Consider the following 57,671-nt stretch of genomic DNA (forward strand, 5'->3'; position numbering starts at 1 on the left):
ATCTACTTTTTTTAAAAGACTATAAAAAGTCATACTTTCATTTATATTTTGAGATAATGATGACTTTATTTTGCTCGTATTATTTAAACCACTTAAGTTAAAGGAAAGTGTTGCAATATTTTTACTTCTAAGAAGCTCTTCTAAAGGGCTTAAGGAACTTAAATCAGAGTTACCTCCATGTATAAGTAAAGCTATTTTTTGTGGGGAGCCTTCGCTGTAACTAAATTTGGCCTCTAATTCATAAGTATCGAAATTATGAATAAAAAAGAAAGAGTTTTCATTTTTAGTAGGTTTATAATTTTTTAGCTCATGTGTGGGCTCATTTGTTACTTTAGAAATGGTATTACTAAGATATTTATGAGCAATTGATATTTTATCTTGTTTTTCCATGACTGATTATTCCTGATAGAAGTGTTAAGGATTTTATTATGTGTAAAATAAAATTTGAATAAATTAAAATAAAAAATTAATAAATCTCTTAAATTTAATTCTTTGCAAGCTTATACAAGATTTTAGTTATATATTTAATATATTCTTTAACATCAAAAAGATGTATCTCTTCTATATTGTAACTACTTAATTTATTTGCTAAACATTTCTATTTTTTAAATACGGATATACAATTTTCTTAGTGACCCGCCTTAGAAAAATATGAAGTTAAAGATTTAAAAATTATGATACCAGTACAGCCATTCTCTTTTTTCGCAATTTTTCTGTTATTTATTATTCCATTGATTGGAGTTGTACTAACACTAGGCTTGTTGGTGAAAGTAATACTCTTTTGGCGAAAGAAGGTTGAAAAGCCTGTTAGGTTTTTTTCTCGAAAGACATTATTCATTACCGTATTGACACTAATATGTGACCTATGGGCAGGTTATTTATTTTATATGATTGAATCGGTAGGGTATGAGATTGCTCTTAAGCAGCATTATAAGGAAAGTCGCAGTCATTTCGTTTTATCTCAAGATGCACAATATGGAGAACTGTTGATTCCCAAAGGGAGCTTAATTAGTCGTTATGATGCTTTTGACAATGGTGAGCCACAATTACCTCTGAGTTTACGGGGATTACAGGCTGTACGTTTCCCTCATCCTGTACAAGTCGCAGGAATGTGGGTAACTGCGATGGAACCTCCTCGAATGGAATTGGCATGGGATCAGCAAATAGGGCCCGTCATGCGCTTTGATCGTAAGGAAGAAAATGGTTATGGTAAATGGGTTTACGACACAAAGCATCCTACAATTGCTTGCTCTCGTGGAGACATCGTACTACTTGAAATTCCATTAATTGATCACGATATTGTAAAAGAATTTGGTAAGCCTGAACCCGATGGAGCTAATGCGCGTTTTCGCCCTAGTGAGTGGGGTGTTCAAGAATGTGAAAAAGGTCATGGGCCAATTAAAGTTAGTCCTGCATATACTGGGACTGCACCAAAGAAACCTTGGTTTCAACCTTACTGAAAAGCTTTATTCGACCTCTTTAGAGATTAGGTCAGTAATCTTATGCATTTACATGATCAATTTTAGGTAATTGTGAACAGAGTGCTTGAGCTTGATTATGGCCATGCTCACTTAAAGCAATCAAAGCATGCGAAAGGGTTTTTCCATTAATATTGGCTTCACTCTCAGCATGTCGGATCAGAAAAATACTCATATTATTTTATTGTTCAATTGCACGTATAGCACCTAAAGCAGCTACTTTTCTTCCCGCTTTTATTTTTGATATGTCGCAATCTTGCCAAAGCTCAGGAAGGCAGTTTTCTTTAGCAGACTTTAAAGCCGCGTCTAAATAACCGGGTAATTCTATTGTTCCTCCTCCTATTACTAATTGCGATGGATTCAAAAGATTAATAACAGTTGCTATTCCAAGACCTAAAGCTGTGCCTGCCTCTTTTATAACAGTTAAAGTTGCTTGATCTCCATTGTTAGCCATTAATGCTAGATTAGATGGGCTGAGTGCACATTGCTTGGCAATTGCTGAGCCACTTGCAACTTCATCTAGACGTTTAATTCCTTCATTACTTTTTACTGGTAAGTAACCTAGCTCACCAGCCCAACCACTAGCTCCCAGTAAGGGTTTTCCATTTATTATGAATGCAGCCCCAATACCTGTACCAATCATAATAATGACACTTGCAGCATGAGCCGAGGAATCATTTAGTTCCGCATGCATGGCAGCTTTTACATCATTTAAGATAATTGTTTTACTACATAATAATTTTAATGCTTCATTTCCCTGCCAACCTATAAATGCAGGGAGAACATCACAATTAACAATGTGCCCATTTTCGTTAACTAGACCCGGCACTGCTAGGCTTATGCTTTCGGGTTTAATTCCATGTTTTAAAATAAAAGATTGTAGGTGTGATATTAATTCTTCTGGGGTGAATGAAATTCCTGTACTAAATATCTCCTCAATTTCATCACATAATATTAATAATTTAGTACCTCCAAGGTCTACACCAATTTTCTGTCTGTTCATCCGATGCCTTATGTAAAAATCATTTTTTAAAATTCTATCTCGTCTAGAGGATAGTGTTTTTATAATTATCAGTGTTTGTGTAATAACTTTTAAATTTAATTCAAATGAAGATCTATCATTTTCCTTACCCTGAATATTCGCGTAAACATAACAAATAGTTGTTTACTAATTTTTCTGTTTTTATGCGTTTATAAACCCCACTTGAACAATAACTCACGCATTATTTATCCTTACTTTTTAATGATCTAAATTAAAACAAATGTCATTTTGTGTGCTTGACTGTAATAGGACAGGGCACTATTCTTTGCCTGCTGGCCACATTGCCAGCCGGTTTTAGCAGACCGTGCTCAAGAACATTGAAAAAATTCATTTTTTTGATGTAGACCCGTTCGTCTCCCTTTTTTGTAGCGGTAGGACGGAAGGGGGACACCTTCGGGTGTGCTGGGTCTTGAGCCAGTCTGCTAACCCCCTTTCGTTCTGCCACCATAATTCTATAAATGTCTGGCAGAACTCCCAATAAAAAGGAGTTGGCTTTGCACATCCATTATTTCTTGGCAGTCTCTGCCAAAGTCTATATCGACACCACTTAAATTTATAAGTAGCTTGATAGCGATTAGCGCTTTCAGGCTTTAATTCGTCGCGACCAAAAACTTAATCAACAATAAAACTTGAGATGTGCAAAACACAGTCTTAACGGCTTTGCTATGCCTTTTTTTCTCCCAAAAAAGTATCTCGTTTACATACAACAAGAATTTTTATAACGGTAAAACTATGCCACATTTAGTGATCTCCCCACGTGCCATACAAGTCGTAAATAAATCAATTGATCTGTTTCACCATCACGGATTTCATACGGTTGGAGTCGACAGAATTGTGAAAGAATCTCAAATTCCAAAAGCGACTTTTTATCATTACTTTCACTCTAAAGAGCGGTTTATCGAAATCTGCATGATCGTGCAAAAAGAACGTTTAAAAGAAAAAGTAGTTTCAATGGTTGAGTACGCCAGTCAAACAAGTGTGATGGATAAACTTAAGAAACTTTATGTCTTACACACCGATTTGGAGGGGCTTTACTATCTATTATTTAAAGCAATTTTTGAGACCAAGCTGACCTATCCAAAAGCTTATATAACTGTAATGAGATATAGAACATGGTTGCTTAATGAAATCTATAGTCAGTTAATAAAACTAAAAAAAGATCTTTCCTTTCAGGACGCCAAATTATTTTTATATATGATTGAAGGAACCATTATTTAGCTTTTAAGCTCGGGTCAAGTAGGGGATAGAGAGATGATATTAGACTGTTTTTTGAAGCAGTTTAAAGCGGCGTAGTATGTATCGTTCATCATTTTTCAAGTTTAGCTATTTCATATAAAGAGCCCTTTTATAACAAGGGCTTTTTTGTATTCAGTCTATTCTTTATATTGCCATGCTTTTAAAAAGGTTTGGCAAACTTCTTGATTTAACCGCTGTAGTTCTTCTGGAGTTGGAATATTTCCACTAATCAACGTAGCGGGATAGGTATAGCCCATTACGGCACCGAGGAAAGCCTTTGTTGCTTCCTCTGGCTGATCAATTTTAACAATACCAGCATTGTGTGCAGTTGCAAGAATATCGGTTAAAGATCTTTTAATATTCCCTTGAGTACGTTGCTGAATTTTAGGAAGAATTTCTTTCATTTCAACTAAGGCAATAATCAGCAATCTTTGCAGGCGAATGACGTCAATATGATAAAAATGATTTTGTACAGACTGTCCAATTTCTAACAATAATTGATCTAGTCGCTTATTTTTCAATTCATGCTGCTCAATGAAAGGTGCTTCCATTTCTGCTTTTAAATGATCAAAGACTTCAATAAGTAACGCTGTCTTTGTCGGGAAATGGTTGTATAAAGTTTGTCGATTTGTACCGGCTTTCGTGGCAACAGCCTCTAAACGGACTTCTAATCCATGCTCAAGGAATAGTTCACGGGCTGCTGCCACAATAGTAGGGCGAATTCGAGACGGACGACCTGGTGATTTTTTTAGCATATCGGTTTTCTTGCACATCGTATTTATTTACTTTACAGTAAAGTAAATAAATTGTCTATAAGTCTAGGGTGCCAAAATATGTTTGGTTCGGTTTTTTTTAATCATAAGTACTTGTGGTTATTGCCTTTGCTACTTTTTCTTAATGGATGTGATTCTGATCCGCCTGCCCCTAAAAATATTCAGCAGGTGGGTACGATCACTATAAAACCAGAGACGATTGAATCTACCTATCAATTGGCTGGTAGAACGGTGGCCTCTGAAATTTCTCAGGTCCGTCCACAAGTCAATGGAGTAGTAATAGAGCAATTATTTAAGGAAGGCACGCAAGTAAACAAAGGGCAGCCACTTTATAAAATTGATTCATCACTCTATCGGGATAGTGTGGATGAAGCCGCTGGTAATCTTGCATTAGCAAAAGCCACTGTAAATTCGACTCGCCTTCAAGCCGAGCGTTATAAAGAATTAATTAAAGTAAATGGGGTGAGTCAACAGGAGCTTGATAATGCTCAAAGTGCATATGAGCAAGCGAAAGCGACTGTTGCCGTAAATGAAGCTGTATTGAAAACAGCACGAACCAATTTACGTTACACACAAGTTAGTGCGCCAATTTCAGGACGGATAGGGCGTTCATCTATTACACGTGGGGCTTTAGTCACCTCTGCTCAAACAGAGCCTTTAGCAACGATTCAAAAACTGGACCCCATGTATGTTGATTTGACTCAGTCGAGTGATGAATACATGGCACTGCGTAAACAGCTTACTGAAAATGGAATAAAACCGACTGAACTTTCAGTACGTTTGAAGCTTGAGAATGGCACTGCCTATGCAGAACAGGGGACTTTTAAGTTTAGTGATGTTGCTGTAGATGAGGCGACAGGAAGTGTCACCTTACGTGCAGCATTTCCCAACCCCAATAATGCGTTATTGCCCGGCCTGTATGTGCGGGCAGAACTTGGAACGGGAACACGTCCTAACAGCGTCTTAATTCCTCAAGGTGCGCTGTTCCGAGACGCAGAAGGAAATCCACTTGTTTGGATTGTTGGAAAAGATAATAAAGCCGAGCAACGAAAAATTACTCTAGGCGATGCAATTGATAATCGTTGGTTAGTGACCTCTGGCTTGAAAGCAGGAGATCAAGTCATTGTTGAGGGTCTGCAAGGCTTAAGTGCCGGCATGACGATTGAACCTACCCCAATGAGTTGAGGATTGCGTATGTTGTCGAGTTTTTTTATTGCACGACCTATTTTTGCTTGGGTCCTCTCTATTTGTATTATGGCATTGGGGACAATTTCGATTTTAACATTACCCATTGAGCAATATCCTGACATTGCACCACCAGGTGTAAATGTTACTGCAAATTATCCGGGAGCATCTGCTAAAACTGTTGAAGACAGTGTTACCCAGATTTTGGAGCAACAAATTAAAGGGATTGATGGTCTACTGTATTTTTCATCGAGTAGTAGTTCGGCCGGTCAAGCACGCATAAGTCTTAGTTTTGATCAGGATACCAATCCTGACACTGCTCAGGTGCAGGTGCAAAATGCTGTGAATCAGGCACTGAGTCGATTGCCTCAAGAGGTTCAGCAGCAAGGGATCACTGTGACAAAGTCACAAGGCGATAGTTTACTGGTCTTTGCGCTTTACGATGAAAGTGGGACTAGATCTTCTGTCGACATATCTGACTATATGGTGAGTACACTGCAAGATCCATTAAGTCGGGTCGATGGAGTGGGTGAAATCACCGTATTTGGTGCTCAATATGCAATGCGCATCTGGCTTGATCCTCATAAATTAAACAGTTATGGATTAATGCCATCAGATGTTAGAACTGCAATTGAAGCACAAAACACTCAAATTACAGCGGGAGAGTTGGGCGCATTACCCACGCGTGATGGGCAGGCTCTAAATGCAACAGTAACAGCATTATCTCGGTTACAAACCGTGAGCCAATTTGAAAATATTATTTTGCGCACACAAACCAATGGTGCGGTTGTATTACTTAAAGATGTTGCTCGAGTCGAGCGTGGTGCAGAGAGTTATCAGACTTCTACACGTTTGAATGGAAAGCCAGCTTCGGGTATGTCTATTCAGCTTGCATCTGGTGCCAATGCATTAGAAACGGCTGAACGAGTTAAAGCTGAAGTCACACGGTTAACTGCCTCTATGCCAGCGGGTTTAAAAGTTGCATACCCACGCGACAGTACGCCATTTGTAGAAGCCTCGGTAAATGGGGTGATTAAAACTTTAGCTGAAGCGATTGTTCTCGTCATTATTGTCATGTTCTTATTTTTGCAAAGCTGGCGTGCAACTTTAATTCCGGCAATTGCAGTTCCGGTCGTATTGTTAGGTACATTTGCTGTGTTGAGCGTACTTGGCTATAGCATTAATACACTGACTTTGTTTGCAATGGTACTCGCAATTGGTTTACTGGTAGATGACGCGATTGTCGTTGTAGAAAATGTCGAGCGGGTTATGCATGAGCAAAATGTTGATGCTCGGCAAGCCACCCTAATTTCAATGCAGGAGATATCGGGTGCGCTGGTGGGTATTGCCATGGTACTCGCAGCGGTATTTTTACCTATGGCATTTTTTGGTGGTTCCGTCGGGATTATCTATCGCCAGTTCTCGGTAACGCTTGTATCGGCAATGGTACTTTCTGCAATTGTTGCTTTAACACTTTCACCTGCGTTATGTGCAACATTACTCAAACCTGCAAATGAAAAACATAAGCAGAGAAAATTCTTTACTTGGTTCAATCGTAAAGTCGAACAAGGGCAGTCAGGCTACCGCACAAAGCTAGTTGCTGTTTTAGGTAAACCCAAAGTCTTTATGATCATATTCGTAGGTATTACCGCTTTGTTAGGCTGGCAATATACGCGTATGAATACGGGGTTTTTACCACAAGAAGACCAAGGCTCGGTTATGGTTCAATTTAGTACGCCTGTAGGCACGACACTAGCTGAAACAGAGCGGGTTGGTAATCAGATTGCAGATTACTTTTTGACGAAAGAAAAGGATAATCTCAATGTGATTTTCATGGTGATGGGTAGAAATAACGCAGGCAGTGGGCAAAATGTTGGGATGGCATTTGCTGAACTTAAACATTGGGATGATCGAAAAGGTAGTGAAAATACGGCAGAAGCTGTGATTGCTCGTGCAAATGCACATTTTAAGTCGCTACGTGAAGCTCGCGTTCAGGTACTGTCACCTGCTTCTGTAAGAGGTCTTGGCCAATCAAGTGGTTTTGAACTTTGGTTGCAAGATGCTGAAAATAAAGGACGTGATGCCTTACTCGCCGCAAAAGATAATGTACTCAAAGAAGCAAATGCTGATGCAGGATTAGCAGCAGTACGCTTAAATGGTTTAGATGATAAAGCTCAGTTACAAGTCGATATCGATCAAAGAAAAGCCAGTGCTTTTGGCTTGGCTCAAGCTGATATTAGCAATACTTTGTCGACCGCATGGGGCGGATCTTATGTAAATGACTTCATTGATAGAGGACGTGTTAAGCGTGTTTATTTACAAGGAGATGCGAACTATCGTTCCTTACCCCAAGATATTGGACAGTGGTATGTTCGTGGTACTAGCGGTGAAATGACGCCATTTTCTAGTTTCTCTTCTATGAAATGGCAGATGGGCCCTCAAATGCTGCAACGCTTTAACGGTCTTTCAGCCGTTCAAATACAAGGTTCTGCGGCAGCTGGTGAGAGTTCTGGTGGGGCTATGGATAAGATGCAGCAGTTAGTTGACCAACAACAAGGTTTTAATCTTCAGTGGAGTGGGTTGTCTTATCAAGAGAAACTAGCGGGTGGCCAAACGATCTGGTTATATTTAGCCTCAATCATCTTTATCTTTTTATGTTTGGCAGCACTTTATGAAAGTTGGTCTATTCCTGTCTCTGTCATGCTAGTGATTCCTTTAGGTCTTATTGGCGCTGTAGTTGCTGCAAGTCTGGCAGGTTTTGTTAACGATATTTACTTTCAGGTCGCTATGCTTACCACCATTGGGCTTTCTGCCAAAAATGCTATTTTGATTGTTGAATTTGCGGCAGCTAAGTTAGAGGCTGGTCAGGCATTAATGGATGCCATTATTGAAGGTGCTGGTCAGCGATTACGGCCAATTATTATGACATCTCTGGCTTTTGTTGCAGGTGTTCTTCCATTGGCTGTATCTACAGGAGCAGGGGCTGTTAGCCGAAAAGAAATTGGTATCGCCGTAACTGGTGGGATGATTTCGGGAACTCTACTTTCTATTTTCTTTGTGCCTTTATTTTTTCTTTTAGTTCGTCGTTTAACCAATAAGTTAAACACCAAAAAGGCAAAATGATTTTACAAAACAGAATGTCATTAACAATTAGGCCCTCATGCTATAAATAGCATGAGGGCCTAAAATCTGACTAAAAACTTAGAATGTATTTTGAATAATGACATCGTCGTAAGGAAGTTTGCCCACGCGTGGGTAAGGCTCGGAAGCTGACTTACCAACAGCAATCATTAAACATACCACGTGATCTTCAGGTAAGTTAATGAGCTTTGCCATCGCGTCAAAGTCAAAACCATCCATAGGGCAACTGTCTAAACCATGCTCTTGAGCAAGAAGCATCAAGGTTTGAGCAAAAATACCTGCACTACGCATAACTTCGTCACGTTGGGTTTGTGGACGGTCACGGTAATATTGGTCAATTGCGCCAGCCATAATATTTTGTACTTCTGGAGTTGCGCCATCCCACACACGCTTAGCATCAACTTCCCATGTATTTACTTTTGCACACAACACAATTAGTAATGATGATTCTGTAACTTGTGGTTGATCCCAAGCAATGGTGCGAATTTTTTGTCTTAACTCAGTATCTTCAATGATGACTGGACGCCAATGTTGTAAGTTAAAAGCGCTTGGCGCATTTGCTAAAACTTCTTGTAATAACTGCTTTTTGTTATCTTCAGAAAGTTGAAAAGCAGGGTCGAAGCGTTTAACTGCGCGGCGGTTACGGATGGCATCAATAACATTCATAAGATTTTCCTATCTCTTGGTTTGACCGTTTTTAAAATAACAAAGTAATATTTAAGCTTGGTTCATATTAAACTGAATTAATCTCGCAATATCGATAGTTCTTTCATAAATGAGTTTTGCTGCATGTTCGCAGGCTTGTTCTAATGTGATGGGACCATTTGTTAGCGAAAAAGCAGCTGTAACCCCATGTTCATAAAGCGCTTGGTAGCCTTCGCCTAATGTCCCTGCAATGACAATGACAGGAACATTGTGTGTTTTGGCAATTTGACTCACCCCAAAAACTGTTTTACCACTTAAAGTTTGCTGGTCAAATTTACCTTCACCGGTAATGACCCAATTTGCATTAGAGATTTTATGTTCAAGTTGATTCAGTTCACCTACGACTTTAACGCCAGCTTTAAAATCTGCATTTAAATAACTTTTGGCTGCAAAGCCCAAACCGCCAGCAGCGCCAGAGCCTGCGTCATCTCGTTTATCGAAACCTAAAAGTTGTGCCGAGACATCGGCAAAATGGGCAAGAGCTCGATCAAGTAACTTTACTTGAGTAGGGGAAGCCCCTTTTTGTGGACCAAAAATATGAGATGCGCCGTTTGGACCGCAAAGTGGATTGGTCACATCGGCAGCTAGTAAAAACCGCGTGTGCTGAATACGTGAGTCGAAATGTGTTAAATCAATTTTTGATAGGTTGCTTAGAGCGAGACCACCAGCGGGTAAAACCTTTTGTTTGGCATCGAGCAAAACAGCACCTAAAGCACTCAGTAATCCTGTGCCACCATCATTAGTAGCACTACCGCCTACAGTTAAAATAATGTCTTTTGCACCTGCGTCTAAAGCATCCAAAATGAGTTGGCCTGTTCCAAACGTTGTGCTGTGGCAGGCATCACGTTCTGACGGTGGGACTAACTGTATGCCGCTCGCTTGAGCCATTTCAATGATGGCGATTTTTTGTTTTTCTAACCATCCCCATTTGGCTTGAACAGGCTGACCTAATGGCCCGACTACAGTTTTTTCACGCCATTCACCTTCACAGACCTCTAACACTGCTTCAATAGTTCCTTCGCCGCCATCGGCCATCGGGCATAAAATCGTTTCTGCATGAGGAAAAACTTCTTGCCATCCTTTGGCAATGGCCTGAGCTACGTTTAAAGCAGATAAGCTGTCTTTAAATGAATCAGGGGCGATCACAACCTTCATAAATGCTCTAATGTGGATAGATTTTTAATTGTTTTATACTGTTTAATGCGAAAAAAACATAGATAAAGACATGTAAACATCAATTTTAAAAGGCTTTCAATCTGTTAAAAATAAAAGCCAATAATGTTTTGATCTGTAAAAGGCGGAGTTTCTATCTTTTTAACTCATTGTTTTATATGTTTTTCTATAAATAGCGCCGTTGGCCTAAATGATTGTAATTGTAAAAAATATGGCACATATTATAAGAACAGTTGAGCCAGCTTTTTAAAATATGGTGAATAACATACCAAGCGGACTCTACCCACAAGCTAGACACCAGCGATTCTTAATATAAGCATAATTAAATTGTGGTTTTATTGGATCTGTTGAATGTCTAAGAAGAAATAAGAGGATGAAAAAGTGGATAATTCAGAAGAACAAAAGCATATACAAGAAAATAACGGTTTTGCGCGAATTGAGCCATACACTCATCCTGCTGGCGGGTGGGGCGCACTCCTTAGTGTTGCTCGAAACTTAAAGCGACAAGATATTTTAGGTAAAGGTTCAATTACCTTACTCAACATTAACCAGCCTACAGGTTTTGACTGTCCTGGCTGTGCATGGCCAGAAAAGAAAGATGCTCATGCGTTTAACTTCTGTGAAAATGGTGCAAAAGCAGTTGCCTTTGAAGCAACCAGTAAAACAGTGACTCCTGAATATTTCGCAGGACATACCGTCAGTTGGTTATCAGAACAAAGTGACTTTTTCCTCGAAGACTTAGGCCGCTTAACAGACCCAGTTCGCTACGATGCTGCAACCGATAAATATGTGCCTATTTCATGGGACGATGCATTTAAACTCATTGCTCAACATTTACATGCGCTAGACAACCCAGACCAAGCGGCATTTTATACCTCTGGCCGTGCCAGTAACGAAGCAGCATTTTTATATCAATTGTTTGTGCGAAGCTTTGGTACAAATAACTTTCCAGACTGCTCGAATATGTGCCATGAAACCACAAGTGTTGGTTTGCTTGACTCGATTGGTTTAGGAAAAGGCACAGTCACCCTAGAAGACTTTGATTTAGCCGATGCAATTTTTAGTTTTGGGCACAACCCCGGCACCAACCATCCACGTATGTTAGGTACTTTACGTGAAGTATCTAAACGCGGCGGCAACATTATTGCGATTAACCCAATTAAAGAGCGAGGTCTTGAGCGTTTCCAAGACCCGCAAGCACCGCTTGAAATGATGACTAACGGCAGTACGCCAATTAGTCGTTATTACTTCCAACCTAAAATTGGGGGCGACTATGCACTCATGTTGGGTATGTTAAAACACTTAAATGAGTGGGATAAAAAAGCAATTGCCTCAGGTAAACCAAGCATTTTTGACCGAAACTTTATTGCGGTGAATACCGTTGGTTTTGATGAAATGATTGCTGAGGTTGAAAGAACTGAATGGGCAGATCTTTATAAACACTCAGGCCTATCGCCTGAACATTTAGAAAAACTCGCCAAACTCTTTTTAGAATCCGAGCGTTCAATTTTCTGTTGGGGAATGGGCATCACTCAACACCGCCACGGAACAGCCAATGTACACATGCTGGCAAATTTATTGTTGGCACGTGGTCAAATTGGCAGACCAGGTGCAGGGCTATGTCCAGTTCGCGGGCATAGTAATGTGCAAGGCGACCGAACCATGGGCATTAATGAACTGCCTAGCCCTAAATTACTCGACAACATTGATCGCGTATTTGGAATTAAATCACCGAGAAAAAATGGACATGGTGTCGTTGAAACCATTAAAGCCATGGCTGAAGGCGAGGTCAAAGTCTTTATTGGTTTAGGTGGGAACTTTGCAGTTGCAACGCCAGATACGCCGTATACCCAAGAAGCACTTAGAAAGTGTAATTTAACTGTTCATGTCGCAACTAAGTTAAACCGTAGCCATTTGGTGTGTGGTAAAGATGCTCTTATTTTGCCATGTTTAGGCCGTACCGAAATTGATGAGCAGCTTCATGGCCCACAGGCAATTTCAGTCGAAGATTCGATGAGTAATATTCATTTGTCAGCAGGGCGTAACGCTCCAATTTCTGACAATATTTTGTCTGAACCAGATATCGTCGCCCGAATGGCCGAAGCAGTGCTTCCAGACAGTCAGATTAAATGGAAATGGTATATCGAAAGCTATGACCGTATTCGTGACTCTATTGCCGATGTCTTTGATGAGTTCCATGACTTTAATTTACGTGTCTATAAGCCGGGTGGCTTCCACCTCGAACATCCAGCCAATCAGCACATCTGGAATACAAAAAGTGGTAAAGCGCAGTTTATGATTACACCGCTGAGTGAAGTCTATGCCGATAAAGAAAATCAGTACGCTGCCGCATATACCGACAGTAAAGTTTATACCTTGATGACCACGCGTTCTCATGACCAATACAACACTACTCTATATGGTCTAGATGACCGTTACCGTGGGGTGTTCGGTCAGCGCCGTGTGTTGTTTATGAACCAAGCTGATATTGATGAAGCTGGATTTGAAGCAAATCAGTGGGTCGATATTGAAAGTGTTTTCTCGGACGGTGTAAAACGTATCGTGCATAGTTTCCGTATTGTGCCGTACAACATTCCGCGAGGCAGTTTAGCCGCTTACTATCCGGAAACTAATCCTTTGGTGGCATTAAGCAGTCATGATAAATATGCCAAGATTCCTGCTTCAAAAAGTGTTCCTGTGATTTTGCATCCCGGAAATGCGCCAGAGCATTTTAACTTGGCAACGGCAGTAGCTCCTGAAGATGCCGATAAGAAAGTCAGTAGCCTTTAATCAAAGGCAATATTAAAAAATATCATCTAAACAAATGGCGCTCTAAACAAGCGCCATTTTGAAATAAAGGAAATAATTTTGACACCACATTCTTATGGGGTTGAAACATTACTAGTACAGCGGTTTAACAAAACCAACTATGAAAATGTTTTAGATCATATTGTGCAAGAGTACCCAATCGCCTTGGTGTATAACGGTATTTCGCATGCGGTGATGATGGCCACACCGACTGATGTTGATTTATTTGCCAAAGGCTTTAGTCTCTCCGAAGGAATTTTAACAAACTTAAAAGAGCTATATGCGCTTGATGTACATCAAAATGAATTGGGCATTACGGTAGAAATGACCATTTCATCGAGAGCATTTGCTGCCTTAAAGGAACATCGCCGTATGATGGTAGGCCGTACAGGCTGTGGTTTGTGTGGAATTGAGAGTTTAGAGCAGTTTCAGTTAGATGTTCCAAAAATTACAACGCATGCATCAAAAATATGGCTTGAGCAAATTCCGAGTGCCATTTCCCATTTAAAAGCCCAACAGGAAATTACCGCTTTAACGGGTGGCGCACATGCCGCAGCATGGGTGATTGATGGACAAATCGTGGCTTTATTTGAAGATGTTGGCCGCCATAATGCTTTAGATAAATTAATCGGTTATTTAGCGCAAGAAAACTACGACACCAGTTTAGGTTTTGTGGTGATGACCAGTCGGGCAAGTTATGAACTAATACGAAAATGTGCCAAGCTGAATATAAGTCTACTGGCGTCAATTTCAGCACCTACCAGCATGGCTATTCAATTAGCCAAACAATCTGGCCTGACTTTGGCGAGTTTTTGTAGGGGAGATAGATTTGTTTTATATACAGAAATTTAAAATATATTGTTCAAGATGAAGAACCTAAAATAAAGCTCATCTGACATTTCTTTGGCTTTTAAGCTAAGGATAGGTTTTATGGATTATTATAAAACTCTAAAGGTTCAGAGTCTGTCCAAATGTCTTGGTTACAATCACTAAAAGAATGGGCAAAACGTCTAAAAAAACAAATTATTATGCTTTGGTTTGCATCAAAGCATCCTCAAATGCCATGGTTCCCAAAAGTTATTGCTGTGGTGGCTGTGGCGTATGCCTTTAGTCCAATCGATTTAATTCCAGATTTTATTCCTATTTTAGGCCTTTTAGATGAGGCCATCATTCTACCGATGCTGATTTGGTTAGCTGTTCGTTTTACACCTCAACAAGTCATTTTAGATGCGGAACAACAAGCTGAAGAATGGCTAGATCAACAGGAGCGTCGACCTCAAAATTATTTGGTTGCTGTGTTGATTATTCTAGTTTGGATCACACTGGCCGTGATGGCCTATTTCTACTTTGGTGGTGGCTTGTAATTTGCAAACCGTCAAAGTTTAGAATCGTGAATTTAAAGGCATTAACATTGTGCTTTGCTACAACTCAAAGGATAATAACGTTTTTATAAGCTATGGGTTGCAGACAATGAAAATCGTCGCAGATGAAAATTTGGCATTTACCGATTACTTTTTTTCTGAGTTTGGCGATATTCAACACAAAGCAGGACGTATTTTAACCCATGCAGATGTAAAAGATGCTGAAGCTTTATTGGTTCGTTCGGTTACTGCAGTTAACGCAAGTTTAATTGAAAACACAGCATTACAATATGTGGGCAGTGCCACAATCGGGACCGATCATTTAGATATTGCGGCGTTAGAAAAACAAGGAATTACATGGGCAAATGCGGCTGGTTGTAATGCGCAAGCGGTTGCTGAATATGTCATTACTGCTTTACTTCATTTAGATGCAAACCTTTTAGAACAACAAGAAAAATTTACCCTAGGTATTGTTGGCCTTGGCAACGTCGGTAAGCGTTTGGCTTATATGGCTCAGTTACTTGGCTGGAATGTAATTGGCTTTGACCCATATGTGAAACTAGACACAATTGAAAATGTAAGCTTAGAAACTCTGTTGCAACAAGCCAATGCCATTTCAATTCATGTGCCGCTTACTAAAAATGGTGAACATGCCACATATCATCTGTTTGATGAAAAAGCTTTTGCAGCGCTTCAACCTGACACGATTTTAATTAATAGTGCACGTGGCCCAGTCGTTAAAGAAGCCGCTTTAATGGAAGATATTCAACGTACCCAGCGTAAAGTCGTGCTTGATGTATTTGAGCATGAACCAGTCATATCAGAAGAACTCATAGAGATGTTGGCTTTAGCAACACCGCATATTGCTGGTTATAGCCTTGAAGGAAAAGCCCGTGGTACACAAATGATTTATGAAGCGTTTTGCCAAAAATTTGGATACGACATTAATAAGCGTTTTGAAACTCAGCTACCTGCATGCGAAGACTATTTTTCGGGACATGATTTAAAAGCTGTATTAAAGCAAAAACTATCTCAAATTTATGATATTGCTCAAGATGATGCCAATATCCGTGCTTGTATTAAAGACGGAAAAGTAGAGCAAAAAGCATTTGATTTATTACGTAAAAATTATCCGCTGCGCCGTGAATGGGCAGCACATGAGGGACCACAGGCATGAGTTTAAGTTATCAACCTACTTGTTCAATTGATGCCTTAAAAGCACGTGCCAAGCTCTATAGCCAAATCCGTCAGTTTTTTGCGGAACGTGATGTCATGGAAGTTGAAACACCGATTGTTTCACAAGCAGGCGTCACCGATGTGCATTTAGCTTCGGTTCAGGCTTTGCGTCATATTAACGGTAAATTGCAAACTCAATATTTACAGACATCACCAGAGTTTGCGATGAAGCGTTTATTGGCGAGCGGTAGTGGGCCGATTTATCAAATCTGTAAAGTTTTTCGAGACGATGAGCACGGGCGTAAACACAATAGTGAATTTACCATGCTTGAATGGTACCGTCCGGGTCTGGACTTAAAAGCGTTAATGCATGAAACAGCAGACTTATTACAAACCTGTTTGCAGCATCGTTTTGGTGAAGTTCGTCCGTTTATTTTAAGTTATAAACATGCCTTTCAAGATCGTCTTGATATCAACCCTTTGCAGGCAACTTTGAAACAACTCAAAGATACGGCAAATCGTGTGGGGTTAAATCTCGATTTGGGCGATGATCGCCTAGCTTATATGGATTTGTTATTTTCTCATTTTGTTGAACCAAGTTTAGGATTTGATGCGCCGGTCTTTTTAACTGACTTTCCGCCAGAAATGGCCTCTTTGGCAAAAGTGAAAGTAGATGAAGATGGGGAGGAGGTCGCGGCACGTTTTGAGGTTTATATTGAAGGCTTAGAGCTAGCCAATGCCTACGATGAATTGCTTGATGCAGATGTGTTACGTTCACGCTTTGAAGCAGACAATGCAGAGCGGGCTAAGCAGGGGCTTCATGTCATGCCTTTAGATGAACATCTATTATCAGCGTTGCCTCATATGCCGGAATGCTCAGGTATCGCTTTAGGTGTAGACCGTTTACTCATGGTTGCAATGGATCAGGTCAAAATTGAAAAAGTAGTGACCTTTCCAGCAGAAATTGCTTAAACGCTGACAAATAAAAAAGCCACAATATTGTGGCTTTTTTATTTAGGATTTATTTAGCTTAAGCTTGTTGAATACCTGCAACAACCCAGTCTTGCTGAGAGCCAGCAGGTTTAACAAAGTGCCAGATTTCGGTAAACGGTTGTGGCAAGCTGTTTAAGTCTTCACTTACTGTACCAGTGAATCGTACGCTTACTACGTATTGACCATTTTCAGTCGCACTGTCTACAACCATCGCATTCAAGTTACTAAATTCAGCAACATCCTGATCTTGGTTGGCCATGATGTCGTTATACATTGAACTATAAAGTTCTGGCGTTAAGTAACGGCGAATTTCTTCAATGTTACTTGCAGTATTCATCGATTGGATATGATTAAAACGTTGACGTGCAATACGTAAGAACGCAGCTGGTTCACTACCATCTGGAAGTTGATTGCCATTGCTCGTTGTTACACCGCCAAAAGGCGCTTGCGTTGCTGCACCGCCACCCACAGATTGACCAAAGATATTTGTATTATCGCCAGCATTGCGTGGAGTTGCTTGTGGTGCAGCAGAACGGCCAAATGGGTTTTGACCGCCATTATTTGGTGCGTAAGGATTATTAGCTGCTAATTTTTTTTTTGATCCCAATTTACGGAATACAAAGAAAGCTAGAGCTGCTGCAAGTAATACCCAAATCCAACTTGGAATACCACCTTTTTTCTCTTCTTGTGCTTGCGCCTGTGTTGCTTGTTGTTCAGTAGATGTTGGTTTGTCATCAGCTAAAGCATTTGCTGCAACAGCACCTACGGCAGCACCAGCCACACCAGCTGCAACCATTGAACCAACGCCTGGACCAGATTTCTGAGGCGCTGTAGTAGTTTGTTGAACTGGAGTCACTTGACGAGGTTGTTGATAAGACTGGCTTGAAGTGGTAGATCGTGCCATACCGTGGCTTTTACCACCACCTGCACGTTTAGCTTCAGCAAGAGGCGAAATTGCTAAAGCAGCCATTAAAATACCGGTAATCAAGCCACGCTGGTGTACTTCCATAGGAAATTCCTGTTTAAAGTTAATTTACAATAGTATTTATGCAGGTATTTACCTTAAATTTCAACCTTAAAAGTATGTTTTTTTATGTCAATTCATCACTGAGTTGCATGGCTTCGGTCAAGGCTTCATGCAATCGAGCAACGGCAATGACTTGTACGCCCGGAATTGCCTTTTGAGGGGCGTTTCCTCTTGGTAAAATGACATATTTAAAACCATGTTTTGCTGCTTCTTTTAAGCGTTCCTGACCGTTAGGAACAGGACGAATTTCACCTGAGAGACCAACTTCACCAAAAACTGCAAGTTGTTGGGGTAATGCTTTAGTACGTAAACTTGAAGCACAGGCTAATAAGACAGCCAAATCAGAACCTGTTTCAGTAATTTTTAAGCCACCTACAATGTTGACGTATACATCTTGTCCAGTGGTTTGCACGCCGCCATGACGATGCATTACAGCAAGCAGCATATTTAAACGGTTTTGTTCCAGACCAAGTGCAACACGTCGTGGTTGTCCTTGAGCATCATCAACTAAAGCTTGTACTTCAACCAAAAGAGGGCGAGTTCCTTCACGGCTAATCATGACAATTGAACCGGGAATCGCTTCATCATAACGACTTAAGAAAATGGCAGAAGGGTTAGCAACTTCACGTAAGCCTTTATCAGTCATGCCAAATACGCCAAGTTCATTGACGGCGCCAAAACGGTTTTTAACAGCACGAATCATTCGATAACGTGAGTCCGATTGGCCTTCAAAGTAAAGTACGCAGTCCACCATATGCTCTAAAACACGCGGACCTGCCAGTGCACCTTCTTTGGTCACATGACCAACAATGAATAGCGCTGTGCCACTATTTTTTGCATAACGGGTTAATAAAGCAGCTGATTCACGAATTTGTGAAACACCACCCGGAGCTGACTGGAGGGTTTCTGTATAAAGGGTTTGAATCGAATCTAGAATAGCGACTACAGGTTTTTCTTGTTCTAAAACTTCACAAATGCGTTCTACACAGGTTTCAGCCATGACTTTTAATTGGTCAGTTGGCAGGTCGAGACGTTGCGCACGAAGCGCCACCTGAGATAAAGATTCTTCACCTGTAATATAAAGTGCAGAACTTTTTGCGCTTGCCATGTGGGTTGCTGTTTGTAAAAGAATGGTTGATTTACCAATACCAGGGTCACCACCAATCAATACAACAGAACCTGTCACCAAGCCGCCGCCGAGCACTCGGTCAAATTCACTAATGCCTGTAGGTAAGCGGGTTTCATGAGAAACTGAAACTTTATTTAGCGTTGTAATGTTAGCAACTTGACCCGCATAGCCCCCAATTTTAGGACGCGCACGGTGAGCAGTGGTAGGCTCAAGTTTAACTTCAGTCAGAGAATTCCATTCACCACACTCTGAGCATTGACCAGCCCATTTAAGATGATCGGCGCCACATTGTTCGCAACGGTAAACAGTTTTGACTTTGCTCATAAAAAATTGAAATTTTGCTCAATATTATATAAATATAGTTCTATAAAGAGTCCTTAACTTTTTCTCCTACGTTTTTCATGTAGAACATTAGGAATTAGAAAAGGTTCTTTTTTTAAGAACTAAAAGGGAAAGACGTCAAAAATAACACGATATAGGATTTTTACAAGTCAGATAGAGTTTGTTTTAAGTGGATATAGAAAATCTAATCTATCCCCAAGGAAGGTGTTTTTACTGATGTATGTATCTAACTGTTTATTATAGAGATGGCATGGATATTGCTGAAGTAAAAAATGAACAAAATAATATGAGTATTGTATTTTTAAATACAAAAGGTTGAAATGTATGAGTGCAGCAGAAATTGTTGATTGGATAAATAGCATAATCTGGAGTAAGGGACTTATTTACCTGTGCTTAGGCGCGGGTTTATTTTTTTCTATTTTGACAAGATTTGTTCAAGTACGTCAAATGAAGGAAATGGCTAGACTACTAATAAAAGGTACGTCTTCAGAGCAAGGGATTTCATCTTTTCAGGCTTTAGCCGTTTCATTATCAGGGCGAGTAGGGGTAGGTAATATTGCAGGGGTTGCGGCAGCAATTGGTTTTGGTGGACCAGGTGCTGTCTTTTGGATGTGGTTAGTTGCATTTTTAGGGGCTGGCACTGCATATGTAGAATCTACTTTAGGTCAAATCTATAAAGTCGAATATCAAGGGCAATATCGTGGTGGCCCAGCATTTTATTTTGATAGAGGATTGGGACAACGTTGGTTAGGGGTTGTATTTGCTATAGCAGCGATTGTTTCTTGTGGTTTATTTTTACCCGGTATTCAAGCAAATGCTGTAGGGAAGGCATTTACCCAGATTACAGGTGAAGGGGCAATTATTTTTGGTGATATTGGTTTATTTAAACTTGTAGCGCTTGTGGTGATTGTTGGTTTACTTGCCATCATTATTTTTGGCGGAATCAAACGGATTGCGCGATTTGCTGAGTTTGTTGTTCCTTTTATGGCTGCTGGATATATTCTAATGGCTGTAGTGATTGTAATTGCGAATATTCAAGAGTTACCAGGAGTCGTTAAATTAATCTTTGAAGATGCCTTTTCTCCTATGGCGGGTCTCGGTGCAGCGATCGGTTGGGGAGTAAAACGTGGTGTTTACTCAAATGAAGCAGGGCAAGGAACAGGTCCTCATGCAGCATCAGCAGCCGAAGTACAGCACCCAGCTCAACAAGGTTTTGTGCAGGCATTTTCAGTTTATGTTGATACCTTATTTGTATGTTCTGCAACAGCTTTCATGATTTTAATTACTGGCAAATACAATGTTCAAGGAACTTTAGAAGCTGGTCAATTTATTGTGCAACATGTGGGAGCTAGTGTAGAAATAGGCTCACCTGCATTTACACAGATGGCAGTCAGCACAATGTTTGGTGATTTTGGGCAAATCTTTGTTGCTCTAGCTGTGTTCTTCTTCGCTTTTACAACAATTGTTGCATATTACTATATTGCTGAAACTAACATTACTTATCTAAGCTACATTACTAAATCTCCATCATTATTATTTGTGACCAAGTGCTTTATTATTCTTTCTGTATCTTATGGGGTTTTAAGTGCAACTGGTTATATTTGGGGTATTGGTGATATTGGTGTCGGTTTAATGGCATGGATTAATATTGTCGGAATTATTGTGACTTATTTTGTATGGAAACCAACTATTAAGGCATTGAAAGATTACGAAGAACAGCAAAAGGCTGGTGTAAAGGAATTCACATTTGATCCTGTTAAATTAGGAATTAAAAATGCGACTTTCTGGGAGGAAAGATTAAAAAATAAGCAGAAATAAATTTAATTTACTTTTCCAATAATATCTCTCAAAAAAGTAGCCGTAAGGCTACTTTTTTTGTTTGTATAGAGCGTTTGAAGTTATTAGACAAAAGTTGACTTAAGAGTCCGTTGTATTGCAATAGGCTTGTGCGTATTATCGCCAATGATTGTATGTAGCTTGAAATCATCAGCAATACAGACAAAAATTGGTTAGTTGAAAAGTTGTCAAAAAATATACATTTAAAAGATGCCTGCAAATGGTGCGATATCGTCTTTTTGATTTGCGTTTAGCTAACTGACTAAAAAAATTACTGGAGTGCGTTCATAAAATGTCGAATCAAAATCTGAGTGAATCTCATGAACAAGGTGAGCTCCATCGAAGTCTTTCTAATCGACATTTACAGTTGATTGCGATTGGTGGTGCAATTGGTACCGGATTATTTATGGGATCAGGTAAAACAATTAGTCTTGCTGGACCATCGATCTTATTCATTTATCTGATTATTGGTACGATGGTTTTTTTTGTCATGCGTGCGCTTGGCGAATTACTTCTTTCAAATCTTGCCTATAAATCATTTATTGACTTCACCACAGATTTAATCGGTCCATGGGCGGGTTACTTTGTGGGATGGACATACTGGTTATGTTGGATCACCATTGGTATCGCTGACCTTTCTGCAATTATCTACTACTTACAATTCTTCAATAATGGTCTGCCTTTCTCGCCTGTCGAAGGGGCGATGATCAGTGTTGCCGCGATTGTATTTATTATGGGTTTAAACCTGTTAACAGTTCGCTTATTTGGTGAGTTAGAATTCTGGTTTGCGCTTATTAAGATTCTTGCGATTATTATTTTAATCGCTGTGGGCCTATGGATGATCTTTACAGGCTTTACCTCAAGTACAGGTGAAGTTGCTTCATTTACTCATCTTTGGGCGAATGGTGGTTTCTTCCCAACAGGAGTGCATGGCTTCTTGGCAGGCTTTCAAATCGCAATCTTTGCCTTCGTTGGTGTGGAACTTGTGGGAACAACGGCTGCGGAAACGAAAGATCCAGCACGTAACTTACCAAAAGCAATTAACTCAATTCCAATCCGTATCATTATTTTCTACGTATTGGCATTATTGATTGTAATGTCTGTAACGCCATGGAATAAAATTGATCCAGCGATCAGCCCATTTGTAAACTTGTTTAGTCAAGCAGGCGTGGCAGCAGCTGCGATCTTGATGAACTTAGTTGTATTGTCATCAGTGATGTCGTCAATGAACAGTGGGGTCTTCTCAACAAGCCGTATGTTATTTGGTTTATCTCGTGAAGATCAGGGTCCAAAAGCTTTTGGTAAATTAAACAAACGTGCAGTACCAGCAAATGCTTTGTATTTCTCTGCTGCCTGTTTATTGTTAGGTGCAGCATTACAGTATTTTGTACCAAATACAGTTGAAGCATTTACGCTTGCAACAACACTTTCAACGATTCTGTTCATTTGCGTGTGGTTACTTATTATCTGGAGTTATATCCGTTATTACACTACGCGTCCTGAGCTGCATGCAAAATCAACATTTAAATTGCCAGGCGGTCTATTTACATGTTGGATCACGATTATTTTCTTTATTGGTATGATTTACGTGTTGTCGTTGGAACCAGATACGTTCAAAGCGCTTAAAGTCAGCCCAATTTGGTTTGTTATCTTGATCATTGGTTATTTCTTCTTCTATAAACCACGTCATAAAAAGTAATTAAATTTATTTGCTTATGATCAAACGCTGGCTGAAAAGCTGGCGTTTTTTATGCATATTGTTTTTCTCTTTAAGTTTACTCTTTAGCCGTCTGCATGATCACGGTATACTGCATCGAATTGTTTAAATCAGGTGCTCAGATGCGTCGTGTCATTTGCCTCATCAGTTTATTGAGCAGCAGTATTTTGCTTAGCGCTTGTGGTCAGTCAGGAGCATTACAGCTACCTTCTGATCCGAATTATGACAAACGTGCGAAATACTTGCTCTATCGTAATAAAGAACAGAAACAAGTTGTTCAACAGGATGAGCAGGCTGAACAGCCAGTTGAATCATCAGCCCCAACCCAAACAACTTCACCTTAAGCTTTGAAATAAGGACACATTCATGAGTTTCACTCGCATTAATGGAGTATTGCATGCAGAGCAATGTTCTATGGAGCAGCTTGCGCAGCAATTTGGCACCCCTTTGTATGTTTATTCAAAAGCAGCTTTTGAAAAACATTACTTAGATATGGACCGTGCTTTTGATTTTATTGATCATCAAATCTGTTTTGCGGTGAAATCTAACTCAAATATAGCTGTTCTTAATGTGTTGGCAAAACTTGGTGCTGGTTTTGATATCGTATCAGGTGGTGAACTTGCACGTGTTCTAAAAGCGGGTGGAGATGCATCTAAAGTTGTTTTTTCTGGCTTGGGTAAAACCGAAGCCGATATCGAAACATCGTTAAATGTAGGCATTGCTTGTTTTAACGTAGAGTCTTATGCAGAACTAGACCGCCTTCAAAAAGTTGCAGCTCGTCTAGGCAAAAAAGCGCCAATTTCTTTACGTGTAAATCCAGACGTAGATGCAAAAACTCATCCTTATATTTCAACTGGTTTAAAAGAAAATAAATTTGGTATCCCAAGTGATACCGTTTATGAAACCTATCAATATGCTGCATCTTTACCAAACCTTGAAATCATTGGAATTGACTGTCACATTGGTTCGCAATTGACCGAGACTAAACCGTTTGTTGACGCTTTAGATCGTGTCATGGTGATGATCGAAGAATTGAAAAAACTTGGTATTACTCTTAAACACATTGATATCGGTGGTGGTTTGGGTGTTTGTTATAAAGATGAAACACCACCAAGTGTTGAAGAATATGCCAACTCAATGAAACCTGCTTTAGAAAAGTTAGGTCTCAAGGTCTATATGGAGCCGGGTCGTAGCATTAGTGCAAATGCAGGTGTGCTTTTAACAAAAGTTGATTTGCTCAAGCCAACGAGCCACCGTAACTTTGCCATTATTGATGCAGCAATGAATGATTTAATTCGCCCTGCTTTATATGAAGCTTGGATGGATATACAACCTGTAGTGCCAAGTTCTGATACTGAAGAAAAAACTTGGGATCTTGTGGGTGCAATCTGTGAAACAGGTGACTTCATTGGTAAAGATCGTTCATTGGCTTTAAAAGAAAATGACTTATTAGCTGTTCTTGGCGCTGGCGCTTATGGTTTTGTAATGAGTTCAAATTACAATACACGTGGACGTGCCGCAGAAGTGATGGTGTCAGGCGATAAAGCCCATTTGATTCGTGAGCGTGAAACGGTTGAATCCCTTTGGGAAAAAGAACGCTTATTGCCTGAGGAGTAAATGAAATGTTGTTAGAATTTACTAAAATGCATGGCCTAGGCAACGACTTTATGGTGGTTGATCTAATCAGCCAACGTGCTTATTTAGATACAGAAACAATTCAACGCTTAGCTGACCGCCATTTTGGTATTGGTTTTGATCAGCTATTGATTGTTGAACCACCAGATTTACCAGAAGCAGATTTTAAATATCGTATTTTTAATGCTGATGGTTCTGAAGTTGAACAGTGTGGTAATGGTGTACGTTGTTTTGCTCGTTTTGTCCATGAGCGTCATTTAACAACCAAAACAAGTATTACTGTCCAAACCAAAGCAGGTATCGTAAAACCTGAATTGGGACAAAATGGTTGGGTTCGCGTGAATATGGGCTACCCGAAGTTCTTGCCGAATGAAATTCCATTCATTGCTGAACAACCAGAAGCTTTATATACACTTGAGTTAGCTAACGACCAGAACATTAATATTGATGTGGTTAATATGGGCAACCCCCATGCTGTCACTATTGTTCCAGATGTATTAACTGCAGATGTTACTGGCATTGGCCCACAAGTTGAGTCGCATAAACGTTTTCCTGAACGTGTTAATGCTGGCTTTATGCAAGTAATTGATGAAAAACATGTTCGCTTACGTGTATTTGAGCGTGGTGTCGGTGAAACACTTGCATGTGGTACAGGTGCTTGTGCCGCTGCAGTAAGTGGTATGCGCCGTGGCTTACTTGCGAACTCAGTTGAAGTTGAGCTTGCTGGTGGTAAGTTACAAATTGAATGGCAAGAAGGTGATGTGGTCTGGATGACGGGTCCAACAACTCATGTATATGATGGGCGTTTGGATTTACGTTATTTCCAAGGTTAATAGCATTACCTAAATAGAAGCCTCTTTTCATCAGCTAAAGTGATAAAAGAGGTTTTCTTTTATATGTATATATGTACAATAAATTTTTAATTTTATTACTTTATAAAAATATGAATAATTTAATTTTCTTACCCGGCGCTTCAGGAAGTATTAGTTTTTGGCATCCTTTAATTGAAAAATTACCTCAGCAATACCGTACAAAAATTATTGGTTACCCCGGTTTTGGCGATACACCAGAATCCCTTGAAGTGAAGAGTTTTGAAGACCTAACAAATTATGTGGTCGATCAAATTAATGAAGAATCTGTAATTATTGCTCAATCAATGGGTGGGATTTTTGCCGTTGCCGCAGCGCTAAAAAAAACTCATTTGGTGAAAGGGCTGGTCTTAATTGCTACTTCTGGTGGAATCGACCTTAAGCGATTTAATGTACAAGACTGGCGTGAAGCATACCGCCAAACATTTTTAAAATATCCTGATTGGTTTATTACTACCAATGTTAACTACGAAGAGTTTTTATCAGATATAAACATTGAAACTTTATTAATCTGGGGCGATAACGATCCAGTGAGCCCCGTTCAGGTGGGTCAATATTTAAATCAAAAATTTGAAAATTCGATGTTATATGTTGTGAAAAATGGCGACCATCAATTGGCAGAAGAACATGCTGATGAAGTGGCCGCACAAATTAATGATTATTTAAAAAAGATGAAGTAAGTTTTTTAAAAACGGAAGCGTGCTCTGTTAGCACGCTTTTTTTAAAATTTATCTTTTACTCAAAGCTAATTTCAAAGCAAATAACACAAAAATACTGCCAGTAATCCGATCCATATATTTCACAAATTTGGGTTGCTTAAGATAACGTGACAGTGGCTGCATAGCTAAAATTAATAAAGTTGACCATAACATTCCAATGACGACATGAATCATTACCAGTCCCATCACCCAAGTAACTGCTGATGCTTGTGGTGGAATAAACTGTGGAAGAAATGAAATATAAAAAATTCCGACTTTGGGATTAAGTAAGTTACCCAAAAAACCTTTAATAAACCAATTCTGTGAAGGGGACGTATTTGAACTATTCTCTTGCATGTCTGCGAGTTGGCTACGTGGTTTTAAAATCATATTCAAACCCAGCCACGCTAAATAAGCAGCACCCATCCATTTCAGAATATTAAAAGCTAAATCAGAAGCCATGAGTAAAGCACCCAGACCACAAGCAACCACAATTCCCCAAGCAATACAACCAAGACAAATGCCAATAGCTGCTTGAAATGCTTTCGATTTACCTTCAAGTGTAGCGGTACGAATAATTAAAGTCGTATCTAAACCAGGTGTAAGCGTAAGTAAGGTAATCGCAATTAAATAAGGAATGAGTATGGTGGTCATGGCGGCAAGGTCCAATGAATACTTGGTTTAAATTGTAATATATAAATTAGATCAGCATTAGATTGTGCGGTATCAAATTTTCATGATCACATAGTTTTTGGTACACTCAAAAAAATGAGCAAATAAATGGAGAGCAATTTGGATTTTGCATTACAACTGCTCTCAATGTGGTTAAAAGAAAGAAAAATTCAGAATCAGTCTGAGCACACGATTACTGCTTATGAAAGAGATGTTAAAAGCTTTCTTGAGTTCTGCGAGCACAAACAACTAGATTTGAGAAATATTGAAGCTTCAGATTTAAGAGAGTACTTAGCGCAGCGTGTCGAACAGGATCAGTTAAGTTCAAGTAGTATGCAACGCCATCTCACCTCAATTCGCCAGTTTATGAAGTGGGCTGAACAAGGCAAATATCTAGAAATTAATCCTACTGACGATTTTAAGTTAAAACGCCAACCTAGACCTTTACCAGGCATGATCGACATAGAAACAGTTAATCAAATTTTAGATCAACCTATGCCTGAAAAACCAATTGATCAGCAATTGTGGTTACGTGATAAAGCCATGCTTGAGTTACTTTACTCAAGTGGTTTACGGCTCGCTGAACTGCAAGGCTTAACGATTAAAGATATTGATTTTAATCGTCAACTCGTTCGTATTACCGGTAAGGGGAATAAAACCCGTATTGTACCGTTTGGGAAAAAGGCAAAAGAAAGCTTATTGAATTGGCTAAAAATTTATAATATCTGGAAAGGCCATTTTGACCAAAATGCTTCCGTTTTCATTTCACAGCGAGGCGGTGCATTAACCCCTAGGCAAATTGAAAAGCGTGTAAAACTTCAGGCACAAAGAGCGGGTGTAAATGTCGATTTACACCCACATTTACTTCGACATTGTTTTGCTAGCCATATGCTATCGAGTAGCGGTGACTTGCGTTCAGTACAAGAAATGCTAGGCCATAGTAATTTATCTACAACACAAATTTATACCCATATTGATTTCGATCATTTGGCTCAAGTGTATGATCAAGCCCATCCAAGGGCACATAAAAGCTAAAAGTTAAAAAATAGACTCAATCAAAGATAATTAAATTGAGATGTTTTAGGTGAATGTAGAGATCATTTGTATTTTTTTACAAATTTGTTTAAGAGAAATAACGGAAACTACCCAATTGACAATTTTGATCTTTGAGTATTTTGTGGACGACTGGGTCTAAAAAACCTTGAATTGAAGGCTTTAAAAAGTAATCTTATGTTTCTAGCTAATATGCTAAATAAGATAAAAAGATAATAAAAATCAATATATAAAATAGAGTGTAAAAAGAATAAAATAGATCCTCATAGCAGTTTAAAAATTTTTTATGAACTGAGCATTTCATCTTTTTTATAGCAGTAGCGGAAATTGTGACTTGACCGAAATGCCAAACACATTGCAAGATAGGGTACCTAAAAAATTTTAATTGAAGAGTTAATATACTTTTCTCAACATTTACTTTTGCTAGAACAGCCGAGGATTACATGAAGGCTCTTGTTGCTGTAAAACGCGTGGTTGATGCCAACGTTAAAGTTCGTGTTAAGCCGGACAATAGTGGGGTTGACCTTACCAACGTAAAAATGTCAATTAACCCATTTTGTGAAATCGCAGTGGAAGAAGCGGTTCGCTTAAAAGAAAAAGGAACAGTATCAGAAATCGTTGTTGTTTCTGTAGGTCCTAAAGAAGCTCAAGAACAAATCCGTTCTGCAATGGCTCTAGGCGCAGACCGTGGTATTTTGGTTGAAACTACTGATGAAATTGGCGCTTTAGAAGTTGCTAAAATTTTAAAAGGTGTTGTTGAAGCTGAAAAACCAGAACTTATCCTTCTTGGTAAACAAGCAATTGATGATGACTCTAACCAAGTAGGCCAAATGCTTGGCGCATTATTAGGTGCTGGTCAAGGTACATTCGCTTCTGAAGTGAAAGTTGATGGCGGTAAAGTACAAGTGACTCGTGAAGTTGACGGTGGTTTACAAACTGTTGAGCTTACACTTCCTGCAATCATCACGACTGACTTGCGTCTGAACGAGCCACGTTATGCAGCATTGCCTAACATCATGAAAGCTCGTAAGAAGCCACTTGATACTAAATCTCCTGCTGATTATGGCGTTACAGCTGGTACTAAGCTTAAAACTGTTAAAGTTGAAGCTCCAGCAGAACGTAAAGCTGGCGTACAAGTGAAATCTGTAGATGAGCTTGTTGAAAAATTGAAAAATGAAGCGAAAGTGATCTAATACGGAAGGATAAAATCATGAGTATTTTAGTTATCGCTGACCACAACAACCAAGTACTTAACGGTGCTACTTTAAACGTTGTTGCTGCAGCACAAAAAATCGGTGGTGATATTACTGTATTAGTTGCTGGTTCTGGTGCTCAAGCAGTTGCTGATGCTGCTGCTAAAGTTGCTGGTGTAAGCAAAGTTTTACTTGCTGACAACGCTGCTTATGCAAACCAATTAGCTGAAAACGTAGCTGGCTTAGTTGCTGACTTGGCTAAAGGTTACAAATACGTTTTAGCTGCTTCTACAACGACTGGTAAGAACATTCTTCCACGTGTTGCTGCTCTTCTTGATGTAAGCATGATCACAGATATCATTTCTGTTGAATCTGCGAACACATTCAAGCGTCCTATCTACGCTGGTAACGCGATTGCAACTGTTCAATCTGACGAAGCAATCATTGTTGGTACTGTTCGTGGTACAGCATTTGATCCAGTTGCTGCGGAAGGCGGTTCAGCTGCTGTTGAAACAGTTGGCGAAGTAAAAGATGCGGGTATTTCTCACTTCGTATCTGAAGAAATCGTTAAGCTTGATCGTCCAGAATTAACTGCGGCTCGCATCGTAGTTTCTGGTGGTCGTGGTGTAGGTTCTGGTGAGAACTACCATAAAGTACTTGATCCATTAGCTGACAAGCTTGGTGCAGCACAAGGTGCTTCACGTGCAGCAGTTGATGCGGGCTTTGTACCTAACGATTTCCAAGTTGGTCAAACTGGTAAAATCGTTGCGCCTGAGCTTTATGTTGCTGTAGGTATTTCTGGTGCGATCCAGCATTTAGCTGGTATGAAAGATTCTAAAGTTATTGTTGCGATCAACAAAGACGAAGAAGCGCCAATCAACAGTGTTGCTGACTACTGGTTAGTTGGTGATTTGAACACTGTAGTACCTGAATTGGTATCTAAACTTTAATCTTTACTGATTAAAGCTAAAAAACCCTTAGTTTTTACTAGGGGTTTTTTTATTATGAATAGTGTCCTGAAATGTATAACTGAGACTTTTATTTCATTTGAGGTTTGATTTTTATAGAATAAAAATCACATAGTTTTAGTAAGAATAGAACGTGCTCGTTATAGCGATATGATAAGAATAATATGCAATTAAATTATACAAATATCACCAGATTAGCGGTGTAGATTCCGCACATTACACAGTGCTTTTATGCTATAGTATACAGCTATATTTTTTTCGATTTTAGTTCAGTTTCCGGAACTAAATTTTTTGCAAGATCAAGACATATAAGCAGATGGAAATTTCTATCTGTAAGAAGGAGTATGCATGAGCGTATCGGAAATCCGACCGATTGCCATTGAGGACGAACTCAAGCATTCATATTTAGATTACGCGATGAGTGTAATCGTATCTCGTGCATTGCCGGATGTGAGAGACGGTCTTAAACCTGTTCACCGTCGTGTGCTTTATGCCATGCACGAATTGGGCAATGACTATAACAAAGCCTACAAGAAATCTGCTCGTGTTGTTGGGGACGTAATCGGTAAATATCACCCTCATGGTGACTCAGCTGTTTATGAAACCATTGTACGTATGGCTCAGGACTTTAGCTTACGTTATTTATTGGTAGATGGTCAGGGTAACTTCGGTTCGATTGATGGTGATAGCGCAGCTGCAATGCGTTATACCGAAGTCCGTATGACCAAGCTTGCACATGAGCTTCTTGCAGATCTAGAAAAAGACACGGTTGACTGGGAAGATAACTACGACGGATCTGAGCGTATTCCTGAAGTACTTCCGACACGTGTTCCTAACTTGTTAATTAATGGTGCTGCTGGTATTGCCGTAGGTATGGCAACCAACATGGCACCGCATAACATGACAGAAGTTGTGAATGCGTGCTTAGCCTATGCTGACAATCCGAATATCTCGATTGAAGGATTGATGGAATATATTACTGGTCCTGACTTCCCTACAGGCGGTATTATTTACGGTAAATCTGGTATTGTTGATGCTTACCGTACAGGTAAGGGCCGCTTACATATTCGTGGTAAGTACCATTTCGAAGAAGATGAAAAGACAGGCCGTACAACGATTGTCTTTACTGAAATTCCATATCAAGTAAACAAAGCAAGAGTTATTGAACGTATTGCCGAGTTAGTGAAAGAGAAAAAACTTGAAGGTATTTCAGAACTTCGTGATGAGTCTGACAAAGAAGGTATGCGTATTGCAATTGACTTAAAGCGTGGTGAAAACGCTGAAGTCGTTGTAAATAACTTATTCTTAAATACTCAACTTGAGAACTCATTCAGCATCAACATGGTTTGTCTTGATAACGGACAACCAAAATTGATGAATCTGAAAGATATTATTGCGGCATTTATCCGTCACCGCCAAGAAGTTGTGACACGCCGTACTATGTTTGAACTGCGTAAAGCACGTGAACGTGGTCATATCTTAGAAGGCTTAACCGTTGCTTTAGCCAATATCGATGAAATTATCGAGACTATTAAAACTTCTGCTAACCCTGCTGAAGCGCGTGAACGTTTACTTGCAGGTGAATGGGCAGGTGGTGGTGTCGTTTCATTGCTTGAAAAAGCTGGCGCAATTTCTGTTCGTCCAGATGAAATCGAAGGTGAAGATCCAAATCGTCCATTTGGTTTAACTGAATCGATTTATCGTTTATCACCAACACAAGTAGGCGCAATTTTAGAATTACGCTTACATCGTTTAACTGGTCTTGAACAAGACAAATTACATGCAGAATATACTGAGATCTTAGGTCAAATCGCTGAACTTACTGCGATTTTGAATGATTTCAATTTATTGATGGCTGTAATTCGCGAAGAGTTGGCACTGGTACTACAACAGTATGGTGATGGACGTCGCACTGAAATTATTGAATCACGTATTGATTTTAGCCGTGAAGATTTAATTCCTGAAGAGCAAGTTGTATTAACGGTTTCACAAACAGGTTATGCAAAAACTCAACCACTTTCAGACTATCAGGCTCAGCGCCGTGGTGGTCGTGGTAAGTCGGCAACTTCAATGAAAGATGATGATTTTATTCAACATCTCATTGTAGCTTCAAACCATGCGACTGTGCTGTGCTTTACCAACGTAGGTAAAGTATATCGTCTTCGTGTGTTTGAAGTGCCTCAAGCATCACGTGGTGCCAAAGGCCGTCCGATTGTGAACTTGTTACCTTTAGATGCGAATGAAACAGTAACAGCTATCTTGCCGTTAACTGAGTTCCCAGAAAACCATTACGTATTTATGGCGACAGCATCAGGTACGGTTAAACGTGTTGATTTAGAGCAATTCGCTAATATCCGTTCAAATGGTTTACGCGCAATTGAACTCAATGAAGAAGATACCTTAATCGGTGTTGCGATTACTGATGGTAATCAGCAAATCATGTTGTTCTCGAACGAAGGTAAGGCAATCCGTTTTGCTGAGACTGACGTACGTGCAATGGGGCGTACTGCGAAAGGTGTTCGTGGTATGCGCGTGAGCTTTGCAAGCAGTACTTTAAGTGAAGAAGATGCAGATGTTGAAAATGATGAATCAGATGACAATGACGATTCAGCAGATTCAAATTTAGTAAGCCGTATCGTATCGCTTGTAGTTGTACCTGAAACAGGTGAAGTACTGTGTGCAAGTGCCAATGGTTACGGTAAGCGTACTCCAGTAAATGACTTCCCGACCAAGAAACGTGGTGGTAAGGGTGTCATTGCGATTAAGACAAGCGAACGTAACGGTGAGCTTGTTGGTGCAGTGTCTATTGACGAAACCAAAGAATTGTTACTTATTTCTGATGGCGGTACATTAGTTCGTACCCGTGCAGCAGAAGTTGCAATGACTGGTCGTAATGCACAAGGTGTACGTCTAATTCGCTTAAGCGAAGAAGAAACTCTAGTGGGCGTTGTGTCTATTGAAGCTGTCGAAGATGAAGAAGAGTTTCTCGAAGGTGAAGTAGATACTACCGAGACTGATAGCGAAGAAGCTGTATCAAATAATGAAGATGCTTCTGAAGACTAAGTAAAACTTTAATAAAAAAGGAAGCATAAGCTTCCTTTTTTATTTTATGAAGAAGATTTTTTAACAAGCCGATAATAAGATAAACCCACCAATATTAATCCAAGGGTCCCAAGAAAAATCAGTTTTGGTACAACCGTGGCTAATGGAACACCCATCTGGTTAAGTTGCACAAACATTTGTACCGCATGTGTTGAGGGTAAACACCACGCAAACCATTGTAGCCACTCAGGCATTGCTTGATGAGGCCAAGCAGCTCCAGTTAGTAAGAATAAAGGTACAGAACTAAACACAATAATATGTCCGGCACGTTCAGGCATATCTAAAAGTGAACCGATCAACATGCCTAGTCCAATCACACAACTAATAAAAATTGGAACAGCAATGAGTAGACCTATAAAATTTCCACCGTGTGGATAGTCATTGAACCACAAGGTAAAACCAAAAAGATAAAAACAGCCCAAACAACCAATAGTAAATATACTTGCGAAGATTCCAGCAAAACGAACAGCTGTAATTTTTTCATTTTGCTCCCGATAGCTAGCTATTAACATTGCCAAACCTAGCACAATCGTTTGATGAATAATCAAAGATGCAACAGCTGGAAAAATATAACTTCCATATCCTGAAAGGGGATTAAATAACGGCACTTGATGAATAGAAAGCGCTGGCTGGAAATGTGTGCGTTGTCCAAATTTTTCAATATATTCTTTTAATGTAGCTTCTATCGAGGTTGCCAGACCTAAACCAATTTCTTTAGTTTTTAAAAAGTTGGTTGTGCTTAAGTATAAGCCGATTCCACCCGTTTCTCCGCGGCGTAGGCTTTGGGTTAAGTTATTTGGTAAAAGTAAAATACCATCAGCTTTTTGCTCACGTACCATTTGTTCAGCTTGTAAAAAATTGCTGGTAACGGTAACGATATGAACATGGGGGCTATTTGCACTTTGGCCAATCAATTGAGAAGTTAAGAGGCTTTGCTCTTCATCGACAATCACGATTGGAATAGATTCTGCACGCTCAGCTTTATAGGCGGTAGGATAAAAAAAGCTATAAAGAATGACCGATAAAATTAGCGTTGTGAAAACTGAGCTATTACTTACAATGTCTTTAAATGTTTGCCCATAAGCCTTAAAAAATTCTTTCATTGCGTTGCCCCTCGAACTAATTTTTTAAGCAATAGACAACTTAAAAAGAAGTAAATCAGGCAATAACCAATGAGTATTAAAAAAGGAATCATTGAAATGAAAATTGGACTGCCGATCACCCATTGTTCGGTTTGAAGCTTGGCATAAGGGGTATAAGGAATAATCAGTGACCAAAACTTGGTGAAAATAGGGGCATTATTTAAAGGTAGCGTAACGCCTGCGAAACTTAAAGAAGAGCCGCCATATACCGCGATAAAACCAAAAGTTTTACTTAAATTTTTGGTTGCAAGAATGACGGTGCTACTAATCAAAGCGTAGGCAAAATAAAGTAAAAACTGTGCGCATAACAATAAACTAAGAGAACCTGCTACGAACCAGCCACGGATTTCGACTAGCCAAAACATCCATACCCATGTCCATGCACAAAATATAAGGCTATAAAGCAGATTTTTGGCCAATAAGCCTTGAATAAAACTTTCTCGGTTTACCCATGCTGTTAATGTGCCACGTTTAAGCTCTTGTCCAATAGCAAAGGCAACACAGCAACATAACAATAAGTGCAATACAGCAGGAACCATGAAAGGTTCTAAATAAAACTCATAGCTCATACTTGGATTATAAAGCGTTGAGATTTTTACATGAGCTGTAGGAACATCTAAATAGGGAATACTATTTACAAGATAACTTTGACCAGCATAGTCTGCTAAAGCATTGAGGGTACTGACCAGCATTGCTGAAGAAATGGTGTTTCCGACACTAAAAAAAGACTGATTAAATGCAATGCTGATTTGAGCATCTTGTGCTTTAACGAAGCGCTTTTCAGCACCATCTGGAATAAAAACATATCCCCATATTTTGGTTTCATTGAGTAGTTGTTCAGCCTCAGCAGAACTTGCCGTAATTGTTTTAATGTCTACTGTATGATTCAACGAAAGATACTTTTCAATATTACGGCTGAGTTCACTTTGGTCCTGATCAATAATTGCAATTGGTAAGTGTTCAGCTTTACCTGCGTAAAACATGCTGCTAAACATGAAAATGATAAAAGCAGGGATAAGTGTCACCATACACAAATCCCATTTATTGCTTTTTAGATAGTTTAGTTCCCGTAATATACTGGCAAACATGCTTTATTTTTCTTCTTTAATTTTAAATAGAACACTCATACCAACCTTTAAGTCTTTGACAGGATTTTCAGGTACCAGATGTAATTTAAAGCTACGAATATCATAACCTCCAGTTTGGCGAGTCGTTTTAATGGTAGCAAATTCACCTTCAGCATCAATATTCTTGATTTTAAAATTCACATTCTGATTAAGAGCAGGTATGAATCCTTCAAGGGTTTTATTTTTATAAACAGAGGCATATTGATTTTCACCCACGTTTAAACTCACCCATAAATCATCATCTTCTAAAATGCTGACAACAGGCACGCCCATAGCGACTAATTCAGAAGGTTTACCATAAGTTTTTGAAACTGTGCCTGAAATAGGTGAGAGTAAACGTGTCTCTTCCTCTAAAGCTTTTGCTTCAGCTACTGCAGCTTTTGCAATTTCAACCTGTGCATCTGCTGTAGATTTTTGTTGGCTGGTACTGCCACGTTTTGCACGGGCATATTGCTGATAAGAGGCTTCACTTAATTCTTGAGCAGAAGTTTGTGCAGCAAGCATTTCATCTCTTCTTTGACGTGAAATGACGCCTTGTCTATATAAATTCTCACCACGTTGGTAAGTAGTTTTGGCAAGGTTTGCTTGTGCTTTCGTACTTTGCCAGTTGGCATAAAGAGTATCGATATTTTCTTGTTGAGAACCTCGATCTATCGTAGATTGAAATGCTAAAGCCGATTGTAAGGTAGCCAAGGCTTGTTGCTTTTTAGCTTCTATTTCAGGGCTAACCAAACGAACAAGGGGCTGGCCTTTGGAAATTTTCTGGCCTTCTTGTACATAAATTTCTTCAATACGACTTGGAACTTTCGTACTTACGTGAATAGTTTCAGCTTCAACTCGGCCTTGAAGTTCAATAGGTTTCGGCTGATAGCTTTTCCACAAACCAAAAATAATTAAACCTAATAGGGCAATAATAATTACACCAATAATCAGTTTAATTTTAGAGTTTTTAGGTGGTTTTGAATCATCTTTATTTGTGTTTGATTCTTGATGGTCACTAACTTGATCATCTTTTTGAACTTGGTTGGTTTCTGCCGTATCCGCAACAGGAGAATCTTGTTCTGAATGAGCTGAGTCTTGATTCATTTTATACTCCCATTAACGAATATAGTCGGTATGTGGTTGATTGACATAGGCTTTAAACTGGTCCATAGAACCATGGCTTTGTAATAGCGTTGCGAGTGACATGACATATTTATAAGCATTTAAAGCCATTTCAGTTTTTAACGCACTTAATGCATTTTGCGCATCAATCACTTGGGTTGCTGTACCCATTCCTTCACGAAAAGAAAGTTCTTGGATACGTAGGTTTTCTTGAGCAGCATTTACGTTTCTTTGTAAAAGCTGATGACTTTGCTGAGCAGAGTTGAGCTCGTTATATGATTTATTCAAAAGAGCTTCAATCTCTTGTTTAGTTCGTTCAGTCATGAGTTCAGAAGCGTAGCGCTTTAATTCAGCGGCATGAATATTCTTATTTTTATCTACCCCAGAAAATAGGTTGTATTTTGCCATTACACCGACAATCCAGTTTTCATTTTCATCAAGCGCATATTCACCAAATGCAAATAGACTTGGTTTTTTTGCGGCTTGTTGAGCTTGAATATTTACGTTAGCCAGTTGAGTATCCATCTGCATTTTTTGTACAAGGCTAGACTTTTGTGAATAACTGGTTAAAAGTGATTCTAGAGACTGGCTGGGAGTGTTGTTTACAAATAATGGTGTACTTAAATCGACATTATTTTGTTGATGTAAAAGATTATTAAGGCTAAAGCGGCTGGCGTTTAAGTTAGCTTGAGCATTTTGTAAAGTACGTTCTGCATTATTACGAGCGACTTCAAACTGCATGCGTTGCCCTTTACTAATAAATCCTTGTTGTTCCAGCTTTAGGGCATTGCTGTAATGTTTTTGCATCGCATTAAAGTTAAATAAGCTACTTGCGACCAGCTGCTGCTGTAATTGCACATTAAAGTAACTTTGTACTACTTCAAATCGCTGTATATCTTGTTGTTGTTGGCTTGAAAGTTCAGAGCGCTGTGCTTGTATATTTGCTATTTTTTTAGCACTGCTGGTTAAGCCACCTGTATAGAGTGGCATTACGACTGAAATAGAAGGGCGTACCACCTGATCTTCGATAGTCAGGTTTGCGTAATCAGGAAAGCGATTTATACCATCATGTATGGTTTGGTTTGCGCCTTCTTGAACTTGTCCCAGCACATCTGATGGAATGACATTGTTCCACTGTGAAAGTTTATCATTTAGCCCTTGGCTTAGATCATTCTCAAGTTTTTGTTTAAAAGAGCCAAGAGGTACATCTGTTTCACTATGAAAAGCGTAGGCTCTGACATTTAAATCAACTCTAGGTAATCCGAGGCCCTTTACTGCTTCAGCTTCTAATTGAGATGCTTGCTGTAATGCTTGGTTGGCTTGAGTACTGTATGAACTTTTTAAAGCTTGTTGTTCTGCTTCAGCATAACTTAAGCTTCCGGCGTATAAGTGATTAGTGAAAAAAAAGCCTAAAGCCAAAGCAAGATGTTTGGGTTTAAATGAAAAGGGAAAAATAGACTGTCTATATCGATGTGTTGGCATTTTAAATAACAATTTTTGGCATCCCTTATAGTTTAAATTTCTTGTTATTAAATTCAATTATCATCTTGTTTATTATACATTTGTATAAAAACATGGTGGTTTTTAGCTCCTTTAATTATTGAATTTACTAAGCCAATATTTTTGTAATAGCTATCAAGGTATGTGAAATGATAATCACAAGTCAAGTTGATCTTTTTGCTTAAAAATTTTTTTAAATGAGGAAGCTGGTCATTAAAACTAAGTAAATAACGACACCAATAATTGAAAAAATAAAGCTAAATACAGTCCAGCATTGAAATATTTACTTGAGAAGCTGCTGCAAGCTTAAGCAATCTGTGGTTAAATGCCATTTTTATTGTGTTTGACTTTATACAAGGGAAAAATCATGCGCGCGTACAATTTCTGTGCTGGTCCTGCTGCATTACCTACTGCCGTTTTAGAAAAAGCTCAACAAGAATTGTTGGATTGGCAAGGTAAAGGTCTATCCATCATGGAAATGAGTCACCGTAGTGCTGACTATGTTGCTGTGGCTGAAAAAGCTGAAGCAGATTTACGCAAGTTAATGAACATTCCAGAAAACTATAAAGTACTGTTTTTACAAGGTGGTGCGTCATTACAATTTTCTGCGATTCCTTTAAACCTTCTAGGTGAGAACAGTAAAGCCGATTATATTCACACCGGCATCTGGTCTGAAAAAGCTTTAAAAGAAGCAAAACGTTATGGCGATATTAATGTTGTAGAAGCTGGCATTAAAGTAGATGGCAAGTTCGCAATTTCTGAACAAAGCGAATGGAATTTATCTGACGATGCAGCATATGTACATTATGCAGATAATGAAACGATTGGTGGCTTACAGTTCGCAGGAATTCCTGATGTAAAAGCTCCACTTGTTTGTGATTATTCATCAAGTATTTTATCTGCTCCATTAGATGTGACCAAGTTTGGTTTAATCTATGCTGGCGCACAAAAAAATATTGGTCCTGCTGGTTTAACAATTGTCATTATTCGTGATGACTTACTTGATCAAGCTAAACCAGAAATTCCAAGTATTTTAAAATATGGTGACCAAGCCAAAAATGGTTCTATGGTAAATACGCCATCGACTTACGCTTGGTACTTGTCTGGTTTGGTATTTGAGTGGTTGCTAGAGCAGGGTGGGGTAGAGGCGATCCATAAAGTGAACCTTGAAAAAGCTCAGTTGTTATATGGTTATATCGACTCAAGCGATTTCTACAATAACCCGATTGCAATTCCAAACCGTTCAATTATGAATGTACCGTTTACCTTGGCAGATGAAGCTTTAGAAAAGCAATTCTTAAAAGAAGCGGAAGCTAATCACTTGTTGAATTTAGCTGGACATCGTTCTGTAGGTGGTATGCGTGCAAGTATTTATAATGCCGTACCATTAGAAGGCGTACAGGCTTTAATCAACTTTATGGATGATTTTGCAAAGCGTAATGGTTAAGCAAATCAAATAAATAAAGCCCTCATTTGAGGGCTTTATTTATTGAATAAGTTATAAATTAAAAAGGCACTAAACCAAACTGGTGCATGAATATGGCAGCTAAGAACATACCCAAGACAAAAAAGCAAAACGCACCAGTATCGACCTTTACGCGCAGGCTACTGGATTGAATGAGGCTGGTAGTTTGTTCGGGTATAATCTTCATTCAATAACCTAATTATTAAAATATTAGTGAAATTCAATTAGTTTCACCCTTTTTAGCACAAATAGTCGCCTGAATCCAGATATTACCGCGAATATATTCGCCAATATTAAAGTTTTTATACAAATCGTTTTTGGTCGCAATGCGCACTAATATGGCAGGAAGATCATCTTCTAAAACCAAAGTAACATCATAAAGGGTATATTCTGCCCCCATAAATGTCATAGAGGTTTTACCAACAATATTACCTTGGAACCAGGCTTCATCTTCTTGACCAAGATTTTCGCCATATAAATACGCAACCATTTTAGAAAAATCAACGGTTACAGGTTCTTGATCTTCTGGACTTTTTGGCTGCCATTCATTAATGAGTTCCTGTAAGTTTTCAGGAGCAACACCATTATGTTCAGTTAAAATTGCATTTAATGCACGGTGATGTTTAATCGAAGCTGGGTCATCAACAATGATTTTTTCACCTGCTGGAACAGGTTCTAATTCATAAGCCCATGCATTAAATTGGACTTGATAGTTTTGATTTTTGTCATATTGACAGTAGTTAACACTAAATAAATTATCAAATGCATAAACAGTTGTATTTTTATTTAGTCTTAAACTTAACACGGCTTGTGTAGCAGAGTCACAAGTAATGATGCGTTCAATTTTTGCATTATATTGATACGGACTTTCAAAACTTGGGAAGGCTGTTTTAAGCGCACGAGGTTTTTGGTTTTCAACAGCAATAATTTGATTGATGGTAACTTTTTGGTCTTGTGGACCTTGAATGAGCCAAAAAGATTGGTCCATGTCTTCTTCATGTTCACACAAACCCATTGGCATTACAGGTGCATCAAGTGCCAGTCCTAACCATTTTGGTACATCTGTTTCGGGATGGGACGTCAATAGATTCCAATGTTCTCCATGACTACCAAAATTTTGGTCATTTACTTTAATAACTTCTGGACTGTTTTGATTTTTCATAAGCACGATGCTGTTGGGTTCACATTACTTGTTATATTAAATCGAGGGTGTTTACTATTTTTCAAGTCACCATATGTAAATTCTCTTGTAAAAGCGCGTATTTAGTCATTTAAAAAGAAGCGCCGTTTTTATTTATAAGATAAAAGTACTCTTAACTTATAAAAACTTTAAATGTTGAAATTAAAAATCAGTTTAATCGTTATTTTTACTCACCTTAGAAGAGCATCTGTTAGACTAATATTTTTAGTGGAAATAGAGAATAACGTGCTGCCATTTAAGCTATGGGTAGACGCAGACGCCTTACCGAAAATTTTACGTGAAGTGATTTTACGTGCATCAGACCGTTATCAATTAGAAGTCATTTTTGTTGCTAATCAGAATGTTGGTATCACCCCTTCAGTACGAATTAAATCAATACAGGTTTTAAGTGGTGCCGATCAGGCAGATAAAGAAATAGTTGATCGTATGATCGAGAATGACATTGTCATTACGCAGGATATTCCTCTGGCAGCTCAGGTGATCGAGAAAGGTGGAGTTGCTATTCATCCCCGTGGTGAAGTTTATACAACTGCGAATGTTAAAGCGCGTTTACATCTACGTGATTTCATGGATACGCTCCGTGGTGCAGGTGTGCAAACTGGTGGACCGCCTCCTATTTCCGAGCGAGATAAACGTGAATTTTCAAGTTCATTAGATCAAACGATTTTAAAGCAAAAACGTAAAACAGCTAAGTGAGCATCGCATGCCATCGCAAACCAATTTGGCTCTAACCTATGCCTTGTTAGTGTTTATCTGGGCAACCACTCCTTTGGCAATTGTCTGGAGTGTGTCTGATCTACATCTGATGTGGGCATTGTTATTACGCTTTTTTATTGCATTGCCTTTGGCTGTCATCATATTGCTAATTTTAAGAACACCTTTTCCGACGCATCGACAAGCAGTTCATAGCTACATTGCCGGATCTTTTAGCTTAATTGGTTCTCAAATTTTCACCTATGCCGCGACCCAATATTTAAGTTCAGGCATGATTGCACTTATGTTTGGTTTGGCGCCGATAATGGCAGGACTTATTGGTCGATTTGCATTTGGCCAACAACTTTATAAGCTGCAATGGTTGGGTATGGCAATTGCGGTCTGTGGGTTAGCTATTATTTGTCTGAGCGGTGCGAATCAGCATGTGCATCCGTTTGGTATTGTCCTGATGCTAATCAGTGTGTTTGTTTATTCTTTTTCAATTTTCTGGGTTAAGAAAGTTAATGCTCAGATCCAGCCGATGGCTCAGGCAACTGGTTCTATTTTAGTGTCTTCTATTTTTGCTAGTTGTTTTATTCCATTTATTTGGCAATATGCACCGACACATTTACCAGAAGCCAAATCTTTATTTGCCTTAATTTATACGGTACTTATGGCATCACTCGTTGCCATGTTCTGCTACTTCAAACTTATACAAAATATTCAGGCAACGACTTTATCTTTAACGACAGTTATTACCCCTATGTTAGCGATGATCATTGGAGCTGCTTTAAACCATGAACAACTTTCAATTATGGTTTTTGTAGGTGCTTTCATTATCTTGTCTGGACTCTTTTTATATTTCTATAAAGACATTCAGGCAAATCGGAACTTTGCTCAACATATGAAGTCTAAATAGGAGAAGATTTGGGTAATTTGTTGAGCTTATTCATTAAATTGTTCTAATTCGTAGCGAAATGCATGATCAAATTGATCTCCTAACTTAACTAGTAGAAAATAGCGCAGCAATATAATATTAGGATTGTTAAGGGAAGATCAGAACTTACTGATTTTTAAACCTTAATACAGCATCTAACGGTATGGCCAAATAGTAGATGTGGGTGCAAGTTGCCATTAACATCTTATATTTTCCATCAATGACCTTGGATTTAGAAGGTATGTTTAAACCAATCTCACTGTATATAGGGTTGAGATATACTCGCGCAAGACGCAGTAATCATTTTATTTCTTTTATTGCATTGGTTTCGATGGTCGGTTTGACACTAGGTGTCGCTGTGCTGATTACAGTACTTTCTGTCATGAATGGTTTCGACCGCGAATTGAAAAACCGTGTGTTAGGAATGGTGCCGCAAGCAACAGTTTCATCTACACAAATCCTCACGGATTGGCCTGAACTCGTGAAGCGAGTTGAACATCATCCACATGTAACAGGGGTTGCACCTTTTACACAATTGCAAGGTATGTTAACTGCGCAAGGGCAAGTCGCCGGTATTATGGTGACGGGTATTGACCCAAAATATGAAAAGAATGTCTCTATTATTCAAAATCATATTGTTGCCGGGAGTTTAGATTCACTTAAAAAAGGTGAATTTGGTATTGTTCTTGGTAAAGATATGGCTGATTCATTGGGCTTACGTCTAAATGATAGTGTGACATTGGTTTTACCAGAAGCAACACCGTCTCCAGCAGGTGTTGTACCTCGTTTCAAGCGTTTTAAAGTGGTTGGTATTTTTAGTGTAGGCGCTGAAGTCGACTCTATGGTGGGTTATATCGCCCTATACGATGCTTCAACCTTATTACGCTTACCAGATGGTGCCCAAGGTGTCCGTTTAAAACTAGATGATATTTTTGCAGCGCCACAAGTTGCTGACGACTTAGTCAAAAGTTTACCAAGCAATTTCTACGCGACGAACTGGACCTATACGCATGGTAATTTATTTAATGCCATCCAAATGGAAAAAACTCTAGTCGGTTTATTGCTTGTCCTTATTATTGTGGTTGCAGCATTTAATATTGTTTCATCACTGGTCATGGTGGTGACTGATAAAAAATCTGATATCGCAATTTTGCGTACATTAGGCGCTTCGCCATCCATGATTACTAAAATCTTTATGGTGCAAGGCACCGTGATTGGTGTGATTGGTACAGTTGCAGGTACGGTTTTAGGTGTAATTTTAGCTTTAACCATTAGTGATATCATTTCATGGTTTAACAATGTGTTGGGCTTAAATCTATTTGATGCTTACTTTGTACATTACCTTCCTTCTTATTTAAGATGGCAAGATGTGACGATTATCGTGATTGTTTCTTTACTTTTAAGCTTCTTGGCGACTATTTATCCGGCACTTCGTGCTGCCAAAGTTCAACCTGCTGAGGCACTGCGCTATGAGTAAAATTGTTCTAGAAGCGAAAGATATCTATAAACATTTTGATGACGGTAAATCTAAAGTTGAAGTCATTAAAGGTCTTTCTTTACAAGTTGAAGCAGGGCAGTTTGTTTCTATTGTCGGTGCGAGTGGTTCAGGTAAAAGTACTTTGCTTCATGTGCTAGGTGGTTTAGAGCAGCCAACTCAAGGGCAAGTATTTTTAAATGGTCAGCGTTTTGATAATTTAGGCGAAGCTGAACGTGGTTTTCAGCGTAACCAATACCTCGGTTTTGTTTATCAATTTCACCATTTATTACCTGAGTTTTCTGCTCTTGAAAATGTCGCGATGCCTTTAATGCTTCGTGCAGATAGCCAATTTAAATCGGTAAAAGCGCAAGCTGAATATTTACTTGATCGAGTTGGGTTATCTCATCGTATGGATCATAAGCCAGGTGAGCTTTCAGGTGGTGAGCGCCAACGTGTGGCGTTAGCGCGTGCTTTAGTCACTAAACCTGCGGTTGTTCTGGCTGATGAACCTACAGGTAATTTAGACCGTAAAACAGCTCTAGGTATTTTTGAATTACTGACCGATCTTAAGAAAGAACTTAACATGGCAATGTTAATTGTGACCCATGATGAGCATTTAGCTCAGGCTGCTGATTCTATTTTGCACATGCAAGATGGACTCTGGGTGAGTAGTTCTTAAAAAATTGTCATTAAATCACATTGTTAAAGCCCACTGAGTTGGGCTTTAATTTTGCCCCTAAAAAGATAATGATATGACTTTAAATGTTAAAACTTATTTTAATGGGGTGGATTGGGGGTATTGCATTTATGGGGAGAGATATCCCTTTAATAATGCAATATGGGTGGGTAGGTAAAGTCTTGCTTGTTATGGGCTTTATTTTTTATATTTTTAAGAGAAATATTTTCTTAAATCGCCCCATATTAAAAGCCATTTACTGTCTAGTCTGTGCTATTAGTTTTTTTACTATAGGACATCAATATGCTCAGCATACCTTAAATGAAAGATTACAACTGCGACAAATGCAGCCTAAATCTTTAGATATTGTTGTATATGTCGACCGTATAAGTGAAGAAAAAGAAGATAAGACGCAGCAACCCGTTCAGGTACTAAGGCAGTCCTTACATCCCGTCAATTGGCTTTTATATTTAAAAAATCGAAAAGTAAACTCAGCGTTAGATGAATCAAAATTACAATTAGGCCATTATTATCGAATTTATGGCAAAACCAAACCTGCTCATAGTTACGCAGTGGCCGGTGTTTTCGACCAAGAACAATGGTTCATTCAACGAAATATAATGTCTGGTTTTAGTGTTCAGCATATTGAGCCTTTAAGCTCTAATGAAGTTTATCAGTTAGGTTATCAACAGCATTTAAAAGAACAACAAAAATTCTTTAACAGACAAAAGTTAAATGTAGAAAAGTTGCGCCTAACATTTAGATTAATGTTAAAACAATCTCCTTTGCAAAATAAAGGACTGTTATTAGCTTTATTAACAGGGGACGAAAGTCTCTTAAATGATGAGATTAAAAATCAATTTAAGGAATTAGGAATCTCTCATTTGTTGGCTATTTCAGGGCCTCATGTACTCATTTTTGCCATCATGTTGGCTTGGGGATTACATCAATTAGTACGACGATATTATCCGCAGCTTTATTTGTATCAACCTAAACAAATTTGGGCTATGTTTCCATTATGTTTCGGTGTTTTGATTTATACAGCTTTTGTAGGCTTTGAAATTCCAGCTTTAAGAACTTTTCTTTCAGTATTTTTATTTGCCTTTTTATTGTTGGTAAAACTACCTGTTAAGCCATTTTCGCTCTTGGTTTTCAGTGCAAGTCTACTTTTGCTTTTCGATCCATTTAGTGTTTTATCGGCAGGTTTTTGGCTCTCTTATGGTTCTTGCTTTATTTTATTACGCATTTATCAAACCATAGTACAGACTCCAGATCTTGCTTCAGTGAGTCTGCTATCTAGAATAATTCTTTTAAGCAAAACCCTCATTGAATCTCAGGGCAAAATATTTATCGCCCTATGTCCCTTAATGCTGATTTTCTTTCAACAAATTTCATGGGTTGCCCCTTTTACAAATATTATTGCAGTTCCTTTGCTAGGAGGAGTTATTGTTCCTTTGAATATTTTTGCTGCTTGTGTGTGGCTTATTTTTAATTCAATTGGAAGTGCACTCTTTCAGATTAACGATATTTTGCTCAGTATAGTGCTGACATGTTTTAGTTTTTTAGAGAAGTTATCTCTACCGTTGCAAGGTTTTAGCCTGACACCACTTGCTTTGTTGTGTCTTAGCTGTGCAATTATTATTTTATTTTTACCGCGTGGTGTTTTACCGAAATCTTGGAGTCTTATATGTTGTTTACCCTTGATCATTCCAGATAAGTCATCCCAGCAAATTCAATTAAATATTATAGATGTGGGACAGGGACAAGCTATTTTCTTGCAACACCCGCAGCAGACATGGCTCATCGATACGGGTGGGTCTTATGATGAGAAAGCCTTTAGTATTGGTCAAAATGTCGTGATTCCATATTTACGTCAAAAGGGAATTAAACAACTGGATCACGTCGTACTGTCTCATCTCGATCAAGATCATAGCGGAGCATTTCCTTCTATCGCTCAGGCTTTTCCTATTAAACAAGTCATATCAAATGAACGATGGACAGAGCAAATTAAAGAGCCATTTACTTATTGCCATCAAGGGCAAAAATGGCAATATCCACAGTTAGATATTGAAATCCTTTGGCCTAAAGAAAATGATTTAAACTTAGTTCCTTCTAATCAAAATCAATATTCTTGTGTGGTTTATATTCATTTAAAACAGATAAATGGCTATCAAAATTATTTAATCATGGGCGACGCAGGGTGGGAAGCAGAATATCAACTCATGAAAGAATATCCTGATTTAAAGGTAGATGTTCTGGTATTAGGTCATCATGGGAGTAAACATAGTTCGGCTTATGACTTTTTAGCGACTCTAAAACCAAAGCTTGTTGTTGCCTCTACTGGCTTTAATAATCGATACGGTCATCCAAGTAAAGAAGTGTTAGCGAGAGTACAAGCACTTAATATTCCGTTTAAAAGTACAGTTGAACAAGGAACATTAAGCTTTGTATCTCGCAATCATGAGATAGTTTTATATACTCGACGTTTCGAACGTACTTGGCTTCACAGGAATTTGTGACGCTTCTGCTTTAAGCTTATCTACAATTTGAAGTGCTTCAGTCGGATCTATATTATAAATATTATCTAAAGCTGGATTTGCTTTAAAACGTTTATAGCTCCAGTGGTAGTGCTCTGGATATTGATGAATTAGTTGTTCAATTGCTTGATGGATGACATACGTTCCGTCATCTGCTGTACCTTCATAAATCTTCTCATCCATAGGCTCGATATGCATCGTAAAACCATCATTTTCATTACGAATTGCATAAAGGAATAAAGCTTTAGCTTTTGTTTTCTGGATAAGCTTGGCACTTAAATTACTTGAGGCAAGTGGAACACCAAAATAATTAATCATGTCACCACCAACATTTGGTGTATGGTCAGGTAAAATTACAGTGGTTTCACCTTGTTTTAATGCTTTAAAAATTTGTCGAACACCAGTTTCATCAGTAGGAACCAAGTTAGCTTGTTCACGACTACGTGCTTCTCGAACAAAACGGTCTGCATCTACATTTTTTACAGGTTTATATAAAATTGTCATTGAGGTGAACTGGGCACACCATGCATTCATGATTTCCCATGTGCCAAAATGAGGAACAATTAAAACCACACCTTTTTTTGCCGCTAGTGCTTCATGAAAGTAATGTTCACCTTCAATATGATGAATTCTTGAAATATTCTTACTATTTGATGAGCCCCAGATACTTAAAAATTCAAAATATGAGGTTAACTCGTTACGAATAGCTTGTTGTGTAATGTCTATGCGTTGTTGTGGCGTTAAATGAGGAAGTGCGATTTGTAAGTTAAGTTCAATACTCTTTGAGGTTCTAGTAATTTTTAAAGTATTGACTAATCCTGCCAACATGCGGGCAATAAAACGTCCAAATTGAATTGGTTGGCGGCTAAAAGTTTTGAGTAAATAATAGTTCATGCTTTTTACATCTAGTTTGGTCATCTATCGCGGTAAAAAGGAGGCAACAAGTAAAAAAAGATAAAAATATTATAAATGAAATCATATTATTTAGACAGTTTTTATCAAATCAACGTATATAATGACATCATTTTAGATTGATTTGGATTGGAATTTTATGTCCGATTGGCCACCAAAACCACAAAATGAACCTATAATCCCTAAACAAAATGGACCAGAATGGCAAATTCTGGAGAAGGCTGTACTTGCTTCAGTAGAAGAGCAACGCCGTAGTCGCCGTTGGGGTATCTTCTTTAAAACATTAACTTTTATTTATTTACTGTTCATTATTGTATTGATGGGCAAAGGCTGTTCAACCAGCAAAGATGGATCAGCAGTAAGTAGCAGTAGTGCCCATTTAGCAGTGGTGGATATTGTTGGAACGATTGATGCTTCAAGCAATCAAGCTGTGAATAGTGAAGATACGAATAAAGCACTCAAACGCGCTTTTGAGGCCTCAAATAGTAAAGCTGTTGCACTAAATATTAACTCACCTGGCGGTTCTCCAGTTCAGTCTGATGAAATCTGGCAGGAAATTCGATATTTGAAAAAACAACATCCTGATAAGAAAGTCTATGCCGTTATTGGTGATATGGGTGCATCGGGTGCGTACTATATTGCTTCTGCTGCGGATGAGATTATTGTCAATCCATCAAGTTTAGTGGGTTCAATTGGTGTCATCATGCCTAACTATGGGATTACTGGTTTAGCTCAAAAGCTCGGTATTGAAGACCGCACTTTAACAGCAGGAACGAATAAAGACATTTTAAGTATGACAAAACCGATTGATCCTGCTCAAAAGCAGCATATTCAATCTGTTCTTGATAATGTTCATACTCACTTTATCGCTGCAGTTAAAGAAGGGCGTGGCAAGCGCTTGAAATCGAATGATCCAGCTATTTTTTCTGGTTTATTCTGGACTGGCGATCAAGCAATTCAATTAGGTGTTGCTGACCGTTCAGGTAATATTACGAGCTTGATGCGAGAACTAAATCTTGATAATAAAGTTGACTACACAATTGAGCGTAACCCACTAGAATCTATTTTGGGTCGTATGGGTGCACAAATCGGGCAAGGGGTAAGTGAATCTATTGCTCAAGAAGTGCAGACTCGTCAAAGCGCAAAATTACAATAAATCTGTTTAGGATAGCGGTATGTCAACAAAACCAGTTATACACTTTGCTCATGCCAATGGCGTACCATCAAAAGTGTATCAAAAATTGTTTGACCAATTGAAAGGGGAATATGACGTCATTTATGTTCCCTTGATTGGTCCTGATAAGCGCTATCCTGTGACGAATCATTGGCCTGCTTTGGTTGATCAGGTTATTGATAGTATTGTGCGTCAAGCGAAAGGACGTAAAGTTATTGGGCTCGGTCATTCTCTTGGTTCCGTTCTAACATTGATGGCATCTTTTCGACGTCCTGAACTTTTCTCTCAAGTGATTATGTTAGATCCGCCTCTGATTTTAGGGCGATATTCGTTTGCTTTTCATATGGCAAAATTATTTCGCCCTAAATTGGTTGATGTGATGACACCAGCAGGTTTATCTGCACGTCGTCGTGAACATTGGGAATCGAGAGAGCAAGCGGCTGAATTACTGCGTCCTAAGGGATTCTATAAAAATTTTGATGAAGATTGTTTCCAAGCTTATATTGATTATGCTTTGAAAGAAGATTCAGTTCGTGGTGGAGTAACTTTAACGATTTCTCGTGAAGATGAAGTTGCAATTTTCCGTAAGAATCCTTCTTGGTGGTGGCTACCTATGCCAAAACCTAAGATGCCTGTGCATTTAGTTGTAGGGAAAGAGAGTGATTTCTTAAAAAGAGGCTTTCCTCAAATGGCAAAGCGAAAAATGGGAATTCCATTTACTGTGGTTGAGGGGGGGCATATGTTTCCTCTAGAACATCCTATCGATACAGTAAATTCTATAAAGAAATTGATCAGCCATTAACTAAATTGATTTTTAAGTGAATAAAAAAGGACATGCTAGCATGTCCTTTTTTATTTTTGTTTGTTAGTAAAATATTTTACCAGCTTGCAAAACGAATAGGGTCTTTTAGAACTTGATTACGGAAGTAGGCTTGTCCATCTTTCCATGTAAGTTGACCGTTACACAGCCACTCTGCAACTTGTGGGTAGATAAAGTGCTCAAGTGTGTGCACTCGATCTGCCAATGAGTCGACAGTATCATGTTCTTTAACTGAAATAGCTGACTGGGCAATAGATTGACCAGAATCCAGTTCAGCAGTTACAAAGTGCACGGTACAACCATGTAAACGGTCACCTGTGTTTAAAACACGTTGATGAGTATTCACACCTTTGTAAGCAGGTAGAAGCGAGGGATGTATGTTTAGCATTTTCCCTTGCCATTTGTTGACAAAGGTAGGAGTTAAAATGCGCATGAAGCCAGCTAAAATAACCACATCTACTTCCCAAGCTAAGAGTTGCTGATGCATTGCTTCATCAAACACTTCACGAGTTGGAAAGTCTTTATGGGAGATAACAGCGGTAGCAATATTAGCTTTTTCAGCACGCTCTAAGGCATAAGCATCTGCTTTATTAGACAGTACACCTACAATTTGCCCTGATAGATTTGCATCTATCAAGGCTTGTAAATTACTGCCGTTCCCAGAGACTAGAACAGCAATTTTTATCATGCAAAGATCACACGGATTTTTTCGTCTGCACCTTCCACTGACTCGGCATTTTCTTGGATTTGTCCAATTTTCCAAGCTTTTTCGCCTTGAGCATTAAGCACTTCAATTGCTTTTTCAGCATCATTTGCATCAACAGCAATAACCATACCTACGCCACAGTTAAACGTACGGTACATTTCAAAGCGTTCTACATTGCCTTCGCGTTGTAGAAGTTGGAACAATTCAGGCCATTCCCAAGAAGATTCATCAATAACCGCTTGAGCACCATTTGGCAATACACGAGGTAAGTTACCTGGTAAACCACCACCAGTAATGTGCGCCATAGCATGAACATCAACTTGTTTGCAGAGTTCAAGAACTGGTTTTACATAAATACGAGTTGGTTCCATTGCGACATCAGCAAGAGGACGACCATCAATTGTTTGAGTTAAATCAACGTTTTTAACGTCTAAAATTTTACGTAGTAATGAGTAACCATTAGAGTGAGCACCACTTGATGCAACACCAATAAGTACGTCACCAGACTTTACTTTAGAGCCATCAATAATTTTGCTTTGCTCAACAACACCAACAGCAAAACCAGCAAGATCGTAATCTTCACCTTCGTACATGCCTGGCATTTCTGCGGTTTCACCACCTACAAGTGCGCAACCTGCAAGCTCACAACCTTTACCAATACCAGTAACAACATTTGCAGCAACGTCAACATTTAAGTGACCAGTCGCATAGTAATCTAGGAAGAATAATGGTTCTGCACCACAAACTAAAAGGTCATTTACACACATAGCCACAAGGTCTTGGCCGATTGTGTCATGACGATTGAGATTAAGTGCCAAACGTAATTTAGTTCCTACACCATCGGTTCCAGAAACTAAAACAGGTTCTTCATAACCTTTAGGAATTTTGCATAGTGCACCAAAGCCACCAAGACCGCCCATTACTTCAGGACGACTTGTACGTTTAGCGACTGACTTGATACGATCGACCAGTGCGTCGCCCGCTTCAATGTCGACACCCGCATCTTTGTAGCTTAAACCGGTATTTGGGGTAGAAGTTGAGTTGCTCATAAATGAAGTCTCCGCATTGGCGGCAGATTATAACCTGAATATACGAAACTCTTATGTTATTTATGCTCGAAAATGCTATCTTTAATAAAAATATTTTTCCATTTATAACGATTAAATCAAAAAAGGCTAGATTTTATGCAAGATCGTATACTGCGCCGTATTTTTTTACTCGCAGGTATTGTATTGCTGGTATGGGTGTTGTACTTGCTCAAGCCTGTAGTCATTCCTTTTATCGGTGCTTTTTTCCTGGCTTATTTATTCAGTCCACTTGTTGATGTTCTGGTAAAAATGAAATTGCCTCGCTGGTTAGCAATTAGCTTGGTATTCGTTGGAATAGGCATAACTTTAACTATTGCACTTTGGTATTTGGTTCCACTTATCTGGAAACAATTAGTTTATGCCCGAGATAGCATTCCAGCCGGTATCCATTGGATTAATGCTACCTTTCTACCTTGGGTATCTTCGACATTTAATGTCCAGCAAATGGAAATTGATACAGAGCAGTTGTCTAAAGCTGTCATGGAATATGTCCAGACAAACTATAGTGCAGACAGCATTCAGGCAGTATTATTAAAACTAGCTCAATCTGGTCTGAATTTTATTCAGATTGGTGGAACAGTTGTTTTAATTCCAATTATTGCTTTCTATTTCTTGCTCGATTGGGAGCGTATGTTACAAAACTTACGTCGTCTTATCCCACGTCCATATGAAGCTACTACCTTACAAATCGTTGGCGAATGTCATAGTGTTTTAGGAGCATTTGTTAAAGGTCAGTTTCTGGTCATGCTATTACTCGGCATAGTATATGCGGTTGGTTTGCAGCTCATTGGTTTAGAAGTTGGCCTGATTATTGGTATGGTGGCTGGGCTTGCCAGTATTATTCCTTATTTAGGATTTGGAGTAGGTATTATTGCAGCTGTTATCGCCAGCTTGTTTCAGTTCGGCTTAGATTGGGTGCATTTATTACTCGTTGGTGTAGTTTTTATGGTTGGCCAAGCTGTAGAAGGCTATATCCTACAGCCATTCCTACTGGGAGATAAAATTGGTTTATCTCCTGTAGCAGTTGTTTTTGCAGTATTGGCAGGTGCACAGCTTGCAGGTTTCTTGGGAATGTTAATTGCATTGCCTGTTGCTGCCGTTATTGTAGTGTTGTTAAAGCATTTAAGAGAGAACTATGAAAGAAGCTCACTTTATGCGCCCCCTTCTACATTAGTAATCCAACATGGCGATATTGAGCAAATTCATGTGGAAACTGAAAGCACTAAGCTTGATCTTGAAGTTAAAACACAGCAAGATACAGATGAACTAAAATCCCCTAACCAGAAATAATTTCAAGGTTAATTCAATATATGCGTCAACTCCAACTGGATATAGAACCTCAACTTGATGCCCGAATCAGTGATTTTTCGGGACCGGGTTGGGGGCATGTAGTCGATGCCGTGCGGCAACTACATGCTGGTCTGGTGAGTAGATTCTATATCTACGGTGGAGCAGGAACGGGCAAGAGCCATTTGCTTTCCGCAATTTGTGATTCTTATTTAGAAATAGGTAAGTCTGCTATCAAAGTATCTTTGCTTGAACTGCTTGATGCACCTATTGAGGCAATTACCTCTTTAGAACATTATGATCTTGTTGCTTTGGATGATATTGAATCGATTAGTGGTGTGCCTCACTGGCAAAAAGCTGTTTTTCATTTAATGAATAATCATGAAGGACAACTGATATTTTCTTCGCGTGTAGCCCCGATCGAATTAAAGCTGGAATTACCAGATCTACAATCACGACTTACACAAGCCGTTAGTGTAAAAGTGCCGAGTGGAAGTTTATATGCAGACCGCTATGCCTTGGTGACATCTGTAATGGCTAGACGTGGTATCCACTTTGATCAACAAATTGTTGACTACTTATTATTGCATGGTCCTCATCAAGCTTCTCTTTTATTACAAACAGTTGCTCAATTAGAAAAATTGCTTAAAGGTGAAAAAACAAAACTTTCTAATGCAACTTTAAGGCAAATTTACGCTTTGATTGATGAGTATCAACAGTAGACTTTCTAACTTAAGTTTGCTGTTTTGCTTAAATTAGACTCATACAATGAAAAATGGCTTTCCCTACATAAGTTTTTTCATTTCATAATAGTTATATTTGTATCTTCTAAATTTTCTTTTAATTTTTTAATACGCCACTTTTTTGTATTTAAAAAAACTTTTTTAGATCTACGAAGCTTTTTGTAATCTAGTTCAAAAATGACTCGACAGACCGACCAAAATGTCTTGAGAAATTCTACTTGCTGTGACAAAGTACGCACAAAGGATGCGATTGCAAAAGCGGATATTTTGCAATATTGACAAAGAAAAATGAAAAAAGATGTAAGGAGATGGGTATGCTCAAACGGAGCATTGCTTTTGCTTTATTGGCTGCTGCTGGACACGCTTATTCTGCCGATATTCAAGTCACAACTACAAATGATGAAGACGTCGACAACACGGTCTGTTCATTACGTGAGGCTGTTGAACTTTTAAATAGACTTAATTCAAGTGATTCTAAGGTTGTTGCGTCTGTAAAAGATGGTTATCGTGGCTGTACTAGTGGTGACTCAAACAATATTATTTTGCAAAGAGATAAAGAGTATGCACTTAAAGAACAAATAAAGATTACAGCCCCTCTGACAATTACTACTGCGAAAAATGATTCTACGTTAGTTGATACTGATCAACCAGGTTCGCATAACGCTACAATAAAAATGATTGGTACAGATCGGTTATTTAAAATTGATGATGAGAGTATTGAAAAAGCATCAATTTCGGTTTCGCTAACTGATCTTAATTTACAAGGTGCGGGTTTAAAATTTAAAGCTGTTACTGGTGGGTTGATTGATAATCATGAAATATTGAAAATCCAAAACTCTCGTTTAATTGATGGATACGCAGCTCAAGGGGGAGCGATTTATAATAGAGGATTGGTCACGAAAAGTGGCCAGACTTACGGTTTCGTCACTATTACTAATACTCTTATTCAAAATAATAAAGCAACAGAAGGTGGGGTAATTTATAGTGAGCAGCCTTTGTATTTGATCACGCAGTCTGTGATTCGAGACAATGAAGTTAGTTCTGCAGCTGGATCACTTTTCTTCAGTGCAAATAAATTTGATGATGAGAGTACTGGGGGGTATTTAAGCCAGCGTTCTACCGGCCTGAGTAACAGTACTTTTTTTCATAATAAAGTGGGTTTTATTGCAAATGTTCAAGATGGGATGTTTGTTAATAACATTACGATGATTAAAAATGACAAAGGATTATTTCTAGATGCTTCACAAGGTAATGCATCTATTTCAAATAGTGTTTTAGTTGGGAATACGGTCAACTGTCAGGCGAGTACTGCTGATAAAGCAATTATACAAAGTAATTTGGTTACCGCAGAATGTAACCGGAATGCGACTTCAAAGCTTCCTAATATTCTTTATCCCGCTAATGAAAAATTAATAGCAGGTAGCACAGATGAGGGGATATGTGATGTAACAGCGAAAGAAGGCTTATTTTGTCCTTTTAATACCCCTAAAGATAGCTTTCTTGGCTTTTTCAAGCCTCGATTGTTAGAGAGTTATAATACTTTAGCTGATTCCCTCATTATTAATAAAGGTCGTTTATATAGTGATGGAACTTCAGTTGGTTTAGCAAGTTGTGAAATTATTGATCAGCGTGGAAAAAAACGTAGTGGTTATGATGAGTTATGTGATCTTGGAGCGATTGAATATATTTTAGATACTGAGATATCCTCAGTAGGTCAAGATATTAGATATGGACAAGTTGCAAAATTTAATATTCTTGGTTCTCTAAGTGAAGCAGATCTAGTGACTCCGGCTACATGCAAACGTTTATTCGGAGAGCGGGCTGATGGAGAAGAATGGCAACCAGGATGCCTTAGAATTAAACAAAGTACAGATACCCCAGTTTCTAAAGGCAGTATAACTTTAGATCAAAATGGAAATGTAATTTATACACCAAATGGGAACTGGCATGGTGCGGATATTTTTAGCATTCAGGTTGTTACGAGTGTGTCTCGATTTAATGAAGGCGTAGAGTTTCAATATATCACTATCCCGACAAGAATTGTTCAGGATCCTTTATCTGGAATTGAAGACAAATCTGTGAGTACAGGTGGTGGAGGTAGTGTTGGTGGAGCCTTTATTTTAAGTTTATTCGGTTTAATTGCTTTACGCCGTTTCAAGCCATAATCAGGGATGAGACTATGAAAAATTATAAAAAGGCATTATTAGCATTAGCTGTGCTTGCAAATATGCCACTTTTTGCTGACACCACAAATAAAAGAATTGAGGTTACAACTTTTGCTGATGAAGATGGTGAAAATACGAACGCATGTTCATTAAGAGAAGCCATTAAAGTCGCAGAAACTCGTAAATCCGCTTATGGATGTACTGTATTTAGCCTTGATACTGATCAGGTAATTCAGTTAAAAGCTGGAACTTATACTTTAAATAAAGAATTGGTGCCCAATGCTAATATTTCTATTTATGGCTATGGTGAACGTGAAGAGGATAAAATCTGGTCAGAAAAAAATGTTTTAACAAATGACTATCCTGCTCTACCAGAACTTAAAACACGTATTAATGCTGCGGGTAAGTCGCGTATATTTAACACAGCAGAAAATCAAAAAGCATTATTTTTGCAAAATATTATTTTAGAAAATGGTATAGCTTTAAATCAAGGTGGAGCTATTTATGCGGGTGGTAATGTTACATTATTAAATTCTCAAATTTTAAACTCTCAAGCTCCAAAAGGTGGAGCTGTTTTTCTTGGTGGTAGTGGAGTAAATTTATCAATAACGCATTCCCTCTTGCAAGGCAATCAAGCAAGTACTGGTAGCGTGTTAGCTATGAGTTGTAAAAATGGTACTGAGTATGCTAAACGAGAGGTTACTCTTACATCCTCAAGTATTATCAAGAATGGTTCAAGCAATTCTGCGAGTACATTTGAATTTTGTGGCGAGCCGAAAGCTACTTTTACAATTAATACAATTGCTCAAAATATTGCCAGCACTGTAAATGGGGTTATTTTAAAATTTACAGGAGATGCGATTCCTGGTAATACAACAAATCCATCAACTATTTTAAGTGGTGGAAGTAGTTTAAAACTACAAAATAATACTATTGTTGAAAATAACGCAAATACAACTTTCCTATATGATAGTTTAGGTGGGAAAGAGTTAAATTTTAATATAATTGGATACAATCCAGTTGGTTATGCTTGTCGATATTTAGCAGGTTCAGCAGCAGATTTAAAAAACACGGGTCTTAGATTATCTTTTAATGCACTCAATTTAAGTAATAATACTGATAAATGTGATTTACCAACAGAGGTACTTTCGTCAGCTAATAAGACAATTGATATTTCAGGTGTTCCATTTAACTCTTTACTTGAGCGCCATGAAAAAGCTACAGCAGTAACTGGTTTTTTACCACTTTATTTTCCATTGGTAGCTACTGGAAAAGAAGATTTAATAGATGTAGACCCTGAGGGTAAAGCTATATGCGCTGATATAGATCAACGTGGTTTAGCTCGACTCCCAACTAATAAACTATATTATCAGCCCGATAACATTGCTCGTAATAGCTGTGATATAGGTTCAGTAGAGGTAATGAAGTTAACTGCTGGTGATTTAAGAGGTTTAGGTAATACATCTCTTACCGCTTTACTTGAGGGATATCAAACCCAATATGATACTGTAGAAAAAAATCTCACTAATCCACTTTATTCATATTTGTGGAATGTCTTAAAAATAGATTTGGCAAATTATAAAAATCTTCTTGATCAAACTAAGG

47 protein-coding genes and 2 pseudogenes (2 of these 49 cut by a window edge) are annotated in these 57,671 nt (G+C 38.7%); 31 read left to right on the forward strand and 18 right to left on the reverse strand.

Annotated elements, in window-relative coordinates:
* Positions 1-390: the beginning of an alpha/beta fold hydrolase gene (locus RFW85_RS12770; protein WP_170249286.1), read on the reverse strand. The gene continues 429 nt to the left of window position 1, outside the view; the window shows 390 of its 819 coding nt (coding positions 1-390); its start codon is at positions 388-390; its stop codon lies beyond the left edge, outside the window.
* Positions 391-674: 284 nt separating this feature from the next.
* On the opposite strand from RFW85_RS12770, the gene RFW85_RS12775 reads away from it, so the two are divergent.
* Positions 675-1,460 carry a hypothetical protein gene (locus RFW85_RS12775; protein WP_170249288.1) on the forward strand — a complete coding sequence of 262 codons (786 nt, stop codon included), beginning with the start codon at positions 675-677 and terminating at the stop codon, positions 1,458-1,460.
* Positions 1,461-1,500: 40 nt separating this feature from the next.
* Here RFW85_RS12775 and RFW85_RS12780 read toward each other — a convergent pair whose 3' ends face one another.
* Positions 1,501-1,653 carry a phosphoglycerate mutase family protein gene (locus tag RFW85_RS12780; RefSeq protein WP_170249290.1) on the reverse strand — a complete coding sequence of 51 codons (153 nt, stop codon included), beginning with the start codon at positions 1,651-1,653 and terminating at the stop codon, positions 1,501-1,503.
* Positions 1,654-1,659: 6 nt separating this feature from the next.
* The gene (locus tag RFW85_RS12785) at positions 1,660-2,481 is read right to left on the reverse strand and encodes an ROK family protein (protein ID WP_170249292.1); all 822 of its coding nucleotides are present in this window, start codon (positions 2,479-2,481) and stop codon (positions 1,660-1,662) included.
* 771 nt (positions 2,482-3,252) lie between these two features.
* Between RFW85_RS12785 and RFW85_RS12790 the strand changes: the two are divergent.
* Positions 3,253-3,813, forward strand: a pseudogene (locus RFW85_RS12790) (TetR/AcrR family transcriptional regulator).
* 80 nt (positions 3,814-3,893) lie between these two features.
* Here the strand turns inward: RFW85_RS12790 and RFW85_RS12795 are convergent.
* Positions 3,894-4,511 (reverse strand): TetR/AcrR family transcriptional regulator, encoded by a 618-nt coding sequence (locus RFW85_RS12795; RefSeq protein WP_005073026.1) that lies wholly within the window; start codon positions 4,509-4,511, stop codon positions 3,894-3,896.
* A gap of 78 nt (positions 4,512-4,589) precedes the next feature.
* On the opposite strand from RFW85_RS12795, the gene adeD reads away from it, so the two are divergent.
* Both adeD and adeE read left to right on the forward strand, forming a co-directional pair.
* On the forward strand, positions 4,590-5,714 hold the full coding sequence (gene adeD / locus RFW85_RS12800; RefSeq protein WP_170249293.1) for a multidrug efflux RND transporter periplasmic adaptor subunit AdeD: 1,125 nt from the start codon (positions 4,590-4,592) through the stop codon (positions 5,712-5,714).
* A 9-nt stretch (positions 5,715-5,723) separates the two neighbouring features.
* On the forward strand, positions 5,724-8,837 hold the full coding sequence (gene adeE / locus RFW85_RS12805; RefSeq protein ID WP_170249295.1) for a multidrug efflux RND transporter permease subunit AdeE: 3,114 nt from the start codon (positions 5,724-5,726) through the stop codon (positions 8,835-8,837).
* A 78-nt stretch (positions 8,838-8,915) separates the two neighbouring features.
* Here adeE and RFW85_RS12810 read toward each other — a convergent pair whose 3' ends face one another.
* Positions 8,916-9,521: a nitroreductase family protein gene (locus RFW85_RS12810; RefSeq protein WP_002118380.1), complete on the reverse strand. Its 606-nt coding sequence runs from the start codon at positions 9,519-9,521 to the stop codon at positions 8,916-8,918.
* Positions 9,522-9,572: 51 nt separating this feature from the next.
* Entirely contained in the window at positions 9,573-10,715 is a 1,143-nt protein-coding gene (locus RFW85_RS12815; RefSeq protein WP_309171590.1) for a glycerate kinase, read from the reverse strand.
* A 399-nt stretch (positions 10,716-11,114) separates the two neighbouring features.
* On the opposite strand from RFW85_RS12815, the gene RFW85_RS12820 reads away from it, so the two are divergent.
* The 5 genes from RFW85_RS12820 to epmA all read left to right on the forward strand — a co-directional run bounded on the left by RFW85_RS12820 (position 11,115) and on the right by epmA (position 17,050).
* Entirely contained in the window at positions 11,115-13,523 is a 2,409-nt protein-coding gene (locus RFW85_RS12820; protein WP_309171591.1) for an FdhF/YdeP family oxidoreductase, read from the forward strand.
* Between the two features lie 78 nt (positions 13,524-13,601).
* On the forward strand, positions 13,602-14,393 hold the full coding sequence (gene fdhD / locus RFW85_RS12825; protein ID WP_309171592.1) for a formate dehydrogenase accessory sulfurtransferase FdhD: 792 nt from the start codon (positions 13,602-13,604) through the stop codon (positions 14,391-14,393).
* 119 nt (positions 14,394-14,512) lie between these two features.
* Positions 14,513-14,905 carry a YkvA family protein gene (locus RFW85_RS12830; protein WP_069140875.1) on the forward strand — a complete coding sequence of 131 codons (393 nt, stop codon included), beginning with the start codon at positions 14,513-14,515 and terminating at the stop codon, positions 14,903-14,905.
* 106 nt (positions 14,906-15,011) lie between these two features.
* Complete coding sequence (locus RFW85_RS12835) at positions 15,012-16,079, forward strand: 4-phosphoerythronate dehydrogenase (RefSeq protein WP_309171593.1); 1,068 nt, start codon at positions 15,012-15,014, stop codon at positions 16,077-16,079.
* Positions 16,076-17,050 carry an EF-P lysine aminoacylase EpmA gene (gene epmA, locus RFW85_RS12840; RefSeq protein ID WP_309171594.1) on the forward strand — a complete coding sequence of 325 codons (975 nt, stop codon included), beginning with the start codon at positions 16,076-16,078 and terminating at the stop codon, positions 17,048-17,050. The genes RFW85_RS12835 and epmA overlap by 4 nt, the downstream gene beginning before the upstream one ends.
* A gap of 58 nt (positions 17,051-17,108) precedes the next feature.
* Here epmA and RFW85_RS12845 read toward each other — a convergent pair whose 3' ends face one another.
* Together RFW85_RS12845 and radA are read right to left on the reverse strand one after the other, a co-directional pair.
* Positions 17,109-18,080 carry a Tim44 domain-containing protein gene (locus RFW85_RS12845; RefSeq protein ID WP_032007052.1) on the reverse strand — a complete coding sequence of 324 codons (972 nt, stop codon included), beginning with the start codon at positions 18,078-18,080 and terminating at the stop codon, positions 17,109-17,111.
* Positions 18,081-18,162: 82 nt separating this feature from the next.
* On the reverse strand, positions 18,163-19,551 hold the full coding sequence (radA, locus tag RFW85_RS12850) for a DNA repair protein RadA (RefSeq protein WP_005073053.1): 1,389 nt from the start codon (positions 19,549-19,551) through the stop codon (positions 18,163-18,165).
* Positions 19,552-19,893: 342 nt separating this feature from the next.
* Between radA and RFW85_RS12855 the strand changes: the two genes are divergently transcribed.
* The 6 genes from RFW85_RS12855 (at position 19,894) to RFW85_RS12880 (ending at position 26,306) form a co-directional block, all read left to right on the forward strand.
* Positions 19,894-21,387 (forward strand): sodium:alanine symporter family protein, encoded by a 1,494-nt coding sequence (locus RFW85_RS12855; protein WP_170249306.1) that lies wholly within the window; start codon positions 19,894-19,896, stop codon positions 21,385-21,387.
* 310 nt (positions 21,388-21,697) lie between these two features.
* Positions 21,698-23,104: an amino acid permease gene (locus RFW85_RS12860; protein WP_046813161.1), complete on the forward strand. Its 1,407-nt coding sequence runs from the start codon at positions 21,698-21,700 to the stop codon at positions 23,102-23,104.
* Between the two features lie 140 nt (positions 23,105-23,244).
* Positions 23,245-23,466 (forward strand): lipoprotein, encoded by a 222-nt coding sequence (locus RFW85_RS12865; protein ID WP_002118887.1) that lies wholly within the window; start codon positions 23,245-23,247, stop codon positions 23,464-23,466.
* Positions 23,467-23,488: 22 nt separating this feature from the next.
* The gene (gene lysA, locus RFW85_RS12870) at positions 23,489-24,739 is read left to right on the forward strand and encodes a diaminopimelate decarboxylase (RefSeq protein WP_086265485.1); all 1,251 of its coding nucleotides are present in this window, start codon (positions 23,489-23,491) and stop codon (positions 24,737-24,739) included.
* A 5-nt stretch (positions 24,740-24,744) separates the two neighbouring features.
* On the forward strand, positions 24,745-25,590 hold the full coding sequence (gene dapF, locus RFW85_RS12875; protein ID WP_170249308.1) for a diaminopimelate epimerase: 846 nt from the start codon (positions 24,745-24,747) through the stop codon (positions 25,588-25,590).
* 110 nt (positions 25,591-25,700) lie between these two features.
* A complete protein-coding gene (locus RFW85_RS12880) occupies positions 25,701-26,306 on the forward strand; it encodes an alpha/beta fold hydrolase (protein WP_170249310.1) in 606 nt (201 codons plus the stop codon).
* Between the two features lie 48 nt (positions 26,307-26,354).
* Here the strand turns inward: RFW85_RS12880 and RFW85_RS12885 are convergent, their stop codons facing one another.
* Positions 26,355-26,978, reverse strand: coding sequence for a LysE family translocator (locus RFW85_RS12885; protein WP_216076576.1), 624 nt, complete (start codon positions 26,976-26,978; stop codon positions 26,355-26,357).
* A 165-nt stretch (positions 26,979-27,143) separates the two neighbouring features.
* On the opposite strand from RFW85_RS12885, the gene xerC reads away from it, so the two are divergent.
* From xerC to gyrA, 4 genes are all read left to right on the forward strand, one after another.
* The gene (gene xerC, locus RFW85_RS12890; protein WP_170249339.1) at positions 27,144-28,031 is read left to right on the forward strand and encodes a tyrosine recombinase XerC; all 888 of its coding nucleotides are present in this window, start codon (positions 27,144-27,146) and stop codon (positions 28,029-28,031) included.
* Between the two features lie 461 nt (positions 28,032-28,492).
* On the forward strand, positions 28,493-29,242 hold the full coding sequence (locus tag RFW85_RS12895; RefSeq protein ID WP_002118903.1) for an electron transfer flavoprotein subunit beta/FixA family protein: 750 nt from the start codon (positions 28,493-28,495) through the stop codon (positions 29,240-29,242).
* 17 nt (positions 29,243-29,259) lie between these two features.
* Positions 29,260-30,192: an electron transfer flavoprotein subunit alpha/FixB family protein gene (locus tag RFW85_RS12900; RefSeq protein WP_002118921.1), complete on the forward strand. Its 933-nt coding sequence runs from the start codon at positions 29,260-29,262 to the stop codon at positions 30,190-30,192.
* A gap of 366 nt (positions 30,193-30,558) precedes the next feature.
* A complete protein-coding gene (gene gyrA / locus RFW85_RS12905) occupies positions 30,559-33,273 on the forward strand; it encodes a DNA gyrase subunit A (protein ID WP_032007057.1) in 2,715 nt (904 codons plus the stop codon).
* A gap of 44 nt (positions 33,274-33,317) precedes the next feature.
* Here the strand turns inward: gyrA and RFW85_RS12910 are convergent, their stop codons facing one another.
* From RFW85_RS12910 to RFW85_RS12925, 4 genes are read right to left on the reverse strand one after another with little or no spacing between them, the layout of a single operon-like run.
* Positions 33,318-34,415: an ABC transporter permease gene (locus RFW85_RS12910; RefSeq protein WP_170249314.1), complete on the reverse strand. Its 1,098-nt coding sequence runs from the start codon at positions 34,413-34,415 to the stop codon at positions 33,318-33,320.
* Positions 34,412-35,542: an ABC transporter permease gene (locus RFW85_RS12915; protein WP_216076577.1), complete on the reverse strand. Its 1,131-nt coding sequence runs from the start codon at positions 35,540-35,542 to the stop codon at positions 34,412-34,414. The genes RFW85_RS12910 and RFW85_RS12915 overlap by 4 nt, the downstream gene beginning before the upstream one ends.
* A gap of 3 nt (positions 35,543-35,545) precedes the next feature.
* Complete coding sequence (locus tag RFW85_RS12920; RefSeq protein ID WP_170249318.1) at positions 35,546-36,667, reverse strand: HlyD family secretion protein; 1,122 nt, start codon at positions 36,665-36,667, stop codon at positions 35,546-35,548.
* A gap of 12 nt (positions 36,668-36,679) precedes the next feature.
* Complete coding sequence (locus RFW85_RS12925; RefSeq protein ID WP_170249320.1) at positions 36,680-38,167, reverse strand: TolC family protein; 1,488 nt, start codon at positions 38,165-38,167, stop codon at positions 36,680-36,682.
* A gap of 385 nt (positions 38,168-38,552) precedes the next feature.
* Here RFW85_RS12925 and serC point away from each other — a divergent pair, with 385 nt between their 5' ends.
* On the forward strand, positions 38,553-39,632 hold the full coding sequence (gene serC, locus RFW85_RS12930) for a 3-phosphoserine/phosphohydroxythreonine transaminase (RefSeq protein ID WP_170249321.1): 1,080 nt from the start codon (positions 38,553-38,555) through the stop codon (positions 39,630-39,632).
* 238 nt (positions 39,633-39,870) lie between these two features.
* Here serC and RFW85_RS12935 read toward each other — a convergent pair whose 3' ends face one another.
* Positions 39,871-40,812, reverse strand: coding sequence for a hypothetical protein (locus tag RFW85_RS12935; RefSeq protein ID WP_068556679.1), 942 nt, complete (start codon positions 40,810-40,812; stop codon positions 39,871-39,873).
* 246 nt (positions 40,813-41,058) lie between these two features.
* Between RFW85_RS12935 and RFW85_RS12940 the strand changes: the two genes are divergently transcribed.
* Positions 41,059-41,547 carry a YaiI/YqxD family protein gene (locus RFW85_RS12940; RefSeq protein WP_081310814.1) on the forward strand — a complete coding sequence of 163 codons (489 nt, stop codon included), beginning with the start codon at positions 41,059-41,061 and terminating at the stop codon, positions 41,545-41,547.
* 7 nt (positions 41,548-41,554) lie between these two features.
* Positions 41,555-42,463 carry a DMT family transporter gene (locus RFW85_RS12945; RefSeq protein ID WP_005067734.1) on the forward strand — a complete coding sequence of 303 codons (909 nt, stop codon included), beginning with the start codon at positions 41,555-41,557 and terminating at the stop codon, positions 42,461-42,463.
* Between the two features lie 29 nt (positions 42,464-42,492).
* Here RFW85_RS12945 and RFW85_RS12950 read toward each other — a convergent pair.
* A pseudogene (locus RFW85_RS12950) lies at positions 42,493-42,597 on the reverse strand (PilZ domain-containing protein); the annotation flags it as partial.
* Positions 42,598-42,722: 125 nt separating this feature from the next.
* On the opposite strand from RFW85_RS12950, the gene RFW85_RS12955 reads away from it, so the two are divergent.
* From RFW85_RS12955 to RFW85_RS12965, 3 genes are all read left to right on the forward strand, one after another.
* Positions 42,723-43,958 (forward strand): lipoprotein-releasing ABC transporter permease subunit, encoded by a 1,236-nt coding sequence (locus RFW85_RS12955; RefSeq protein WP_004790618.1) that lies wholly within the window; start codon positions 42,723-42,725, stop codon positions 43,956-43,958.
* Positions 43,951-44,637 (forward strand): lipoprotein-releasing ABC transporter ATP-binding protein LolD, encoded by a 687-nt coding sequence (gene lolD / locus RFW85_RS12960; protein WP_170249323.1) that lies wholly within the window; start codon positions 43,951-43,953, stop codon positions 44,635-44,637. The genes RFW85_RS12955 and lolD overlap by 8 nt, the downstream gene beginning before the upstream one ends.
* A gap of 83 nt (positions 44,638-44,720) precedes the next feature.
* Complete coding sequence (locus RFW85_RS12965) at positions 44,721-47,153, forward strand: DNA internalization-related competence protein ComEC/Rec2 (RefSeq protein WP_309171595.1); 2,433 nt, start codon at positions 44,721-44,723, stop codon at positions 47,151-47,153.
* Here the strand turns inward: RFW85_RS12965 and RFW85_RS12970 are convergent.
* Positions 47,106-48,089, reverse strand: a complete 984-nt coding sequence (locus tag RFW85_RS12970) for a lysophospholipid acyltransferase family protein (RefSeq protein WP_170249542.1) — start codon at positions 48,087-48,089, stop codon at positions 47,106-47,108. The genes RFW85_RS12965 and RFW85_RS12970 overlap by 48 nt on opposite strands.
* A gap of 133 nt (positions 48,090-48,222) precedes the next feature.
* Here RFW85_RS12970 and sppA point away from each other — a divergent pair, with 133 nt between their 5' ends.
* A complete protein-coding gene (sppA, locus tag RFW85_RS12975; protein ID WP_170249543.1) occupies positions 48,223-49,239 on the forward strand; it encodes a signal peptide peptidase SppA in 1,017 nt (338 codons plus the stop codon).
* Between the two features lie 19 nt (positions 49,240-49,258).
* Positions 49,259-50,059 carry an alpha/beta fold hydrolase gene (locus RFW85_RS12980; RefSeq protein ID WP_170249544.1) on the forward strand — a complete coding sequence of 267 codons (801 nt, stop codon included), beginning with the start codon at positions 49,259-49,261 and terminating at the stop codon, positions 50,057-50,059.
* Between the two features lie 76 nt (positions 50,060-50,135).
* On the opposite strand, the gene purN is transcribed toward RFW85_RS12980, so the two are convergent.
* Both purN and purM read right to left on the reverse strand, forming a co-directional pair.
* Positions 50,136-50,765: a phosphoribosylglycinamide formyltransferase gene (gene purN, locus RFW85_RS12985; protein ID WP_170249545.1), complete on the reverse strand. Its 630-nt coding sequence runs from the start codon at positions 50,763-50,765 to the stop codon at positions 50,136-50,138.
* Positions 50,762-51,832, reverse strand: a complete 1,071-nt coding sequence (gene purM / locus RFW85_RS12990; protein WP_170249546.1) for a phosphoribosylformylglycinamidine cyclo-ligase — start codon at positions 51,830-51,832, stop codon at positions 50,762-50,764. Before purM ends, purN begins: the two co-directional genes overlap by 4 nt.
* A 135-nt stretch (positions 51,833-51,967) precedes the next feature.
* On the opposite strand from purM, the gene cxpE reads away from it, so the two are divergent.
* The 4 genes from cxpE to RFW85_RS13010 form a co-directional block, all read left to right on the forward strand.
* Positions 51,968-53,161, forward strand: a complete 1,194-nt coding sequence (cxpE, locus tag RFW85_RS12995) for a chloramphenicol efflux transporter CxpE (protein ID WP_086265472.1) — start codon at positions 51,968-51,970, stop codon at positions 53,159-53,161.
* Positions 53,162-53,181: 20 nt separating this feature from the next.
* Positions 53,182-53,880: a DnaA regulatory inactivator Hda gene (gene hda / locus RFW85_RS13000; RefSeq protein ID WP_086265471.1), complete on the forward strand. Its 699-nt coding sequence runs from the start codon at positions 53,182-53,184 to the stop codon at positions 53,878-53,880.
* A 335-nt stretch (positions 53,881-54,215) separates the two neighbouring features.
* Complete coding sequence (gene rbtA, locus RFW85_RS13005; protein WP_170249547.1) at positions 54,216-56,066, forward strand: rhombotarget A; 1,851 nt, start codon at positions 54,216-54,218, stop codon at positions 56,064-56,066.
* Positions 56,067-56,080: 14 nt separating this feature from the next.
* A protein-coding gene (locus RFW85_RS13010) for a CSLREA domain-containing protein (protein WP_170249548.1) crosses the window boundary here: on the forward strand, positions 56,081-57,671 show its 5' portion. 827 nt of this gene lie beyond the right edge of the window; only the first 1,591 of its 2,418 coding nucleotides appear in the window; its start codon is at positions 56,081-56,083; its stop codon lies off the right edge, out of view.

The sequence above is a fragment of the Acinetobacter sp. 12966 genome (assembly GCF_031196995.1).
Taxonomy (GTDB): domain Bacteria; phylum Pseudomonadota; class Gammaproteobacteria; order Pseudomonadales; family Moraxellaceae; genus Acinetobacter; species Acinetobacter geminorum.

Excerpts from the sequence above, each read along its gene's own strand:
- RFW85_RS12885 (WP_216076576.1), bottom strand. The coding sequence starts at position 26,978 with ATGACCACCATACTCATTCCTTATTTAATTGCGATTACCTTACTTACG.
- RFW85_RS12970 (WP_170249542.1), bottom strand. The coding sequence starts at position 48,089 with ATGACCAAACTAGATGTAAAAAGCATGAACTATTATTTACTCAAAACT.
- RFW85_RS12980 (WP_170249544.1), top strand. The coding sequence starts at position 49,259 with ATGTCAACAAAACCAGTTATACACTTTGCTCATGCCAATGGCGTACCA.
- RFW85_RS12920 (WP_170249318.1), bottom strand. The coding sequence starts at position 36,667 with ATGAATCAAGACTCAGCTCATTCAGAACAAGATTCTCCTGTTGCGGAT.
- rbtA (WP_170249547.1), top strand. The coding sequence starts at position 54,216 with ATGCTCAAACGGAGCATTGCTTTTGCTTTATTGGCTGCTGCTGGACAC.
- sppA (WP_170249543.1), top strand. The coding sequence starts at position 48,223 with ATGTCCGATTGGCCACCAAAACCACAAAATGAACCTATAATCCCTAAA.
- radA (WP_005073053.1), bottom strand. The coding sequence starts at position 19,551 with ATGAGCAAAGTCAAAACTGTTTACCGTTGCGAACAATGTGGCGCCGAT.
- RFW85_RS12910 (WP_170249314.1), bottom strand. The coding sequence starts at position 34,415 with ATGAAAGAATTTTTTAAGGCTTATGGGCAAACATTTAAAGACATTGTA.
- RFW85_RS12855 (WP_170249306.1), top strand. The coding sequence starts at position 19,894 with ATGAGTGCAGCAGAAATTGTTGATTGGATAAATAGCATAATCTGGAGT.
- RFW85_RS12965 (WP_309171595.1), top strand. The coding sequence starts at position 44,721 with ATGTTAAAACTTATTTTAATGGGGTGGATTGGGGGTATTGCATTTATG.
- gyrA (WP_032007057.1), top strand. The coding sequence starts at position 30,559 with ATGAGCGTATCGGAAATCCGACCGATTGCCATTGAGGACGAACTCAAG.
- RFW85_RS12935 (WP_068556679.1), bottom strand. The coding sequence starts at position 40,812 with ATGAAAAATCAAAACAGTCCAGAAGTTATTAAAGTAAATGACCAAAAT.
- RFW85_RS12775 (WP_170249288.1), top strand. The coding sequence starts at position 675 with ATGATACCAGTACAGCCATTCTCTTTTTTCGCAATTTTTCTGTTATTT.
- cxpE (WP_086265472.1), top strand. The coding sequence starts at position 51,968 with ATGCAAGATCGTATACTGCGCCGTATTTTTTTACTCGCAGGTATTGTA.
- RFW85_RS12795 (WP_005073026.1), bottom strand. The coding sequence starts at position 4,511 with ATGCTAAAAAAATCACCAGGTCGTCCGTCTCGAATTCGCCCTACTATT.
- RFW85_RS12860 (WP_046813161.1), top strand. The coding sequence starts at position 21,698 with ATGTCGAATCAAAATCTGAGTGAATCTCATGAACAAGGTGAGCTCCAT.
- RFW85_RS12955 (WP_004790618.1), top strand. The coding sequence starts at position 42,723 with ATGTTTAAACCAATCTCACTGTATATAGGGTTGAGATATACTCGCGCA.
- RFW85_RS12830 (WP_069140875.1), top strand. The coding sequence starts at position 14,513 with ATGTCTTGGTTACAATCACTAAAAGAATGGGCAAAACGTCTAAAAAAA.
- RFW85_RS12810 (WP_002118380.1), bottom strand. The coding sequence starts at position 9,521 with ATGAATGTTATTGATGCCATCCGTAACCGCCGCGCAGTTAAACGCTTC.
- lolD (WP_170249323.1), top strand. The coding sequence starts at position 43,951 with ATGAGTAAAATTGTTCTAGAAGCGAAAGATATCTATAAACATTTTGAT.
- RFW85_RS12900 (WP_002118921.1), top strand. The coding sequence starts at position 29,260 with ATGAGTATTTTAGTTATCGCTGACCACAACAACCAAGTACTTAACGGT.
- lysA (WP_086265485.1), top strand. The coding sequence starts at position 23,489 with ATGAGTTTCACTCGCATTAATGGAGTATTGCATGCAGAGCAATGTTCT.
- RFW85_RS12945 (WP_005067734.1), top strand. The coding sequence starts at position 41,555 with ATGCCATCGCAAACCAATTTGGCTCTAACCTATGCCTTGTTAGTGTTT.
- RFW85_RS12865 (WP_002118887.1), top strand. The coding sequence starts at position 23,245 with ATGCGTCGTGTCATTTGCCTCATCAGTTTATTGAGCAGCAGTATTTTG.
- epmA (WP_309171594.1), top strand. The coding sequence starts at position 16,076 with ATGAGTTTAAGTTATCAACCTACTTGTTCAATTGATGCCTTAAAAGCA.
- purN (WP_170249545.1), bottom strand. The coding sequence starts at position 50,765 with ATGATAAAAATTGCTGTTCTAGTCTCTGGGAACGGCAGTAATTTACAA.
- RFW85_RS12880 (WP_170249310.1), top strand. The coding sequence starts at position 25,701 with ATGAATAATTTAATTTTCTTACCCGGCGCTTCAGGAAGTATTAGTTTT.
- RFW85_RS12815 (WP_309171590.1), bottom strand. The coding sequence starts at position 10,715 with ATGAAGGTTGTGATCGCCCCTGATTCATTTAAAGACAGCTTATCTGCT.
- adeD (WP_170249293.1), top strand. The coding sequence starts at position 4,590 with ATGTTTGGTTCGGTTTTTTTTAATCATAAGTACTTGTGGTTATTGCCT.
- RFW85_RS12835 (WP_309171593.1), top strand. The coding sequence starts at position 15,012 with ATGAAAATCGTCGCAGATGAAAATTTGGCATTTACCGATTACTTTTTT.
- hda (WP_086265471.1), top strand. The coding sequence starts at position 53,182 with ATGCGTCAACTCCAACTGGATATAGAACCTCAACTTGATGCCCGAATC.
- dapF (WP_170249308.1), top strand. The coding sequence starts at position 24,745 with ATGTTGTTAGAATTTACTAAAATGCATGGCCTAGGCAACGACTTTATG.
- xerC (WP_170249339.1), top strand. The coding sequence starts at position 27,144 with ATGTGGTTAAAAGAAAGAAAAATTCAGAATCAGTCTGAGCACACGATT.
- RFW85_RS12915 (WP_216076577.1), bottom strand. The coding sequence starts at position 35,542 with ATGTTTGCCAGTATATTACGGGAACTAAACTATCTAAAAAGCAATAAA.
- RFW85_RS12925 (WP_170249320.1), bottom strand. The coding sequence starts at position 38,167 with ATGCCAACACATCGATATAGACAGTCTATTTTTCCCTTTTCATTTAAA.
- RFW85_RS12780 (WP_170249290.1), bottom strand. The coding sequence starts at position 1,653 with ATGAGTATTTTTCTGATCCGACATGCTGAGAGTGAAGCCAATATTAAT.
- serC (WP_170249321.1), top strand. The coding sequence starts at position 38,553 with ATGCGCGCGTACAATTTCTGTGCTGGTCCTGCTGCATTACCTACTGCC.
- purM (WP_170249546.1), bottom strand. The coding sequence starts at position 51,832 with ATGAGCAACTCAACTTCTACCCCAAATACCGGTTTAAGCTACAAAGAT.
- RFW85_RS12895 (WP_002118903.1), top strand. The coding sequence starts at position 28,493 with ATGAAGGCTCTTGTTGCTGTAAAACGCGTGGTTGATGCCAACGTTAAA.
- RFW85_RS12845 (WP_032007052.1), bottom strand. The coding sequence starts at position 18,080 with ATGGAAGTACACCAGCGTGGCTTGATTACCGGTATTTTAATGGCTGCT.
- RFW85_RS12785 (WP_170249292.1), bottom strand. The coding sequence starts at position 2,481 with ATGAACAGACAGAAAATTGGTGTAGACCTTGGAGGTACTAAATTATTA.
- adeE (WP_170249295.1), top strand. The coding sequence starts at position 5,724 with ATGTTGTCGAGTTTTTTTATTGCACGACCTATTTTTGCTTGGGTCCTC.